37 protein-coding genes (1 of these 37 running past the window's edge) are annotated in these 44,992 nt (G+C 46.0%); 5 read left to right on the forward strand and 32 right to left on the reverse strand.

The features are described 5' to 3' along the window. On the reverse strand, positions 1-683 hold the 5' portion of the coding sequence (glmM, locus tag G5A70_RS09080) for a phosphoglucosamine mutase (RefSeq protein ID WP_173749330.1). 676 nt of this gene lie to the left of the window's left edge; only the first 683 of its 1,359 coding nucleotides appear in the window; it begins with the start codon at positions 681-683; its stop codon lies beyond the left edge, outside the window. 186 nt (positions 684-869) lie between these two features. On the opposite strand from glmM, the gene G5A70_RS09085 reads away from it, so the two are divergent. Continuing rightward, positions 870-2,051, forward strand: coding sequence for a MerR family transcriptional regulator (locus tag G5A70_RS09085; protein WP_173749331.1), 1,182 nt, complete (start codon positions 870-872; stop codon positions 2,049-2,051). On the opposite strand, the gene G5A70_RS09090 is transcribed toward G5A70_RS09085, so the two are convergent. Genes G5A70_RS09090 through malQ form a run of 4 tightly spaced genes read right to left on the reverse strand, consistent with a single transcriptional unit; the run spans position 1,976 to position 7,894 of the window. Continuing rightward, positions 1,976-3,004 carry an alpha/beta hydrolase gene (locus G5A70_RS09090; protein WP_173749332.1) on the reverse strand — a complete coding sequence of 343 codons (1,029 nt, stop codon included), beginning with the start codon at positions 3,002-3,004 and terminating at the stop codon, positions 1,976-1,978. The genes G5A70_RS09085 and G5A70_RS09090 overlap by 76 nt on opposite strands. A 31-nt stretch (positions 3,005-3,035) precedes the next feature. Then, positions 3,036-5,300: a glycogen/starch/alpha-glucan phosphorylase gene (locus G5A70_RS09095; protein WP_173749333.1), complete on the reverse strand. Its 2,265-nt coding sequence runs from the start codon at positions 5,298-5,300 to the stop codon at positions 3,036-3,038. Positions 5,301-5,319: 19 nt separating this feature from the next. Further along, positions 5,320-6,390, reverse strand: coding sequence for a LacI family DNA-binding transcriptional regulator (locus G5A70_RS09100; RefSeq protein ID WP_173749334.1), 1,071 nt, complete (start codon positions 6,388-6,390; stop codon positions 5,320-5,322). Positions 6,391-6,415: 25 nt separating this feature from the next. After that, positions 6,416-7,894, reverse strand: coding sequence for a 4-alpha-glucanotransferase (gene malQ / locus G5A70_RS09105; protein ID WP_173749335.1), 1,479 nt, complete (start codon positions 7,892-7,894; stop codon positions 6,416-6,418). A gap of 248 nt (positions 7,895-8,142) precedes the next feature. On the opposite strand from malQ, the gene G5A70_RS09110 reads away from it, so the two are divergent. Continuing rightward, positions 8,143-8,847 carry a zinc metallopeptidase gene (locus tag G5A70_RS09110; protein ID WP_173749336.1) on the forward strand — a complete coding sequence of 235 codons (705 nt, stop codon included), beginning with the start codon at positions 8,143-8,145 and terminating at the stop codon, positions 8,845-8,847. Positions 8,848-8,890: 43 nt separating this feature from the next. On the opposite strand, the gene G5A70_RS09115 is transcribed toward G5A70_RS09110, so the two are convergent. The 8 genes from G5A70_RS09115 to G5A70_RS09150 form a co-directional block, all read right to left on the reverse strand. Then, entirely contained in the window at positions 8,891-9,625 is a 735-nt protein-coding gene (locus G5A70_RS09115; protein ID WP_173749366.1) for a glycerophosphodiester phosphodiesterase, read from the reverse strand. A 22-nt stretch (positions 9,626-9,647) separates the two neighbouring features. After that, positions 9,648-11,054 (reverse strand): ABC transporter substrate-binding protein, encoded by a 1,407-nt coding sequence (locus G5A70_RS09120; RefSeq protein ID WP_173749337.1) that lies wholly within the window; start codon positions 11,052-11,054, stop codon positions 9,648-9,650. Between the two features lie 23 nt (positions 11,055-11,077). Continuing rightward, a complete protein-coding gene (locus G5A70_RS09125) occupies positions 11,078-11,917 on the reverse strand; it encodes an ABC transporter permease subunit (RefSeq protein WP_173749367.1) in 840 nt (279 codons plus the stop codon). Between the two features lie 83 nt (positions 11,918-12,000). After that, entirely contained in the window at positions 12,001-12,873 is an 873-nt protein-coding gene (locus tag G5A70_RS09130) for a carbohydrate ABC transporter permease (RefSeq protein ID WP_173749338.1), read from the reverse strand. Next, positions 12,870-13,985: an ABC transporter ATP-binding protein gene (locus G5A70_RS09135; RefSeq protein WP_180211130.1), complete on the reverse strand. Its 1,116-nt coding sequence runs from the start codon at positions 13,983-13,985 to the stop codon at positions 12,870-12,872. The genes G5A70_RS09130 and G5A70_RS09135 overlap by 4 nt, the downstream gene beginning before the upstream one ends. Positions 13,986-14,238: 253 nt before the next feature. Then, a complete protein-coding gene (locus G5A70_RS09140) occupies positions 14,239-15,633 on the reverse strand; it encodes an MATE family efflux transporter (RefSeq protein ID WP_226853594.1) in 1,395 nt (464 codons plus the stop codon). A gap of 164 nt (positions 15,634-15,797) precedes the next feature. Then, complete coding sequence (locus G5A70_RS09145) at positions 15,798-15,947, reverse strand: glutamyl-tRNA amidotransferase (RefSeq protein WP_173749340.1); 150 nt, start codon at positions 15,945-15,947, stop codon at positions 15,798-15,800. A 220-nt stretch (positions 15,948-16,167) separates the two neighbouring features. Beyond that, positions 16,168-16,695: a hypothetical protein gene (locus G5A70_RS09150; RefSeq protein ID WP_173749341.1), complete on the reverse strand. Its 528-nt coding sequence runs from the start codon at positions 16,693-16,695 to the stop codon at positions 16,168-16,170. A gap of 136 nt (positions 16,696-16,831) precedes the next feature. Between G5A70_RS09150 and G5A70_RS09155 the strand changes: the two genes are divergently transcribed. Beyond that, positions 16,832-18,355 (forward strand): PucR family transcriptional regulator, encoded by a 1,524-nt coding sequence (locus tag G5A70_RS09155; protein WP_173749342.1) that lies wholly within the window; start codon positions 16,832-16,834, stop codon positions 18,353-18,355. A 175-nt stretch (positions 18,356-18,530) separates the two neighbouring features. After that, positions 18,531-19,520: a uroporphyrinogen decarboxylase family protein gene (locus G5A70_RS09160; RefSeq protein WP_173749343.1), complete on the forward strand. Its 990-nt coding sequence runs from the start codon at positions 18,531-18,533 to the stop codon at positions 19,518-19,520. Between the two features lie 75 nt (positions 19,521-19,595). Here G5A70_RS09160 and G5A70_RS09165 read toward each other — a convergent pair whose 3' ends face one another. From G5A70_RS09165 to G5A70_RS09250, 18 genes are all read right to left on the reverse strand, one after another. Next, on the reverse strand, positions 19,596-21,545 hold the full coding sequence (locus tag G5A70_RS09165) for a TIM-barrel domain-containing protein (RefSeq protein ID WP_173749344.1): 1,950 nt from the start codon (positions 21,543-21,545) through the stop codon (positions 19,596-19,598). 201 nt (positions 21,546-21,746) lie between these two features. After that, the gene (gene ftsH / locus G5A70_RS09170; RefSeq protein ID WP_173749345.1) at positions 21,747-23,669 is read right to left on the reverse strand and encodes an ATP-dependent zinc metalloprotease FtsH; all 1,923 of its coding nucleotides are present in this window, start codon (positions 23,667-23,669) and stop codon (positions 21,747-21,749) included. Positions 23,670-23,804: 135 nt separating this feature from the next. Next, entirely contained in the window at positions 23,805-24,539 is a 735-nt protein-coding gene (locus G5A70_RS09175; RefSeq protein ID WP_173749346.1) for an RNA polymerase subunit sigma-70, read from the reverse strand. Between the two features lie 71 nt (positions 24,540-24,610). Then, positions 24,611-25,825, reverse strand: coding sequence for an LL-diaminopimelate aminotransferase (locus G5A70_RS09180; RefSeq protein ID WP_173749347.1), 1,215 nt, complete (start codon positions 25,823-25,825; stop codon positions 24,611-24,613). Positions 25,826-25,838: 13 nt separating this feature from the next. Further along, positions 25,839-26,390 (reverse strand): ANTAR domain-containing response regulator, encoded by a 552-nt coding sequence (locus G5A70_RS09185; RefSeq protein WP_173749348.1) that lies wholly within the window; start codon positions 26,388-26,390, stop codon positions 25,839-25,841. A 29-nt stretch (positions 26,391-26,419) separates the two neighbouring features. After that, positions 26,420-27,751 (reverse strand): type I glutamate--ammonia ligase, encoded by a 1,332-nt coding sequence (glnA, locus tag G5A70_RS09190; protein ID WP_173749349.1) that lies wholly within the window; start codon positions 27,749-27,751, stop codon positions 26,420-26,422. Positions 27,752-27,846: 95 nt separating this feature from the next. Continuing rightward, positions 27,847-28,638 (reverse strand): urease accessory protein UreD, encoded by a 792-nt coding sequence (locus G5A70_RS09195; RefSeq protein WP_173749350.1) that lies wholly within the window; start codon positions 28,636-28,638, stop codon positions 27,847-27,849. A 2-nt stretch (positions 28,639-28,640) separates the two neighbouring features. Then, on the reverse strand, positions 28,641-29,249 hold the full coding sequence (gene ureG, locus G5A70_RS09200) for an urease accessory protein UreG (RefSeq protein ID WP_173749351.1): 609 nt from the start codon (positions 29,247-29,249) through the stop codon (positions 28,641-28,643). A gap of 23 nt (positions 29,250-29,272) precedes the next feature. Beyond that, positions 29,273-29,965, reverse strand: a complete 693-nt coding sequence (locus tag G5A70_RS09205; RefSeq protein WP_173749352.1) for an urease accessory protein UreF — start codon at positions 29,963-29,965, stop codon at positions 29,273-29,275. A 21-nt stretch (positions 29,966-29,986) separates the two neighbouring features. Beyond that, positions 29,987-30,466 (reverse strand): urease accessory protein UreE, encoded by a 480-nt coding sequence (locus G5A70_RS09210; protein ID WP_173749353.1) that lies wholly within the window; start codon positions 30,464-30,466, stop codon positions 29,987-29,989. 12 nt (positions 30,467-30,478) lie between these two features. Continuing rightward, entirely contained in the window at positions 30,479-30,985 is a 507-nt protein-coding gene (locus G5A70_RS09215) for an AmiS/UreI family transporter (protein ID WP_173749354.1), read from the reverse strand. Positions 30,986-31,000: 15 nt separating this feature from the next. Further along, positions 31,001-32,722 (reverse strand): urease subunit alpha, encoded by a 1,722-nt coding sequence (gene ureC, locus G5A70_RS09220; RefSeq protein ID WP_173749355.1) that lies wholly within the window; start codon positions 32,720-32,722, stop codon positions 31,001-31,003. Positions 32,723-32,734: 12 nt separating this feature from the next. Continuing rightward, positions 32,735-33,097, reverse strand: a complete 363-nt coding sequence (ureB, locus tag G5A70_RS09225) for an urease subunit beta (protein WP_173749356.1) — start codon at positions 33,095-33,097, stop codon at positions 32,735-32,737. Between the two features lie 13 nt (positions 33,098-33,110). Beyond that, the gene (gene ureA / locus G5A70_RS09230; protein ID WP_173749357.1) at positions 33,111-33,413 is read right to left on the reverse strand and encodes an urease subunit gamma; all 303 of its coding nucleotides are present in this window, start codon (positions 33,411-33,413) and stop codon (positions 33,111-33,113) included. A 33-nt stretch (positions 33,414-33,446) separates the two neighbouring features. Further along, positions 33,447-34,928, reverse strand: a complete 1,482-nt coding sequence (locus G5A70_RS09235; protein ID WP_173749358.1) for a glutamate synthase subunit beta — start codon at positions 34,926-34,928, stop codon at positions 33,447-33,449. Positions 34,929-34,965: 37 nt separating this feature from the next. Beyond that, positions 34,966-39,498, reverse strand: coding sequence for a glutamate synthase large subunit (gene gltB, locus G5A70_RS09240; RefSeq protein WP_173749359.1), 4,533 nt, complete (start codon positions 39,496-39,498; stop codon positions 34,966-34,968). 1 nt (position 39,499) lies between these two features. Then, positions 39,500-41,113: a CTP synthase gene (locus G5A70_RS09245; RefSeq protein WP_173749360.1), complete on the reverse strand. Its 1,614-nt coding sequence runs from the start codon at positions 41,111-41,113 to the stop codon at positions 39,500-39,502. A gap of 185 nt (positions 41,114-41,298) precedes the next feature. Beyond that, complete coding sequence (locus G5A70_RS09250) at positions 41,299-41,529, reverse strand: HPr family phosphocarrier protein (RefSeq protein ID WP_173749361.1); 231 nt, start codon at positions 41,527-41,529, stop codon at positions 41,299-41,301. 266 nt (positions 41,530-41,795) lie between these two features. Between G5A70_RS09250 and G5A70_RS09255 the strand changes: the two genes are divergently transcribed. Then, positions 41,796-43,895 (forward strand): glutamine synthetase III, encoded by a 2,100-nt coding sequence (locus tag G5A70_RS09255; protein WP_173749362.1) that lies wholly within the window; start codon positions 41,796-41,798, stop codon positions 43,893-43,895. A gap of 7 nt (positions 43,896-43,902) precedes the next feature. Here the strand turns inward: G5A70_RS09255 and cysK are convergent, their stop codons facing one another. Continuing rightward, a complete protein-coding gene (cysK, locus tag G5A70_RS09260) occupies positions 43,903-44,838 on the reverse strand; it encodes a cysteine synthase A (protein WP_173749363.1) in 936 nt (311 codons plus the stop codon). Between the last annotated feature and the right edge of the window lie 154 nt (positions 44,839-44,992).

Genomic DNA, 44,992 nt, shown 5'->3' on the forward strand with positions numbered 1-44,992 from the left:
TGCAGTTCTTCTATATGAGTAGACCCGCAGTTTTCATTGATATTATTTCCGTCGGGATGATTATTTATCACATAAGTCTCAGCGCCCAAAGCATCGAATACCTGCTTAGCCAGCATCCAGGCACTTCCATTTGCACAATCCAGCCCTACTTTCTTTCCGCTGTAAGATTTCACAGCAAGGGAAATCAGATAATTCATATATTTGCTGCGTCCTTGGGAATAGTCCACAGTGCAGCCGATTTTTTCTTTATATGCAAAAGGAATCTCACCGGAAATACCATCCATATAAGCTTCCACTTTCAGAAGAGTTTCCTCGTCCATCTTCTCACCAGCCGCGTTAATCAGCTTGATACCATTGTCATAATACGGATTATGACTTGCAGAAATCATCACTCCACAGTCAAAATCTTCGGTTCTGACAACATAAGCCACAGAAGGAGTCGTTGTTACATGCAGCAAACACGCATCTGCCCCTGAAGCAGTAATTCCGGATGCCAATGCATATTCAAACATGTAGGAGGACAGTCTGGTATCTTTTCCTATCAATATCCTGCACTTTTCATCCGGCTGCTTTTTTCTGCCATAATACCAGCCCAGAAAGCGTCCAATCTGATATGCATGATTTACAGTTAAGTCCACATTCGCTTCTCCTCGGAAACCGTCTGTTCCAAAATATTTTGCCATAACAAACTCCTTTGTACAATCGTTCTTTTTTTTTACACTTTTCATTTAATTATACCAGATTTCCTTCTGTTTTTTAAGATTTTCTTTTTTATTTTCTTATTTTTTTCATACCGTACAAAAAAGTTTCCCTTTTCCCCTGTTTTTTATTATAATATTTACGATAAGTAAGAAATGGAGGAACTCTCAATGAAGCTTCCCGGCTACTATACCTCCGGTCAGTTTGCCAAAATGGCAAACATCTCTGTCCGGACTGTGCGTTTTTATGATAAACAGAATATATTGAAACCCTCTTATGTGTCTTCCTCTGGTTCCCGTTTTTATACTGACCGGGACTTCGCCCGCCTGCAGCAGATTTTACTGTTAAAATATCTGGGATTTTCTCTTGATGATATTAAAGAAATGACCATTAACGATACGGATTATCATTTTATGCTGAATTCTCTGAACCTGCAGCAAAAGCTGATTAAAGACCGTATAGAACAGCTTCAAATGGTGGAAAAAGCCATACAGGATACCACAGAAGAAATCCGCAGCAACCATGCTGTCAACTGGAGTCATATGCTGAATCTGATTCATCTTACTAATATGGAAAAAAGTATGAAAAGCCAGTATCAAAATTCCAGCAATATTTCTGCCAGAATTCATCTTCACAGTCTTTATTCCAAAAACAAACAGGGATGGTTTCCCTGGCTGTTTGAGCAGTGTGAAATCACTGAAAATATGAACATTCTGGAGATCGGGTGTGGAAGCGGTGCCCTGTGGAAAGAAAGTCTCGCCCGGATTCCCAATCCTGTTTCCATCACTCTTTCTGATATTTCCCGGGGAATGCTGCGCGATACTCAGAGAGAAATCGGCACAAAGGATTCCCGCTTTTCTTTCCGGGCTTTTGACTGCCATAAAATTCCCTATCCAGATGAGCAGTTCGACCTTGTAATTGCCAATCATGTACTATTTTACTGTGATATTCCCCAGGTCTGCAGAGAAGTGTCCAGAGTTTTAAAACCTCAGGGACGCTTTCTGTGCAGTGCCTACGGAATGAATCACATGGCAGAAATCAGCCAGCTTGTACAGGAGTTCGACAGCCGTATTATTCTGTCTGCAGAAAAACTCTATGAAAAATTCGGAAAAGAAAACGGCGCTGCCCTCCTGTCCCCTTATTTCCAGGAAATTCAATGGCGTTTATATGAAGACAGCCTCTTTGTGGATACACCGGAGCCTATTATTGAATATATTCTCTCCTGTCACGGAAACCAGAACCAATATCTGCTGGACCGCTATAAGGAATTCCGTTCTTATGTATCGAAAAAAACTTCTTCGGGATTTTTCATCACAAAAGAAGCCGGTGTATTTCTCTGCAGAAAAGCCTGAATGGTTCCATAATAGGTCTCCGGATCCTTATCCTGGGACTGGGCATGTCCTGCACCTTCCACAATCAAAAGTTCTTTGGTGCAGGCAGGCGCTTCATAAAGCTGCTTTGCCATACCAACGTCTATCATCTTATCCTCATCTCCGTGAATGAACAGAGTGGGAACATGACTTTTCTTCACTGCCTCAAGGGCAGACGCTTTCTTTAAATCATAACCTCCGCGAAGCTGAAGCATGAGATTTGCTGTGTCCAGCAGAGGAAAGGCAGGAAGATGAAACCACTCTTTCATCTTCTGGTGGAACATTTCATACGCATCCGTATAGGCGCAGTCGGAAATCACCGCCTTTACGTTATCCGGCAGGGACTTTTCTCCTGTAAGCATCAGAGCGGCGGCTGCTCCCATGGACTGCCCGTGAATGACAATTTCCGCTGATGGGTCTTTTTCCAGAATATACTGTATCCACATCAGATTATCTTTTCTGTCTGTCCATCCCATTCCGATAAAATCCCCTTCACTCTCCCCCTGACACCTCATGTCCGGCACCAGTACATGAAAATCATTTTGGTTGTACCAGGCTGCGAAAGGGTACATCTCCTCTTTCCAGCCTGTATACCCATGGAGAATCAATGCCCATTGATGACTGTCCGACGAAGCATAAATTTCCTGTGCAACCAGCTTATAACCATCTTCGGAAGTTTTCGTCACTTTCTCTCCTCTGGCACTTTCCGCCCATTTTTCAGTTTCTTCCCAGGCCTTCTCTTTTTGCTGCTCTATATCATCCGTCTGTACCAACGCTTCCATGCTGTCTTCTGTGATTCTGGAAAAAGCGTCCAGTTTCTCCATGGTCGATGGCACCAGAGCCGCACTTACCAGAAAATTAGCTGCTGCCAGATAAATGAGGAAAAGCAATACAACTGCTGCAATTCCTATGCACTTCCAGTGCTTCTTTTTCATCTTCTGTCACCTCTCATGCATTTTCTGCTGCTTATTTTAAATGCCAGATTTCTTCATTGTACTGTTTAATCGTCCTGTCTGAAGAGAAAAATCCCGCCTTTGCAATATTCATCAGCACCTTCTCATTCCATTCCTTCTGATTTTCGTAGTCTGCATATACCTGTTCTTTCGTCCGGATATATTCTCTGGTATCCAGAAGTGTCATAAACCAGTCTTTTCCAACCAGTTCTTTATGAAGACGAGTAAGACTCTTTTCATCTCCGATTTCCAACAGTTCATCGCCTGTAATAAAATCTACCAGTGTATGAATCATCTTATCCTGGCCGTAAATATCCTTTGCACAGTATCCCTCACTGGCATATAAGTCAATGACCTCCTGTGGTTTTTTACCAAAAATGTAAATATTTTCTTCTCCCACCAGGTCTCTGATTTCTACATTTGCACCATCTTCCGTTCCCAAAGTCAGCGCACCGTTCAGCATAAATTTCATATTTCCTGTACCGGAAGCTTCTTTTGACGCCAGGGAAATCTGTTCTGAAATATCAGCTGCTGGAATTACCTTTGCCGCTTTGGAAACATTATAATTTTCAATCATCAGCACACGGAAATACGGACGCACATCCGGATCCTTCTCAATGAGCTCCTGCAGACACAGAATCAAATGAATAATATCCTTTGCAATCACATAAGCTGGCGCTGCTTTTGCTCCGAAAATCATGGTAATCGGACGCTTCGGCTTATTCCCGGCTTTGATATCCAGATATTTGTAAATCGCATACAAGGCATTCATCTGCTGCCGTTTATATTCATGAAGACGTTTCACCTGCACATCGATAATGGAATTTTCATCTAACTCTATATCCTGTGTTTCCTTCATAAATTTCTTGAATTCCAGTTTTTTCTCCAGCTTAATTTCAGCCAGCTTCTGCAATACATTTTCATCCCCTTTGAAGGCCAAAAGCTTTTCCAGTTCAGCAGCATCTTTTTTGAACCCGCTCCCAATCAGAGTTTCCAAGTAAGCGCTAAGCTGTCTATTGCAGTGAAGAAGCCAGCGGCGGAAGGTAATACCATTCGTCTTATTGTTAAACTTTTCAGGATAAATATCGTAAAAATTCTTTAATTCGGATTCTTTCAGGATTTCTGTATGAAGGGCTGCCACACCATTGACAGAAAATCCATAGTGAATATCCATGTGTGCCATATGCACTCTTTCGTCTTTGTCTATGATATATACCGATTCGTCTTCATACCTGCTTCTTACTCTTTTGTCCAATTCCTGAATCACCGGTACCAGGTGCGGAACTACTTCCTCCAGATACTCCATAGGCCATTTTTCCAGCGCTTCTGCCAGAATTGTATGGTTGGTATACGCACAGGTTCTGCTTACCGTATCAATGGCCTCATCCATGGAAAATCCTCTCTCTTTAAGCAGACGAATCAATTCAGGAATCACCATAGACGGATGTGTGTCATTAATCTGAATCACTACATGTTCGTGAAGTTTATGCAAATCATATCCCTTCTGCTCGCATTCCCGCAAAATCAGCTGTGCGCCGCTGCTTACCATAAAGTACTGCTGATAAATACGCAGTTTACGGCCTGCATCATCCGAATCATCCGGGTACAGAAACAGGGTAAGATTTTTACGGATTTCCTCTTTGTCAAAATCAATACTGTCCTCAGAAACAATACTTTCATCCACAGATTTCACGTCAAACAGATGCAGTCTTCCACACCCGGATTCATATCCCGGAACAGCAATATCATACAATACAGATTCCACTTCAAAGTCTTTAAACTGCACTTGAAAGCTTTCCGGCTGCCGCATAAGCCAGCTTTCTTTTGTAATCCAGGGATTCTTCACCTCTTTCTGCTTATGATTCCGGAATTTCTGCCGAAACAGTCCGAAATGGTAATTCAGACCAATACCGTCCCCCGGCAGCCCCAGGGTAGCAATGGAATCCAGAAAACAGGCAGCCAGTCTTCCCAGTCCCCCGTTTCCAAGAGAGGGTTCCTGTTCCAGTTCTTCTATATCGCATAATTCATATCCATGTTTCTTCAATATCTGTTCCGCCTCTTCATATAGTCCAAGATTAATCAGATTATTTGATAAAAGCTTGCCAATCAGAAACTCTGCGGAAATATAATATAATTTCTTATTTCCTGTATTGGCAGGGAGTTTTTCTGCTGCTTCCCTGGTAAATATGAGCAGCGCCTCAAAGAGCTCCTCCTTAGTACAGTTATCTAAATTTTTTTGAAATTTTTCTTCAAGTAAGGCTTCTAATTTTTTTTCCACGTCTTTTCTCCTCGCTGTGTTATTTTTCACGTTTCATTGTTCCATTTGAACTCTGCTTTTCTTTGTCTGCAGGGGGAATGGTAGATTCTCTTTCTACCAGTTCTCCTTCAAAAATTAACTGTCTGGGCTTCTCTTTCCCATTTATCATATCAAAAAGCAAATCCGCCGTAGCCTTTGCTATTTGTTCCACCGGCTGGCGTATGGTGGTAATACTGGGTATATAAAATTCCCCGGTATCCATACCGTCAAATCCTGCCACAGAGCACTGCCCCGGAACCGAAATTCCTGCCTCTTTCAAAGCTCTGCAGGCTCCAATCGCCATCGTATCTGACGTCGCATACAAAGCCGTAAACTCTGTATCCATTAAAAGCTGCCTGGTCAGCTTATAGCCGGAACGGAAAGAATATCTGTCCTCCTCTGCGTCCATATAACTCACCAGCTTCTCAGAATACGGAATCCCATAATCTCTTAATGCCTTCTGATACCCCAAAAGACGCAGCTTTCCAATACTCTTATCCTCTTTTGGTGCAGTCAGAATGGCAATTTTTTTGTGTCCCAGATGGATCAGATATTCTGTCATCTTATAACTTTCTTTAAAGTCATCTACCGAAACAGCCGCATATTTTTTGTCTTCCATATCTGAGGTACGAATCGTACTCAGCACATAAGGCACCTCCAACTGCTCCATTTTCTCCTTTGGGTGGGAAAAGTTTCCTCCTAAAAAGACCAGTCCCCGCAGTTTTTTCTCTTTGGTAATGTGCAGGGCAATATCCAGTTCATCTTCCTGCTCCTCTACATGCTGCAGGATACAGCTGTAATTCATGTGCTGACATTCTCTCTCCAGCCCGCTGACCAAATCACTGAAAAAGGTATTTCCTATGCCCTTGACCAGCACAGCAATGGCTTTGGTATCGGTACGCTTCAGATTTCGTGCACTGTTATTGGGCACATAGTTCGATTGGGCAATGGTTTTTAAAATTTTTTCCTTTGTTTCCGGATTGATATCCGGATGATTGTTCATAGCACGGGATACTGTGCTGACACCAACCCCGCATTTCTTTGCTATGTCTTTTATCGTCATGTTTCCCATTACGGTATTTTCCTCCCATTTCCCCTTACGAGAGTCTTCCGTAAAGTTTTGTCATATCGTACATCTTTTCCAGAACCTCATCTGTAAGTTCTCCGGGCCGCAGTCGCCATTTCCAGTTTGTTCCCAGAGTGGAGGGTTTGTTGATTCTGGCCTCGCTGCCCAGACACAGATAATCCTGAATCGGAATCACCGCCAGATTCGCTACAGATGCCATTGCAAGCCGAATAAAATCCCATGGCAAATCTTTTTTCTCTTTATCTGCATAATTCATATATTTTTGTGCAAAGGCTCTGTCCTTGGGAGACATTTCATCCAGCCAGCCCAGCACCGTATTATTGTCATGTGTTCCTGTATATACGACGCAGTTTTTCTCATAGTTGTGCGGAAGATAATCGCTCTCCTCCCTGGAATCAAAGGCAAACTGCAGCACTTTCATGCCCGGATAACCCGTATCTCTTACCAGTTTTAACACACTCTCTGTCAGATAACCCAAATCCTCTGCAATAATATCTACTTGGCCCAGTTCCCTTTTTGCAGCCTCAAACAGTTTCATTCCCGGGCCCTGCTGCCATGTTCCATATTCTGCAGTCTTATCTCCATATGGAATCGCATAATATTCATCAAATCCTCTGAAATGGTCTACTCTCACCACATCGTAAAGTTTAAAACAATATTTCAATCTCTGAATCCACCAGACAAATCCTGTTTTTTCATGATAATCCCAGCGATACAGCGGGTTCCCCCAAAGCTGTCCCGTAGCCGCAAAAGCATCCGGCGGACAGCCTGCCACTGCGAGAGGTGTGCAGTCTTCATCAAACTGGAAAAGCTCCGGATTTGCCCATGCGTCCGCACTGTCAAAGGCAACATAAATGGGAATATCTCCAATAATCTTAATCCCCTGCTCATTTGCATAAGCTTTCAGCTTTGTCCACTGCTTCAGAAACTCATACTGCTGAAAACGGACAAACTGTATTTCTTCTGCCAGTTCTTCTTTCTTCTGTTCCAGCACATCAGGATTTCTTCCCTTTAAGTCAGATTCCCACTCACTCCAGCTCACCCCGTTCAAACTGTTTTTCACAGCCATATAGAGACTGTAATCTTCCAGCCAGAAAGCATTCTCTTTTACAAACTGCGCAAAATCTTCCCCCGGTTCAAATCTTCCAAAGGCTTTCCGTAAAATATCAAATCTTCCGTAATAAATTTTCTCATAATCCACATAAGAAGCATGACTCCCAAAATCACAGGCCTCACATTCCTCTTTGGTAAGCAGTCCTTCTTCTGCCAGCGTTTCCAGGTCAATATAATATGGATTGCCTGCATAAGTAGAAAAGGACTGGTACGGGGAATCTCCGTATCCTGTGGGACCCAGAGGCAGAATCTGCCAGTAATGCTGTCCTCCCCTTTTTAACTGATTGACAAACTCATAGGCTTCTTTTGAAAAACTGCCGATTCCATACTGTGACGGAAGTGCCGAAACAGGAAGTAATATTCCGCTTGCTCTCATCTCTCTTCTCCTTTTATCCCTTTCTCTGTGTTTCCGGTAACGATATCGGTAACGTTTCCGATAATCTGTATAAATACATTACCACACTTGCTTTTGAATTTCAATCTTGTAAAATCAAACAAAATTTGCGGTTTTGATTTGTCTAATTTTTTCTATAAGTTTTATAATTTTTTATATTCTTTTTCTTGCATATAATTTTTTTTGGCGTAGTATACTGATTATAGATTATCTTACGGGAGATGAAAGAAATGTTTATAGATTATTCTTATGTGGTTTATGTACTTCCTGCTGTTCTCTTTGCCATGTGGGCCAGTTCCCATGTCAACAGCACCTTCCGCCGCTACTCCACACAGTACTCCATGCGGAATATGACCGGCTATGATGCTGCCAGACGGGTTTTGGACGCCAATGGGCTCTACAGCGTAAGAATCGAGAGAGTAAGCGGTAGCCTCACCGACCACTATGACCCCAGAAATAACGTCATACGGCTTTCAGACAGTGTCTATCATCAGACTTCCACTGCTGCTATCGGTGTCGCTGCCCACGAAGCCGGACATGCCATTCAATATGCGCAGAACTATGCGCCTATCAGGCTGCGAAATGCTATTATTCCCGTTACAAACCTGGGTTCCAAGCTGGCTATGCCCCTGATTCTAATCGGACTGCTCTTTGCCGGTTCCGGTTCTTCTATGGGCACACTGGCTTATGTGGGTGTTGCCTGTTTCGGGCTTTCCACCCTCTTTCAGCTTTTTACGCTACCCACAGAATTTGATGCCAGCAGACGGGCTATCCGGGCCATTGAAACCTGCGGAATCCTCACATCCGATGAAATTTATGGCTCCAAAAAAGTGCTTACCGCAGCGGCTTTGACCTATGTGGCCGCTCTTGCGGTTTCACTCATGCAGCTATTCCGGCTGCTGACCATTGTAAACAGGCGAAACAATCATTCATAAAACAGCTGAAACCATGTCCTCACATGAGTTTCAGCTGTCTTATCTATTTTTGATTCACTTCATCTCTCACCCTCAGAGCCCTGTCCGGATAATTGGTAATCACAGCCTCTAAATCCTTTTCTATGAACTGCCTCATATCCGCCTCGTCATTTACCGTCCACACCCGGACTTTCAAGCCGCTTCTTCGATAGCTTTCCAGAAAATCCGCCATTTTCAGATGATACACTGCCGGGTGCAGTCCACATACCCCGGTATTTTTTGCATAGTTTTCCACATTTAACAATACATCGCTGTAGAGATAGGCCGTTTCTGCCTCCGCATCCAGTTCCAGTATTTTCTGTACACTGTAGTGATTAAAAGAAGAATAAATCACTCTATTTTCCATACCGGCTGCCTTTACCAATTCTACCGTCTTCTCTTCCAGCCCCGGATACCAGTAAATACCGGTTTTCAGTTCAATATTGACCTCCATGCCGCCGGGCTTTACCTGTTCCAAAACTTCTCTTAGCGTAGGAATCTGCACGCCCTCATACTCTTTTTTGTGGTTATGGAAAGAAAATCTCCGCAATTCTTCCAGTGTATAATCCCGGACTGCACCCTTTCCGGTACTGACCCGGTCAATGGTTTCGTCATGAATAACCACCACTTCGCCGTCTTTCGTCAGCTGCACATCCAGTTCAATTCCCTGAGCGCCCTGCTCCCCGGCCAGAGCAAAGGCTTCCAGCGTATTTTCCGGAGCATAGCCGCTGGCGCCTCTGTGTGCAAATACTTTTGTCATCTGGTCTTCACCCTGTTCTTTCTTACTCATTTACAAGATTATATTCCTCAATGGACTTGTTAATAGCATCTGCCATGTTTTTCACTGCACCGTCCACATCTTCGTTGCCATTTAGCAGATTTTCAATCTCAGATTCCACCGTTGCTCTTGCTTCCGGGAACACGCTGAGCAATGCGCCTGTGTATTCCGGGGAAGAATCATGCAGCTGGTCAATGGCTGTCTGGAACTGTGGATATTTTGCAACATTGTCTTTAAACACCTGCTCGTCCTGAGCCGCTGTTGTAACAGGGAAGTAACCGGTCTGTGCATTCCAGTATGCCTGAGATTCCGGGGAAATCAGGAATTTTACAAATTCCCAGGTCGCTCTTGTCTTTTTCGGGTCATCATTGTTCAGCGCCCAAAGAGAAGCGCCTCCGATGGATACACCGCCTTCATCGCTGGATTTGATTTTCGGGAAATAAGCGGTTCCCACTTCAAACTTGCCGTTTACATCCTGCAGAATCTGCTTTAAAGAAGCGGTAGATCCTAAAGTAATTGCGGACTTTCCTGCTGAGAAATCAGCCAGTCCTGCGTCTCCGCCTTTTCCTACATTTGGTGCAAATCCCTTATCATACAGAGATTTCCAAGCGGTCAGAATATTCTTTGCACCGCCGTTTTCATCAAAAGCTACCGCTGTAGCTGCTTTTTCTCTTCCGTTTCCATTATTGGCATACTCCAGCCCCTGTTTGCCCATAAACTGCTCAAAGAACCAGCCGTAAATACTCAGAGACATCACTTCCCCTGCACCGCCGTCGGACAACAGCTTATCTCCTACCGCCTCAATGGCTTCCAGGCTGTCCGGAATCTCTGTAATACCGGCTTTCTCGAACATATCCTTGTTGTAATACATAATCGGAGTAGAAGAGTTAAACGGCATAGAATACAACTCATCATCAATGGTGTAGTAAGCTGCCAGGTTTGGTTCAATCTGAGACAAATCATAATTGTCTGCATCTACCATATTCTGCATAGGAGTAATCCAGCCGGATTCGATCATAAATCTGGTTCCGATTTCATACACCTGCACTAAATCCGCTCCCATATTTCCAATCTGCGCACTTTTTAATTTGTTCAGAGAATCGTCATATTCTCCCTGATACTGCGCGTTTACTGTAATGCCATATTCATTTTCTTCGTTAAATTTCTCTACCAATGCGTCAATCGCCTGTCCGTTGACACCGCCCATAGAATGCCAGAAAGAAATTTCTGTTCCGCTTACATCTTTTGCGTCTGCCATGGAAAATTCCTCGTCTGTACTTTCTGTTTTCTGGCTGTCGCTGCCGTCCGTTGCCGCCGGTGTCTCTTCCAGGCTTTTTCCGCTTCCGCAGCCTGCCAGAGCGCTCATGGACATTACTCCGATTAAAAGTGCCGAAATCAATTTTTTCTTCATTTACGTTTCTCCTTTTTTGCTTTTTAGCCTTTGACTGCTCCAGAGAACATGCCTCTGATAAGCTGTTTCTGTCCTACGATAAAAATAGAAATGGACGGAATAATTACAATTACCACACCTGCAATCATCAGGGTAATGGACTGGGAATCAATGCTGTTCAGCATACTGATACCAATCTGTACTGTTCTCATCTGGTCTGAACCTGTTACCAAAAGCGGCCACATATACATATTCCATGCATTAATGAACGTGTAAACCGCCATAGCTCCGATTGCCGACTTGGTAAGCGGAATCAAAATCCGCACAATGAATCTCAGATTGCCGCAGCCGTCCAGCTTGGCAGATTCATACAGGGAAATCGGAAAGGTCATATAAAACTGACGGAACAGGAAAATTCCCATTGCTGATGTCAGATAAGGTACAATCAATACAGAATACGTGTCCAGCATCCCCAGATTTCCCACCGTCAGATAGTTGGAAATAATCGTTGCCTCTCCGGGAACCATCATGGTCGCCATAACAATCATAAAGAGTACGCCCTTTCCCTTAAAGTCCAGAAAGGAAAAGGCAAATGCGGCCAGAGAACAGGTCACAATCTGACCCAGGGTAATACACCCCGCCATGATAAAAGAGTTTAAAATAAAACGAAGCAAAGGTACATTGGTCATGGCGTCTTTAAAATTGCTGAAGGTTGGATTTTTGGGAACTAAATTCAAATCCATGGTAAACAGTTCGCCGGAGGGCATAAATGCAATGCTCACCGCATATAAAAGAGGCAGCAGCACCACAAAAGCCAAAACAAAATTGGCCGTCACCCGCAGTCCTGTGCGGGCTCTGCGCTTAGCCAAAGCCTTGCTGTTCATCTGACGCTTCAATTCCAGAAGCTGTTCTTTCGATATAGAATTTTTCTGTTCCGGATGTTCCAGAACCAGATTTTCGCTCTGTATCACGAGTATTTCACTCCTTTCTTTTCTATGCGGAACATCACCAGCGTAATCAGCATTACAATGAAAAACAGGATAACAGACTGAGCCGCCGCACTTCCAAATCTGTAGTTAAAGAAAGCGTCACGGTAAATGGAATACACAATGACATTCGTGCTCTCATTTGGTCCGCCTTCTGTCAAAATTTTAATCTGTCCAAAAGACTGGAACGCCTGAATAATATTTACTACCAGAGTGTAAAACATAATCGGGGAAAGTCCCGGCAGCGTCAGTGTAAAAAATTGCTGCACACCGCTGGCACCGTCTACAGAAGCTCTTTCGTAAATGGTTTCATCAATGTTTCCAAGCCCTGCGGAAAAATACAGGAAATTAATACCGCTGTTGAGCCATGCGGTGAGAATAGCCACACAGTAAAGGGCTGTTTTAGGGTCATTCAGCCAGTTAATATCAAGCCCCAGCAGCTTATTCACAATGCCCACAGAAGGATGAAGCATAATCTGGAAAATCATGGCTGCAGAGCTGGACGCAATGGCCATAGGCAATGCATACGCCGTACTGAAAAACCGAATTCCCGGAAATGCCTTGTTGCAGAGAACTGCCGCAATCAGCCCCAAAAGCATACTTCCCAGAACCACAATCACCACAAATATCAGTGTTACCTTTAAGCTGTTCCGAAAGGAAGCAGAACTGAGCAGTTCTGTATAATTGCCAAGACCCACAAACAGCTTTGCTTCTCCCATTTTGTTGGTTTTATAAAGACTCAGGTAAATGGTCTTAAAAAACGGATAAAACAGAAATACCGCAAAAACTGCCATACATGGAAGAAGATAGCCGTAAGGCGCAAGATTTATTTTCTTCTTTTTTCCCGTGTTCATGCCTGCACATCCTCCCTGTAAAATAAATTTTCTTCTGTTTCCATATCAAAAACATGGATTTTCTCTGTATCAAAGTAAAGAGTAATCTTTTCCCCTGTCTGGGTCTGATTTTCCGGGCTGAGCCTTACCGCATGGGTCCTTTCCTGGGACTCATAGTAAAGAATCACCTCTGCCCCCAGCATTTCCCTGGTTACCACCGTTTCCTCCAGGCCCTGGCAGTTCTGGGCAAATCCCTTCTCCACAGCCTCTTCATATTCGTAAATATCCTCCGGACGAATACCCAGAATCACTTTCTTTCCGTTTTCTTTCTGTCTTACCAGCTCTCCTCTTTCTCCGTCCAGATAAACCTTTTTGCCCAGTTCACTTCCTCCGGGGTACAGCACCGTTCTGCCGTCTTCCACAGACACCCAGGCCTCCAAAAAATTCATGGAAGGAGATCCGATAAAGCCTGCCACAAAAAGATTTGATGGAGAATTGTACACATTCTGAGGGGTATCTGCCTGCTGCACCACACCGTCCTTCATAACCACAATTCTGCTGCCCAGAGTCATGGCTTCCGTCTGATCGTGGGTTACATAGACTACTGTAGTTTCCAGTTCTTTGTGCAGCTTAGCCAGTTCAATACGCATCTGCGCCCTTAACTTGGCATCCAGATTAGACAGGGGTTCATCCATGAGAAAAGCTTTTGGTTTTCGGATAATGGCACTTCCGATTGCCACCCTCTGCTTCTGTCCCCCGGAGAGCGCCGCCGGCCTTCTGTCCAGCAAATGCTCGATTTCTAATGTTTTCGCCACCTTATGTACCTTTTCATCAATTTCCTTTTTCGGTATTTTCCTGATTTTCAAGGCATAAGCCAGATTTCCATAAACCGTCATATTGGGATACAGGGCATAATTCTGAAAAACCATGGAAAGCCCCCGCTCTCCGGGCTCATAATAATTGCACAGTTCCCCGTCTATCCATAACTCTCCGTCGCTGATTTCCTCCAGTCCCGCAATCATACGCAGCGTAGTGGATTTCCCACAACCCGAAGGACCTACGAAGATTACAAATTCTTTATCCTGTATTTCCAGGTTAAAATCTTTTACGGCATAATGTGCACCGTCATACATCTTGCAGACATTCTTTAATGCAATTCCCGACACCGATTTCTTCCTCCCTTAAAACTCCATTACAATTTCTCATATTTTACTTCTTTAACGCTAAGTCCGGGTTTTAGTTTAACGGGAATACGTCTTGGAAACTACCACAGTTTTCAAAAATCATGGTAAAATTTTTGTAAGACAGCGCAGTAAAATAAAAAAATCCCTGACAGCCGGACGTATTCTTTCTACGTCATACTGTCAGGGATTCCCTGTTTTTCTTTTATACTTCTACAATGTTCTGCAGCCAGACACCTTTTTTCACCAAAATAAATCCAATAAAGCACTTCACGATATCTGCAAGCTGTACAGCAATAAAAATATACACCACATACAAATTTGTAAAATGTCCCAGCAAATACGCAATAGGTACACTTACACAACATATAAACACGCTGTCAAAGAAAAAGGTAACTATCGTCTTCCCTCCGGAACGCAGGGTAAAATAAGCGGCATGCAAAAAGGCATTCTGCGGCATAAACACGGCTGTCACCATAATAAAATATTTCGCAAATTCCCTGGACTGGGCATTGGTATTGTAAAGCTGTGGAAACAGCGGTGCAATGGCCAGCATGACCAGCGCTATAAGAGTACAGCAGGCTACAGAAAAGGCTATCATCTTTCTGTCTGTGTCCTTTGCCTCTTCCATTTTGCCTGCCCCCAGAAGCTGTCCCACCACAATAGCCACAGAATCTCCCAGAGCAATAAATACCACATTAAACAAATTAGAAATCGTATTGGAAATGTTCATTCCGGCAACTACGTTCATGCCTCTGACAGAATAACACTGCAAAAGAATAGCCATGCCCGCCGCCCAAAGAGTCTCGTTCAGCAGCAGCGGCGTTCCCTTTATCAGAATCCTTTTCACCAGATATCCCGGTATCTTTGCAGTCTTATACAGACCTGAAATATAGGTATTGATTTCCCTGTGCCTGTGTGTCCAGCCCACTACAATAAAAGCCTCCACATAGCGGGACATCACGGTTGCAACTGCGGCTCCCGCCACACCCAGCTTTGGAAATCCGAATTTACCGTAAATCAGAAAATAATTAAATACCAGATTCACTATCACAGCCACAATACCTGCCTTCATAGGTGTAACAGTTCTTCCGCACTCTCTCAGTGTACTGGCATAAACCTGCACCAGCATAAACGGCGGCAGACCTATGAGCATAATTCTCAGATATTCTTTTCCATAGCGCAGTGCGGCAGCCACATCTCCTCCGTCCTGATTTCCGTTTAAATACATCTGAATGAGCGATTCCCCAAAAGTAAGAAACAGCAGAATCGTAATTCCCGTCAGAATTACTCCCATGTAAAGTTTAAACCGCATGGTATTTGCCACGCCTTCATCATCCTTCTGCCCGAAAAACTGTGCTGTAAAAATCCCCGCACCGGAAACCCCTCCGAAAATGCACAGATTATATACAAAAATCAACTGGTTGACAATGGCCACACCGGTCATCTGCTCTGTCCCGACCTGACCCACCATAATGTTGTCCAGAAGACTTACAAAATTCGTAATACCATTCTGAATCATAATCGGTACGGCTATGAGCAGCACCATCTTATAAAAACTTTTGTCTCCTATCAGCTTTTGTCTCCATGTACTTTTCATCACAATCCCCCTCTTTTGTCTGTTTCATGGTCGTAAGAGACATTATACCCCATGTCTCCGGCTGGATTCAAGACATTCCCACATTTCCACTGTTTTTAACCGCAAAAAAAGAAGAGACTGTGTTCTGCACACAAACCTCTTCTTTTTCGTCATTTTTACTCTTCCTATTTTGTAAAGTTAAAAATGCTGTGGTAATATTTATCTTCTTTGTCATTCAGTCCAAAAGGTGCAATCAAGGACTGTCTCATACAATAATCATGAAATTTCTGTTTAAAACTCTTCTTTCCCTCTGTTTTATTTTCTTTTGCTGCCATATAGCATTGCCTCTTTTCTTTTTCTTTGCATATTTAAAAGTTTCTCTTTACGATTCCTAATCATAGCACCTTTAAATCCCCAAAACAATACCCTTGGCAGCACTTCTCCCTTTTGACTTTTCGCACTTCAACGCGCTAATATAGTCAAAATTATTTTTGCATTTTCTCCGTTGTTTTTCGTTCACTTTTTATGCAAATTTCTCAACACTCCTCTTTTGTTTTATTTAGATAAAGAGCAGTTTGAATCTTGCAAAATTTCCGCTATGACCTCTTCCGGTTCTTCTAAATCCTCTGCGATTTCTGCCGTAGTTTTTCCTTTCTGTATCTTCTTCTGTATCAGTTTACAGAGCAACTCTCGCTTTCCTTCCTTCTTTCCTTCCTCCCAGGCTTCTTCCATCTCCTGCCTCATATGCTTTTCCTGGTCATACTCAAATATACTCATGCTCTTCGCCTCCACTCGATTCTTCTCCAGAAATTCTTTCAGTATCCCTTCCTTTATACACTCTTCTATGGCTCTCTCTACTGCCTCGGCCAGTTCCATTTCCTCCGCGTGTTTCCTCACTCTCGCCGTATATTCCGCGTATTCCCACAAGGTATGACTCATTTTCATCAGCTCTTTGTTGTGCCCGCTGTTTACATTCAGCATAACTGCTTTCAGCTCCAGACTGTATTCTTCTTTTATAGTATACAAATCAGACAGTCTTAAGATTTTCCTGTCCGGCTGTTCCTCCAGACCATTGTAAAACACTATAAAACGCGGCGGCGGCGCCGTGACAAAAGAATTTGCTGAACATATCGGCGCTGACGCTTACACAGAATCCGCTGTCGACGCGGCAGAACTGGCAAAAACCTTTATTGTCTGAGGAAAGGGGGAGAATTTTACTTTGCAGCTTACCTCTATTTTACTATATCAAAATTTGAAGGAACAATTTCACATTGCTGACTATCGGCTTTTATCCAAAAACCAACCCCTTGCCCGTCCCTTTTTCTTTGAGGCAGACAAGGGGTTTAAAAATAACCATATTTATCTCACAGACGCTATTTTAGACCTGGATGTTTTTTCATCCATACCAGAGGATGCCGTGCTGATTATCTGCCAGAAAGATGAGACCTCCCATCTCCCGGAGGGTCGTTTTTCCTGTCTGCTGCTGTCCTGCCATACTTCAGTTATTCATGTATTTAACTGTATCCAGTCTATTTTTGATTACTATGAAGAATGGGAAGGGCAATTGGTATCCATTTGTCATCAGAATGGTTCCTTGTCCGATTTACTGGAAATCTCCCAGCCCGTATTTAAAAATCCTCTGTGCATTATGAATATGGATTTTTCTCTGGTGGCCCACCGGGGACTTTCCCAGCTTCCCGAAGAACAGCAGATATTTGAAAATCATACGCTCCGTCTGGATTATATTCACGCATTGATTCAGGACGAAAATTTTCATCTGGAGGACGCTTCTCCAAAGCCTTTCCTCTTTCCGGCCTATCTTACCGGACACCGTTCTCTGAACATCCGCCTGTTTCTGGATGAAAAACCGGCATACCAGCTCTCCATTCTCGAAAACGGAACGCCTCTCACAGATGCAGACTGGTATCTGATTACCATTCTGGCTCATCACGCAGAGTACATTCTGCACCGTATGCAGTCAGAATCCTCTTCCCGCAGTACGACTCTGCAATCTATTTTTCAGAGCGTTTTATCGGACTGCACTGCCGATTACATGGGTATCAGCCATCTGCTCACCAATGTGGGCTGGCTGGCAGAGCATACCTATCTGTGCTCCGTCATTCAGACAGAAGGGCCGTCTTCCCTGAACGGGAATACCATATGCCAGTATATCAAAAATAAATTTCCCGCTTCCTGCAGTCTTGTTTTCAAGGAATATGTGGTAAGCTTCTATAACGAAACACTATTAAAAATGGAAGCGGAAGACATTTTCCGGGGACTTGTATATTTTATCCGGGACAGTATGTTAAAAGCCGGATACAGCCGTTCCATGTGCGGGCACATGAATCTGCGCAGGCAGTATCTGCAGGGTCTCACCGCCCTGACTCTGGGGCTGGAAATCCGTCCCCAGCTCTGGATTCATCATTTTAACCAGATTGCCCTGCCTTATATTCTCCGGCAGTCCGTAAAAACTTTTCCCGGCCATATGCTCTGTTACGAGAAATTACTGGATTTACAAAAATCCGACAAACTGCAGAATACGGAATACATGAAAACTCTGCGTGTCTATCTGGAACACAATCTGAATACTGTTCAAAGCGCCAAGGCTCTCTTTATCCACCGGAGTACCTTTCTGTACCGTCTGGAGCGAATTAAAAGTATTCTGGAAACGGATTTGGAAGACCCGGACGAACTGTTTTATCTGAATCTGTCCTTCCGCCTTCTGGATAATGAGGAAATGTAGGGTTTCCTACACAGTGTCGCAATACTAAAAGGATTTTACCTTATTTATACGGATTTACAGACTGCCGCCTTTCCTGTTATCATAAGGTCAGGCAAGAAGGAGCTGGTCCACCAACAGCCCTTTATGAGATTATACGGGTACAGTTCATGTACCCGGTCACAAGGAGGTATTGCGTATGCTCACAAAAAGGCAAAACTTATTAGAAACCGTCCGGGGCGGGAAACCGGACCGTTATGTAAATCAGTATGAAGCACTGGCTATGCTTATGAATAATCCTTATACGGTAAATAACCCGGCACCGGAATATGGGAAAGGTCCTATGAAAAATGCCTGGGGTGTAACCAATGTATGGCCGGAAGGTACGCCGGGCGGTTTCCCTATTCACGATGAGGAACACATCGTATGCAAGGATATTACAGACTGGAAAAATTATGTACACGCACCGCGGCTGGATTATTCTGATGCTGAATGGGAACCTTATATCAAAGCTGCAGAGGAAATTGACCGAAAAGAATATTTTGTTACTCAGTTCATAGCACCTGGTATTTTTGAGCAGTGTCATCATCTGCAGGAAATCCAGAACTGTCTGATGAATTTTTATGAGGAACCGGAAGCTACCCAGGAGCTCATTGACTACCTCACGGAATGGGAACTGCAGTATGCGGAAAAAATCTGCAGATACATAAAGCCAGACGCCATTTTTCATCATGATGACTGGGGCAGCCAGACTTCAACCTTTATTTCTCCTGCCATGTTTGAGGAATTTATTCTGCCTTCTTACAAAAAGATTTACGGCTATTATAAATCTCATGGAGTAGAACTGATTATCCACCACAGTGATTCTTACGCTGCAACACTGGTTCCATACATGATTGATATGGGGATTGATATCTGGCAGGGAACTATGAGTTCCAACAACATTCCGGAACTGATTGAAAAATACGGAGGTCAGATAACTTTTATGGGCGGTATTGACAGTGCCTCCATCGACAGACCCGACTGGACGCCGGAACTGGTAGATAAAGAAGTTCGCAGGGTCTGCCAGGAAAACGGTACAAAATACTTTATTCCATGTCTGACCCAGGGACTTGGTATCAGTACCTTCCCAGGTGTCTATGAAGCTACAAGTGAAGTGATTGAAAAAATAAGCAAAGAAATTTTCTAGGACAACGATTTTTATAAACATAGAAAAGGCCGCCGCTTTCCTACGACAGCCTTTTCTATGTTTTCACCTTTTTCTCTAAATCCGGCTCACTCCATCATCCTCATACAATTCATAGGACGCCCCTTCGTATCCCACATACTGAATACTGTCTTCCCGAATCCGGCTGACGCTTTCTGCCACATCAGCCACAGGAATGCATTTTCCTTTGCGGATAAACAGCGGTACTTCGTTCAGCGCCACTTCTACATAGTGATGTCCTTTTTCCAGTATCTCTTCATGGATGCTGCCGTCCGGCATGAATTTCACGAACATCATTTCTTCCGGCAGATAGACACAGCGTCCGTCTGCATTCTGCGTGTAAACAGGTGCAATCATGATTTCATTTCCCAGCATCAACTGGTCTTCCACAGTCCGCGCCCGTGTATCTTCCGGATACACAAAGGCCAGCGGCTTAAAGTACATATCATCCTGCAGCGCAGCTTTCATGTACTCACTGTACAGATATGGCACCAGACGATAGCGCACACCAATTACATGGCGGAAATCTTCTGCATTTCCAAAGCGGTAGCTTTCCTGCTCTCTGGTTCCCAGGGCAGAATGGTTTCGCATAAGAGGTGTAAATACTCCAAGGGCTGTCCAGCGCAGCACTAAATCCGCTGTGGCGTCTGCCCCAAATCCGCCTAAGTCCGCACCTGCATACAGGAAACCGCACATATTTAAGGAGGGCATCATTTTCAGATTCAGAAGCAGATGAGACCACCAGGATTTGTTGTCTCCTGTCCAGATACCGCCATAGCGGTGCATACCAATGTAAGAAGCTCTGGAAAACATGAGAATTCTCTTATCCGGCGCAATTTTCTCAAAGGCCTCTCCTGCTGCACGGGTCATGTTATAGCCAAAAAGATTGTGCACCTTATCATGACGGACTCTCTCTCCCTTTACCTTGTGATAAAAGCTGCGATAGTCCTCCGGGTCATTGCTCAAGTGCTGCAGTTTCTCGGTAATGCCGTAAGTGCCGCGGCTCTTGTCCTCTGCATAAGCGTCTACCATGTCCCGAAGTTCTTTTTCACCCTTTTCAGAGTAGAAAATTGCCGGCTCATTCATGTCATTCCAAAAGCCTTCGATTCCCTGAGAAGTCAGAATTTCATATTTACTGCCAAACCACTCTCTTGCCTCTGGATTCAGCACATCCGGAAAATGGGTCCAGCCCGGCCATACGGCTCCTACAAATTCTTTGCCGTCTTCCTGCTTACAGAAATACCCCTTGGCTTTTCCCTCTTCGTAGATATCATATCCATCCTCAATTTTTACCCCGGCATCAATAATGGGAATCAAATGGATGTCCTGGGCTTTCATTTCATCCACAAATGCCTTGAAGTCCGGGAAATTCTCTTTATTTACTGTAAAGTCTTTGAAGGATTCCATGTAGTCAATATCCATGTACAGCATATCCATAGGAATGTGATTTTCTCTGTATTGTCTCACCACTTCACGGAAATCCTCTGCTGTCTTATAGCCCCAGCGGCTCTGTCCGAAACCAAAAGCAAATTTCGGAGGAATATAGCTTCGTCCGATGATTTTACGGAACTGTTTCACAATATCGTAGGCAGAAGTTCCTTCTATGATATAAAGGTACAAATCCGCATCTTCACAGGTGATATCCAGACGGTTCTGCTGTGTATAGCCAATGTCAAAAGTCAAAGCAGACGGGTAATCCACAAACATACCAAAGGTTTCTTCCCCGGATACGATAATAAAATTGTGCGCGCCGTACAGAGACTTTTTGTCTTCTGTGTGCTCCGGGTCATCGGTACAGTTACTTATGTAAACAAAACCACGCTTATTGATGCCTCTGTTCGCCTCTCCCAGCCCATACACCATGTCCTTTTCCTGCATTTCGTAAGTAAACCGAAATCCTTTTTCCAGATTAATGTTTCCGTACTTCGGCATTCCTTCCGCACAGGGAATGTCCCGCACAACCGCCTCTGTTTCAAAAGGCTTTCCAAACTTGTATTTCTGAATCATTGTCCTTCTCCTTTACATAAACCATTGATGATAAGGTCATTTTAGCATTTTGCCTGGGATGGCTCAATAGGTGTTTTTTCTCATTTTAATGTAAAATTTCTTACTATTTTTAGCGGACACAAAACCTTTCGCCTATAGAAAAGGGACTACCACACGAATATTCGTACGATAGTCCCCGCTTTTCCTATAATAAATTTAGCTCTATTCTTCTTCCGCAGCCTCTTCAGAAACTTCACTGCTTTCTGTCTCTTCCGGTTCACTCATACCGATTCTCGGCTTCGTTTCCAGAATTCTCATGAATTCTTCTCCGGTAATGGTTTCGTGCTCATACAGGAATTTCGCCAGTTCATGGAGTTTCGCAATGTTATCTTCCAGTATCTTATAGGCCTTATCATGCTGTTTTTTAACCAGTTCCACAACTTTCTTGTCAATCAAAGTCTGTGTCTCAAAGGAGCAGGCCAGGGCACTGTCACCGCCCAGATACTGATTGGACATGCTCTCCATAGCCACCATATCAAATTCATCGCTCATACCGAAGCGGGTAATCATGCCTCTGGCAATCTTGGTTGCCTGCTCAATATCATTTGACGCACCTGTGGTTACGGAGTGGAAGATAAGCTCTTCTGCCGCCCTTCCGCCTGTAAAGGTTGCAATCTTATTCTCCAGTTCCTCTTTGGACATCAGGAAGTGCTCACCTTCATCCACCTGCATGGTGTAGCCGAGAGCGCCTGACGTTCTGGGAATAATGGTAATCTTGTGTACCGGGGCGGAATTGGTCTGCAAAGCGGCTACCAGCGCATGGCCCACTTCGTGATAGGAAACAATCAGCTTTTCCTTCTCAGACAGCACACGGCTCTTTTTCTGATAACCGGCAATTACCACTTCGATACTCTCTTCCATATCCGCCTGTGTGGCAAATTTTCTTCTGTCACGAACAGCCCGAAGCGCCGCTTCATTGACAATATTGGCCAGCTCTGCGCCGGAAGCGCCGGAAGCTGCCTTTGCAATTTCGTGGAAGTTTACATTATCGGAAATCTTAATTTTTCTTGCATGTACCTTCAGGATTTCTTCTCTTCCCTTTAAGTCCGGAAGTTCCACCGGAATTCTCCGGTCAAAACGGCCGGGACGAAGCAGGGCCGCATCCAGGGAATCCGGCCGGTTGGTCGCAGCCAGAATCACAACACCCTTAGATCCGTCGAATCCGTCCATCTCGGTCAGAAGCTGGTTCAGGGTCTGCTCTCTCTCGTCATTACCGCCCATGGCGCTGCCGTCACGCTTTTTACCAATGGTATCAATCTCGTCAATGAACACAATACAGGGGGCTTTTTCGTTGGCCTGCTTAAACAAATCTCTTACCTTGGCAGCGCCCATACCCACAAACATCTCCACAAATTCAGAACCGGAAATGGAGAAAAACGGCACATTGGCTTCTCCTGCAACGGCTTTTGCCAGAAGAGTTTTACCGGTTCCCGGAGGGCCTACAAGAAGTGCGCCCTTCGGCATAGAAGCGCCGATTTCTCTGTATTTTTCAGGGTTGTGAAGGTAATCCACGATTTCGGTCAGAAGTTCTTTCGCCTCATCCTCTCCCGCTACGTCTGAAAATTTAATTCCCGTAGAGGATTTCACATAAATCTTGGCATTGCTCTTTCCGAATGTCATAGCGCCCGGACCTCCGGCGCCTCCCATACCTTTCATCATCCGTTTCATAAACCAGCCGCCTACAAACCAGATAAATACAAAAGGAAGTACCCAGGAAATCAAAAAACTCACAAGAGGATTGGCTCTGTTCGGTATCTCAGAGGAGAACTTTACGCCCGCCTCCTGCAGACGTTCTACCTCCTGTCCGTCCGCAATACGTCCGGTCTTGCAAATCTGCTCTTTTCCGTTCTTGTCTTCACTCTCCAGGGAATAATAAATTGTATCGGATTCCAGATTTACTTCTTTGATTTTTCCATCATCCAAATCTTCCAGAAATTTATCATAGGATACCTGTTTAATACTTTTCTCCGCTATGGCCGGGGTAATAAATAAATTAATGACCATCAAAGCCACCAGAATAATCGCATACCAGAACAGCAGCGGTTTCTTCGGCGGCTGGGGTTTCTTTTTTTCTTCAACGTCCATTTCTATCTCCTCCGTTTCAGCACATGGCAGACACAAAAATCTGCTGTGCTATTCTTGTTATATCAACTATACGTCTTTCAAAGATAATATGCAATGAAGAAAACATGTTTATTCTATAAAAAAAGAATAAACCGCTTATTTATCGTCTCCGGTCAGCTTAATCACGGCTTCCATCTCCTCCGGATCCATGTCCAGAAAGGCCGCCAGTTCTTCCACACTGTATTTCACATTTTCGTCTTCTGTCAGTTCTTTCACCCTTGTTTCCAGATTCCGCACCTTTTCCACCAGAATATTGTCCTCTTTTTTCTGCTGTGTCTGGTCTTCAATAAAAAGGCGCATGGTACTTCTGGCCTCTTCCAGAAGCCACTTGGCAAGATTTTCCTGTTCTTCTGCGCTTTTGACAGCCATAAGAAGCCCCATGTTGCCCTCCTGCAGCAAGTCTCCGAAAAAGATTTCCCGACAGTTCAATTCCTTTGCCGCCTGAATCAAATCCTCCTGCAGACAGCGCAGCAGTTCTTCTGCTTCATAGTCTCCGCCTGCTTTCAGCGCCTTTAAAACAGCTTCTTTTTCCGCCTGACCTGGAAGTACAAAGCCCTCCAGGTACTCCTCCAGAAAGGCTTCTTCCTCCGGGGTAAGCGCCAGAATTTCCGCCGGAACATCTGCCTCTGCTTCTTTAGGACGGCTTTTGCTGTATCCCTCCACATAGATTCCCTGGACTTCGAGAAAATCATACACTTTCTGCAGTTTGTCCTTATCCATGCCCGGTTCGTCAAAAAACTGCTCTACCAACTCTGTGTGAACCTTTTTTCCATTCTGCATGGCTAAGGTCTGTATATCCTTTAATTTCTCCTGAAACTGATTAATATCCATAGCTGCCTCCTTATTGTTCTCTATACTATAAAGGTAGCTTAACACAAACCGTTCCGTCTGAAAAGCAGGGATTACATTTTCGTGATTCTGTCAATGGCTTCCAGCGTATTTTCATAGGTACCAAAGGCGCTGAGACGGAAATATCCCTCTCCATGGGCTCCGAATCCGCTTCCCGGTGTGCCTACCACATTTGCCGTCTTTAAAAGCTGGTCGAAAAAGTCCCATGAAGTGGTATTTCCCGGTGTTTTCAGCCATACATACGGGGCATTGACACCGCCGGATACGGTGTAACCCGCTTTTTTCAGGCCATTGTAAATGGCATGTGCATTCCGCATGTAATAAGCCACCTGCTCTTTCACCTGGGCTTTTCCTTCTTCTGTATACACGGCTGCCCCTGCTTTCTGTACAATATAAGGCGCGCCGTTATACTTCGTGCCATGGCGTCTTGCCCACAGAGCATTCAGAGAAATCTCCCCGGACTTCAATTCTTTCGGAACAACCGTGTATCCCAGACGCACCCCTGTAAATCCCGCATTCTTGGAAAAGCTGCGAAGCTCTATGGCACAGGTCTGCGCGCCTTCACATTCGTAAATGCTGTGAGGCACTTCTTCCTGGGTAATGTAAGCCTCATAAGCCGCGTCATAGATAATGAGAATTCCGTTTCTGTTGGCATAGTCCACCCATTCCTGCAGCTGTGCTTTTGTTACTGCAGCTCCTGTAGGATTGTTTGGAAAACAGAGATAAAGAACATCCGGCGTTTCCTTTGGAAATTCCGGCACAAAACCGTTTTGGGCTGTACAGGGCATGTAAATCATACCGTCAAAATTCTGCGTCTTGGGATTGTAGCCGCCTGTGCGCCCTGCCATCACGTTGGTGTCCACATACACCGGATACACAGGATCGCAGACAGCGATTTTGTTGTTCAAAGCAAGGATTTCCTGAATATTTCCGGAATCGCACTTGGCGCCGTCTGACACAAAGATTTCATCTGCGTCAATTCGGCATCCTCTGTCCTGAAAATCATTTTTGGCAATGGCTTCTCTTAAAAACCCATATCCCTTATCCGGGGCATAACCGTGAAAGGTCTCCCCGTGAGCCATTTCCTCCACCGCACTGTGCAGAGCCTGAATAATGACCGGCGCTAAAGGCTGCGTCACGTCTCCGATTCCCAGCCGGATAATCTCTTTTTCCGGATTTTCCTGCTGATATGCCGCAATTTTCTTCGCAATGTCGGAAAACAGATAGCTTCCCGGCAGTTTCAGGTAATTTTCATTTATCGTAAACATTTCACATTCTCCTTTAACATTCGTCATAAATCAGTGTCAATACCATCTGGGCCGTTTCCACCATATTTGTACCGCTGTCCATACTGCATTTCTGAATATAACGGAAAGCCTCCTCCTCGGAAAGATGATTTCGCTCCATCAAAAGCAGTTTGGCATTTTTAATATAATTCTCTTCCCTCTCTGACCGTTTCTTCGGCTTCTTCTTTGCTTTCTTGTATCTTTTCTCTGCCTGACCTGCCATCAGTTCCACTGTGTTGACCAGGTCGTAAATTTTCACAGGCGTGGTAATGGCCATAATACCGCTGCCTGCCGCACTTACCGTAGTGGCCGATCCTATCAGCAGCATTTCGAAATAATCCGGGATGCACTGTGCAAGCTGGGAATAATGCATATCCGGCAGTTTGTAGCTGCTGATAACCAGTCCCCTCTGATGTCTGTTTGCTTCAATCAAAGCTGCGGAAGCGGTATTGCAGGATACAATATTTTCAAATCCGTGGTCGGTGAGGATTCTGCGTATCCGCTTTGCATCTTCAATTTTTGGTAATGCCACAATGATGATGCTCATATACTGCTCCCTGCCTTTTCTCCTTCTGCTTATATCTGGTATAAATACTGCTCCAGCTCCCAATCGGAAACCTGTTTCATGTAGCTTTTCCACTCCTTTTTCTTCGCTTTCTTATAATGCTCAAAAAAGGCAGTTCCAAGTATTTCTTTCAGCCACACATCTTTTTCCAGTTCATATAAAGCGTCGCTTAAATTTTCCGGCAGGGAGTCAATTCCCTGACTGTTTTTCTCTTCCTCAGACATGCTGCGAATACTTTTTGTCAGTTCCTCCGGTATCTCCAGATTCCGCTCAATCCCATCAATCCCTGCGGCCAGGCAAAGGGCAAAGACCAGATATGGGTTTGCGGAAGGATCCGGGCTCCTCAGCTCGATTTCTTTCTCTCTCTGCCGTCTGGACGGCACCTTGATAAGGGCAGTTCTCTGTCCTGAAGACCAGGTAATCTCCGAAGGCGCCTCAAATCCCGGCACCAGACGTTTGTAAGAATTCACCAGCGGATTGAAAATTGCCGTCATGCCCTTGATGTGCTCCAGAATTCCCGCAATAAAAGCATAGGCTTCACGGCTGAGTCCCAGAATGTCGTTTTCGTCTTCAAAAATATTCTTCCCGTCCTTATACAAAACCATGTTGATGTGCATACCGGAACCATTGACCTCTTCTTTCGGCTTTGGCATAAAGGTAGCGTGAAGCCCGTGGCGCTTGGAAATGGTTCGCACCGCTACTTTAAAGGTCATCAGCTTGTCCGCGGTTTCCTGAACATCTGACATGGTAAAGTCAATTTCCTGCTGTCCGGGCGCAATCTCATGGTGGGAAGATTCCACATCATATCCCATTTCCTCCAGGGTAAGCACAATATCTCTTCTGGCATTTTCGCCCAGATCCACAGGACTCAAATCCATATAGCCCGCCTGCTCATGGGTGACTGTGGTGGGCATGCCGTTATCATCCGTGTGAAACAGGAAAAATTCACACTCGGGATTTACCATAAACGTATATCCCTTTTCCTTTGCTTTCCTTACGGTTTCCTGCAGAATATATCTGGGACTTTCTCTGTAAGGCGTGCCGTCCGCCTTATAAATATCGCAGATAAATCTTGCCACCTTCCCCTGCTGAGGACGCCAGGGCAGAATACAGAACGTATTCAAATCCGGATGTAAATACATGTCCTCCTCTTCGTTTCGATAAAAACCCTCCATGGAAGACGCGTCTATGACGCACTGGTTGTCCATGGCCTTTTCCAGCTTACTGAACGGAACCGCAATATTCTTCATGGTTCCGAACATATCGGTGAACTGGAGACGGATAAATTCCACATCCTCCTCTTCTGCCATCTGCAGAATATCTTCTCTGGTATACTTTTCCATAGTTTTTGCTCCTTTTACAAAAAGGGCGCACTTATTCAAATCTCTGAATAAGAACGCCCTTGTCCTTTATGGGTCGTATTATAGCAGTCCACATTTTAAATGTCAATGATTTTCCGTATCTGTGCAAACAAGTCTTCTATATGCTGTGCACCGTTTCCCAGAATCCGGACCGCCAAATCCATATCCGAAATCCGCGTCACACCGCCCTGAGTCTTTTCGTCCTCCTCCAGAAGTTCCCGGATTTTCTCCACTTTCTCTGACGTATTTTCCGTTCCGAACACCAAAAAACTGCCCATATGGGAAAAGCCTTCATACATGCCAAGTCCTGGCAGGTCCATGGTTTCAGGTTCAAAGAAACAGTTGTCCCTGTAAATCAGTTTCCCCTGTCGCCTTACATGAACCAGATTATGATAAAAACGGTATTCAAATTTTTCTCCTCTGGCAGCCCGCCCGCAGGACAGCACCTCCTGATACAGGAAAAGGGAACTTTCGTCTTCAAGCTCCGCCTCCAAAGTGCTGCGAAAGGCAGATTGTGCAAAGGGAATCACCGGCTGGGAACCGTAGTCCATGATACCGCCGTGCGCTACCCGAATACGGGCATTTCTCCTGGCGCTGCCCTGCTTCATCTTGTGGATTTTTTCATAAGCCTGGGCGGAAAACCGCAGTCTGCCGCCCTCCTTTACCTCTATGTCAAATTCCTGGGTATCCCCTTCCATAATGCCTGCTGAAGCGGACAAAAGCATGACATGCATAAAGTCTCCCGATTCGTAAAAGGGGCTCATAATCTTAAAGGGCGCGGTAAACGACACCTGTTCCAGTACGGTTTTCCCCTCTTTTTCCCCTGCCCTCAGGGTGCAAAGAGAAGTTCTTCCGAATTGATTTTCCATACTTAACATCCTTCCAGAAGTACGTTTTTCTGTATCCATTCCACAACCTTATCCGTGCCCTCTTCGCCCCGGATGTTGGTAAAGAGGAAGGGTCTGTCTTTCCGCATTTTTTTGGAATCCCGTTCCATAACTTCCAGACTGGCCCCTACATAGGGCGCTAAATCGGTCTTGTTAATCACAAGCAGGTCGGAACGAACAATGCCCGGACCGCCTTTTCTCGGAATCTTGTCCCCCTCTGCTACATCAATGACGAAAATAGTAGCGTCTACCAGTTCCGGACTGAAGGTAGCAGACAGGTTATCTCCGCCGCTTTCTATAAACAACAGCTCTATATCCGGAAAACGCTCCAGCATCTCATCTACTGCTTCCAGATTCATGGAAGCATCTTCCCGAATAGCCGTGTGGGGGCAGCCGCCGGTTTCCACACCGATAATGCGCTCTCTTGGAAGCACACTGTTTTTGCAGAGAAATTCCGCATCTTCTTTTGTATAAATATCATTGGTAATGACTCCAATACTGTACTGTCCTGCCATTTTTCTTGTCAGACATTCAATTAACGCCGTTTTGCCGGAACCCACCGGCCCGGCAACACCTATTTTCACATAAGACATGTTTTGTCCCCTTTCCTCTGTTATTATGACATATAAATTCTGGAATACAGCCCTTCATGCTGCATACACCGAATGTCAAATCCGGGAGCGCCTGCCCCCAGAAGTTCTGTTGGAAGTTCCTTCACCTGTTCCAAAAGGCGGCTCATTTCCTCTGTACAGGACACCAGAATCTGCTGTCCCGTGGTCTGGCTTAAAGGTATGCTTTTTACACAGTTGGTCACCATGGCAGACGTTTGGGCATAGAGAAAATGTTCCAGGCAGTCTTCCAGGGAAATGCCAATGCTGCTGCAGAAAATTCCGTAAGCTATGACATGATGTACGCTGCCGTTCTTTTTTTTCTCCAGATAGCGGAGAAAGACCGGTGTCTCATAGACAATTCCACAGTTTTTCAGTGTCTTTGCAAACCGGGAGCCCATCTTTTTGGACGCCTCCCGGATTTCTGACGGCACTTTTCCCGCCTCCAGCACTTCTTCCAGCTCCTGTAAGCCTTCCATATCCTGTGCCTGCCCCCGTTCCCAGGCCAGACGGCAGAAGAAAAGTTCATTGTACAGAAGATTCTGTGTCAGTTTGTTTCTGATATAGGATTCTGCCTCTGCTGCATTGGTGACAAGTTCTTTCTGAATATAAGTTTCCAGTCCATAGGAATGGGAATATCCCCCTATGGGAAACAGGGCGTCATTCACCTGCAGCAGCAGAAATTTACTCTTTTTATCCATACGCTCTCCCTTTTCCAGTTTTTAATGTGTATGGGAATTGATGGAGGCGGAGATTCTTTTGTCAAAATCCAGCGCCTGTTCTTTTACTTCTGCCTTTACGCCGTGGATTTTTTCCAGCATTTCCAATACCGGCTGTGTGTAGGGAGTGAGGAAAGTCTGTTCCTCCTCTCCCCACAGAAGTACGGCGTGACGGTTTCCGATTTCGTAGCAGACCTTGGCGGCCATTTTTTCATGGCCTTTGGTAAGCTTTACCTCAATGACTTTACAGGGCAGAATTTCCGCCGCCAGAAGTTCATCTCCCTCCTGCCAGAGAATATCTCCCGTGCGGATTCCTTTCGTCAGCACAGAATCGTCCAGACGGATACCCACTTCTTTTCCCGCTCTGCTGACCTTCTTGTGAATTCTTTTAAAGGCTTCATCCCATTCAAATTCCACATAATCTATCTTTTTTCCTGTTGTATCAATATCTTTTAGATTTCCCCAAATATTTTCACACAGCATGTTTTCTCTCTCCTACCACCAGTTTAATAACAGCATTACGCCCGGAATCCAGGCCGTTACCACGCCTTCAAACACCTGCAGGCAGGGCACAAATTTTCCCAGCTTCTTTCCCATAATATCCTCTACAAAAGCCGTTCCCCAGAGAATGGCCCACAGATACCAGATAGCTGCCCATCTCCAGTCCGGGGAAATATTCCATGCAGGAATTCCCAAAAAGCCTTCCATGGTTCCGAAAATCACAGCATTGACTGCCACGAAAGAAGAAAACCAGGCAAACGGACGGGTGTCCAGATGAAACAGATTGTTGGCAGCTACAAACAAGTAGGTAAAGCCAAAGAGAAGCCCGGTACCTGCCGCATAATAATTTCCCTGAGCCAGATTGACGAAGTTAATAAACAGGGAGAGACCGCCTGTGAAAATATTCATCACAGACGCTGCTTTCCCGTCTATGCGGCAAAGACCGCAGATACCGTTGTTAATTAGCACAATTCCTACAAAAAGCAGACAAACTCCTAACATATTCCCTCTCCTCTTCTAGAATAAACTGTAAAGCTGTGTCAGTGGAAGACTCTTAGCCGGTTTGGAAGTAATCGAAACGCCGTCTGCCTTTACCTCGTAGGTTTCCGGATCCACCGTGATTTCCGGTGTGGCGCCGTTGAATTTCATATCCTTTTTGCCGATATTTCTGCAGTTTTCTACTGGAAGCACCATTTTCTCCAGTCCGTATTTTTCCTTTACGCCGCCTTCTGCTGCCGCTTTGGATACAAAAGTAATGCTGGTTTTGTATTTTGCCTTTCCCTGGGCTCCGAACATCGGACGGTAGATAACAGGCTGTGTAGTCGGGATGGAAGCGTTGGCGTCACCCATTTTGGAAGCCACAATCATGCCGCCTTTTAAAATCATTTCCGGCTTCACACCAAAGAAAGCGGGATTCCACAGTACCAGGTCTGCAAATTTGCCCTCTTCCACAGAACCTACATAGTTGGAAATTCCGTGGGTAATAGCCGGATTAATGGTATATTTGGAAATATATCTCTTTACACGGAAGTTGTCGTTTCCATTGGCTTCGTCTTCCAAAAGGGCGCCTCTTTCGTCTTTCATCTTGCTGGCAGTCTGCCAGGTTCTGGTAATGACCTCACCGATACGTCCCATAGCCTGGGAGTCAGAGCTCATCATACTGAAAACGCCCATGTCGTGAAGTACGTCTTCTGCCGCAATGGTTTCCGGACGGATTCTGGAATCTGCAAAAGCCACGTCTTCGGGGATTTTCTTATCCAGGTGATGGCATACCATCAGCATGTCCAGGTGTTCGTCCAGAGTATTTACCGTAAACGGCATAGTGGGGTTTGTGGAGGAGGGCAGTACGTTTTCTGTGGCTGCCGCACGGATAATATCCGGCGCATGTCCGCCGCCTGCGCCCTCAGTGTGGTATGTATGGATGGTTCTTCCCGCAATGGCGTCTAAGGTATCTTCCACGCAGCCGCCTTCGTTTAAGGTGTCCGTGTGAATGGCAACCTGTACGTCATATTCGTCCGCCACATTTAAGCAGTGGTCAATCACAGCCGGAGTGGCACCCCAGTCTTCGTGAATTTTCAGTCCCATGGCGCCCGCTTTTACCTGTTCCTCCAGAGGACCTTCATCAGAGCAGTTTCCCTTGCCCAGAAAGCCCAGATTCATGGAATACTCCTCTGCGGCCTGAAGCATTTTTTCCATATTCCAGGGGCCTGGTGTACAGGTAGTTGCATTGGTTCCGTCTGCCGGACCTGTGCCGCCGCCAATCATGGTAGTAACACCGGAATACAGCGCACAATCAATCTGCTGCGGGCAGATGTAATGAATATGTGTGTCAATGCCGCCTGCAGTGACAATCAGACCTTCTCCTGCCAACGCTTCTGTGGATGCGCCTACAATCATCCCCGGAGTCACCCCGTCCATGACTGCAGGATTTCCTGCCTTGCCGATACCCTTGATTTTGCCGTCTTTAATTCCGATATCCGCCTTTACAATCCCTGTATAGTCTACAATCAGGGCATTGGTAATCACCAAATCCAAATCTCCGTCGCTGCTTTTTGTTTTTACAGACTGTCCCATGCCGTCACGAATGGTTTTGCCGCCGCCGAACTTGATTTCGTCACCGTAATGGGTATAATCTTTTTCCACTTCAATGACAAGACTGGTATCTGCAAGTCTTACTTTATCCCCTGTAGTCGGGCCGTACATTGCCGCATATTTTTCACCGGAAATTTTTGTGCTCATTTGTCTGCCTCCTTACTCTAAAAAACCTTTTCTCGCTGCTGTCTCAAGTGCTGCCTTCTTCGTATTTTCGGATACCTGGGCACAGGTCAAATCGTTAAAACCGAAGATGCGCTTTGTACCGCCCATTTCCGTAAGCTGCACTTCCTTTTCCTCTCCGGGCTCAAATCTTACCGAAGTACCGGAAGGAATGTCCAGATGGTATCCATATGCTTTTTCCCTGTCAAATTTCAGACATCTGTTGACTTCAAAGAAGTGAAAATGGGAGCCTATCTGCACCGGTCTGTCTCCTACATTGGACACAGAAAGCACAAGACTCTTTTTCCCTTCGTTTAAGGTAATTTCTCTGTCTAAAGCCATGATTTCTCCGATTTTCATCCTTATTTCCTCCTTATTGAATCGGGTCGTGTACCGTTACCAGCTTGGTACCGTCCGGAAAAGTTGCCTCTACCTGTACCTCATGTACCATGTCTGCCACACCATCCATAACGTCTTCTTTTGTCAAAAGTTCTCTTCCGAGACGCATAAGTTCCACCACGTCTTTTCCGTCTCTTGCCAGTTCCAGAAGTTCTGAACTAAGGAAAGCCACAGCCTCCACATAATTCAACTTCAGTCCTCTGTCTTTTCTCTCTTTTGCCAGCATACCTGCCATATGCAGCATTAATTTTTCCTGTTCCTTAGGATTGAGTCGCATGAATTTATCCTCCTTGTCTTGTTCTCTTGTGTCTTAAAAACTGCTGCCCATCAAAGACCTGTCCACAGCCTCTGCTGCCTTTCGCCCCTCTGCAATGGCCCATACCACCAGAGACTGGCCTCTGTGCATATCGCCTGCCACGAATACCCCCGGTACACTGGTTTCGTATTCCTCCGGCTTTGTCAGCACATTGGTTCTGGGATTTAAGTCTGTTCCAAAGGCATCTGTGACATATTTCTGACTGCCCAGAAAACCTGCGGCAATCAGTACCAGCTGTGCCGGACGCTCTTCTTCGGTTCCTTCTACGGGAACCATGTTCATCCGTCCGGTTTTTTCATCCTTTTCAGGCGCCAGCTTCACGATTTTCGCCTTCTTTACATTGCCCTTTTCATCTTTGATAAACTCTGTCACTGTGGTCTGATAAATGCGGGGGTCTTTTCCAAAGACGGCAATGGCTTCCTCCTGACCGTAATCTGTTTTCAGCACCCTGGGCCACTCCGGCCATGGATTTTGCAAAGTTCTTTCTTTTGGGGGTTCGGGCATCATTTCCAGCTGGGTTACAGATTTTGCCCCCAGACGAATAGCAGTTCCCACACAGTCATTTCCCGTGTCACCGCCACCGATAACCAGCACATCTTTTCCCTTTGGGGAAATATACTGCTTATCCTCAAAGTTGGAATCCAGAAGGCTTTTGGTCACAGAGGTAAGAAAATCTACGGCAAAGCAGATATTGCCTGCCTCTCTCCCCGGCACGGAAATATCTCTGGGATTGGACGCGCCGCAGGCCAGTACCACCCTGTCAAATTCCTTCCGGATTTGAGATGCCTTCCTGTCTTTTCCCACATCCACACCGGTCTGGAATACCACACCTTCCGCTTCCATCAACTTCACTCTTCTGTCAATGACAGATTTATCCAGCTTCATGTTGGGAATACCGTAGCGCAGAAGGCCGCCTATCCGGTCCCTCCGCTCAAATACCGTAACCTCATGTCCCCTGCGGTTTAATTCCTGGGCTACCGCCAGTCCGGAAGGCCCGCTGCCAATGACAGCCACCTTTTTCCCGGTGCGCACCGGAATCTTCTGAGGTGTCACCCAGCCCTCTTCCCAGGCCTTTTCTATAATTGCCCTTTCGTTTTCCTTGGTAGCCACCGGTTCTCCGTTTATATTACAGGTGCAGGCCGCCTCACACAAAGCCGGGCATACCCGGCTGGTAAATTCCGGAAAACTGTGTGTCTTAGCCAGACGGTCGTACGCCTGTTTCCATTTGCCCCGGTATACCAGGTCATTGGTCTCCGGCACCAGATTGTGCAGGGGACATCCCGATGCCATACCAGCAATCATCATGCCGGACTGGCAGAAGGGCACGCCGCACTCCATACAGCGGGCGCCCTGTTTCTGCTGCTCTTTCAGGGACAACGGTTTCTTAAATTCCTGAAAATCTCTGATTCTCTCCAGCGGCTCTTTGTGCACCGCTTCTTTTCTGTCAAATTCTAAAAATCCCGTGGGTTTTCCCATGTTCTGCCTCCGTTTAAAAAATCACATCTTCCTGTTTCTATTTCTGAAATACTTCCGTAAACGCTTCCATCTGCGCCTGTTCTGTAGACATTCCCTGCTCTTCCAGTTTCATGCTCAGGGCTGTCATCTTCTTGTAATCATATGGAATGATTTTCTTGAATTTAGGCAGGTATTCTGTGAAATGCTCCAGTACCTCCTGCGCTTTCTCCGACCCGGTCAGAGTCTGATGTTCTTTGAGCATGCTTTTTAATTCATGTACATCTATCTTGCTCTCCAGCTTTTCAATGGAAATCATCTGCTTATTCAGATTTTTGTACAGGGTGTTGTCCTCATCCAGCACATAAGCAATACCGCCGCTCATACCGGCCGCAAAGTTCTTGCCTGTGGAGCCCAGAATCACGACCCGGCCTCCAGTCATATATTCGCAGCCATGCTCTCCTACGCCTTCCACCACTGCGTAAGCGCCGGAATTTCGCACGGCAAAACGCTCGCCTGCCACACCGTTTATAAAGACTTTTCCACTTGTGGCGCCGTAAAGTGCAACGTTACCCACAATCATATTGTCTTTTGCACAGTAATGCCTGTTTTTCGGTGGATAAATCACCAGTTTGCCTCCGGAAAGACCTTTTCCGTAATAGTCGTTGGTATCTCCTTCCAGATTCAGGGTCAGTCCCTTTGGAATAAAGGCGCCGAAGCTCTGCCCGCCGGAACCTTTGCAGTTCACTGTCAGCGTGTCTTCCGGCAGTCCGTTTTTATGCTGTCTTGTGATTTCCGCACCGAAAATCGTTCCAAAGGTTCTGTCCGTGTTGCTCACTTCCACGGACACAGAGGCTTTCTCTCCCTTTTTCAGAGCCGTCCCCAGCTTTTTCAGCAGTACCTTTTCATCCAGAGTCTTCTCAAGCTGGAAGTCATAAGCCTTATCCGGCTGGAAAATCACCTGGTCTTTGTCCTCCAAATAAGGGTTTTCCAGAATCGCGCTTAAATCAACCTTAGCTGCCATGGGATTCTCCGCTTCTTCCTTCTTCTTTAAGAGGTCGCTTCTTCCCACCATTTCATCCAGGCTGCGGATACCCAGTTTTGCCATATATTCCCGCAGTTCCTCTGCAAGAAAACGCATAAAGTTTACCACATATTCCGGTTTTCCCTTAAACCTCTTACGAAGCTCCGGATTCTGGGTAGCCACACCCACCGGACAGGTATCCAGGTTGCAGACTCTCATCATGACACAACCCATGGTTACCAAAGGCGCTGTGGCAAATCCGAATTCTTCCGCGCCCAGAAGCGCCGCAATGGCTACGTCCCGTCCGCTCATCAACTTTCCGTCCGTCTCTATCATTACCCGGTTTCGCAGACCGTTTTTCTGCAATGTCTGGTGTGTTTCTGCCAGTCCCAGTTCCCAGGGAAGTCCTGCATTGTGAATGGAACTTTCCGGTGCTGCTCCCGTACCGCCGTCATAGCCGGAAATCAGAATCACCTGCGCACCCGCCTTGGCCACGCCTGCCGCCACGGTTCCCACGCCTGCCTCAGAAACCAGTTTTACGGAAATCCGGGCATATTTGTTGGCATTTTTCAAATCATAGATAAGCTGTGCCAAGTCTTCGATAGAATAAATATCGTGATGCGGCGGAGGAGAAATCAGGCTGACTCCCGGTGTGGAGTGTCTGGTTCTGGCCACCCACGGGTACACCTTTCTGGCTGGCAGGTGTCCGCCTTCTCCCGGCTTCGCGCCCTGAGCCATCTTAATCTGAATCTCCCGGGCGCTGACCAGATAGCGGCTGGTCACGCCGAAACGTCCGCTGGCCACCTGCTTAATGGCAGAACACCGGTCCCTGTCACTTCCTGCGGAATCCAGACGTTCCTCGCTTTCTCCGCCCTCACCGGTGTTGGATTTGCCGTGAAGCATATTCATAGCCAGGGCCAGGGTTTCGTGTGCTTCCTGCGAAATGGAGCCATAGGACATAGCCCCTGTTTTAAAGCGTTTCACAATGTCATCCACGCTTTCCACTTCCTCCAGAGGAAGGGGATGTTCTGCAAACCTAAAGTCCATAAGACTGCGGAGGTTTCCGCTTCGCTCTGCGTCTACCATCTTTGTATATTCTTTAAACATGCCGTAATCCCCCAGACGGGTGGCTTTCTGCAGCATGTGAATAGTAGCCGGATTGTAGCGGTGCTCTTCTCCGTCTTTGCGCATTTTGTGTCTGCCCATGCTGTCCAGAGTCAAATCTGTGCTTCTGCCCAACGGGTCAAAGGCCTGAGAATGAAGCATATCCACGTTCCGGGCTATGTCGTCCAGCGTAATGCCGCCTACACGGCTCACCGTACCGGCAAAATATTTGTCAATGACTTCCTTTGAGATACCGATAGCCTCAAAAATCTTAGAACCCTGATAGGACTGGATAGTAGAAATTCCCATTTTGGACGCAATTTTTACAATGCCGTGAATCACGGCGTAATTATAATCACTGACTGCTGCATAGTAATCTTTGTCCAGCAGTTTTTCATCTATCAGTTCCTGAATGGTATCCAGGGCCAGATACGGATTCACTGCACAGGCTCCGTATCCCAGAAGGGCTGCAAAGTGGTGCACTTCTCTTGGCTCTCCGGATTCCAGAATCAACGCCAGAGAGGTCTGCTTTTTCGTATCCACCAGATGCTGGTGTACTGCGGAAACCGCCAGAAGCGACGGAATGGGCACATGGTTTTCATCCACGCCCCTGTCGGAAAGAATCACAATGTTGGCGCCCTCTCTGTAAACCTTATCCACCTCTACAAACAGCCGCTCCATGGCCCTCGCAAGCTTGGTGGATTTATAGTAAGTGGTAGGAACCACTGCCACCTTAAAGCCTTCCTGCTTCATATTTTTGATTTTCAGCAAATCGGTGTTTGTGAGAATCGGGTTATTGATTTTCAGTACCTGACAGTTTTCCGGTACCTGCTCCAGCAGATTTCCGTCCTTGCCTACATACACGGTGGTACTGGTGACAATTTCCTCACGGATAGCGTCAATAGGCGGATTGGTGACCTGTGCAAAAAGCTGTTTAAAGTAATCGAACAAAGGCCGGTTCTTCTCAGAAAGCACAGCCAGCGGGGTATCCACACCCATGGCAGCAATGCCCTCTGCCCCGTTTAACGCCATACTGCAGATGGAATTGCGGTACTCCTCATATGTATAGCCAAAGGCTTTCTGCAGCTGTTTTCTCTGCTTTGGCGTATACTCTTCCACACGGATATTGGGAATCTTTAAATCCTTTAATTCCACCAGATTGCTGTCCAACCATTCTCCGTAAGGCTGCGCCTTGGCATAACGTTCCTTTACCTCGTTGTCAGACAGGATTCTGCCCTTCACCGTATCAATCAGAAGCATTTTTCCCGGATGCAGACGTTCTTTCTGCACAATGTCCTCTTCCGGAACCTTCAGCACACCTACTTCCGATGCCAGTATCACGTCGCCGTTTTTCATCACATAATACCGGGAAGGACGCAGACCGTTTCTGTCCAATACGGCTCCCATCACATCTCCGTCGGAAAATACAATAGAGGCCGGGCCGTCCCAGGGCTCCATCATCGTAGCATAATACTGGTAGAAGTCACGTTTTTCCTGTGACAGCGTTTTATTATTGGCCCAGGGCTCCGGAATGGTAATCATCACAGCCAGAGGCAGCTCCATACCGCTCATAACCAGAAATTCCAGGGTGTTGTCCAGCATGGCGGAGTCAGAACCTCTGCGGTCTACCACAGGGAGAACCTTGTGCAGCTGCCCTTTGAGATGAGCAGACGCCATATTTTCCTCTCTGGCCTGCATTTTGTCCGCGTTGCCCCGTATAGTATTGATTTCCCCGTTATGTACCATAAAGCGGTTGGGGTGTGCTCTCTCCCAGCTTGGATTGGTATTGGTGCTGAATCTGGAATGTACCATGGCAATGGCAGATTCATAATCTTTATCCTGCAAATCCGCAAAAAAAGTTCTAAGCTGCCCTACCAGAAACATACCCTTGTAGACAATGGTCCGGCTGGACATGGAAACCACATAAGTATTGTCATTGCTCTGCTCAAAAACTCTTCTGGCAATGTACAGCTTCCGGTCAAAATCAAGCCCTTTCTCCACACCTTCCGGCTTTTTGATAAAGGCCTGCACAATATGGGGCATACATTCTTTCGCTTTGTGTCCCAGTACCTGGGGATATACAGGGACTTCCCGGTATCCCAGCAGTTCCAGGCCTTCCTTTTCGGCAATGATTTCAAACATTTTCTTTGCCTGTCTGCGCTTTATCTCATCCTGTGGGAAAAACAGCTGTGCAATTCCGTATTCCCGTTCTCCCCCAATGGCAATGTTCAGCTTCTTACAGACCTTTGCAAAAAATTTATGGGAAATCTGCAGAAGGATTCCCACACCGTCTCCGGTCTTGCCCTCCGCGTCTTTCCCGGCGCGGTGTTCCAGATTTTCCACAATGCACAGCGCCCGTTCTACGGTCTGGTGGCTTTTGATACCTTTGCTGTTTACCACAGCGCCGATACCGCAGTTATCGTGTTCAAATGTGGGGCTGTATAAGCCCTGTTGATTTCGGCTCATATTAATTTCCTCCTTGCTTTCCATATTCGTCTGCTGCCTTTACAAATCCCCGAAACAGCGGGTGAGCACGGTTTGGTCTGGATTTCAGTTCCGGGTGCCCCTGCGTTCCCACAAAAAAGGGATGTGTTTCAATTTCTATCATTTCTACAATTCTTCCGTCAGGAGACAGGCCGGACAGCACCAGTCCTGCTTCCTCCAGACGGAGACGGTAATCGTTGTTGACCTCATAGCGGTGTCTGTGCCGCTCGGAAATCTCTTCTTTCCCGTAAAGCTGCCGCGCCTTTGTGCCCTCTTTCAGCACACAGGGGTAAGCTCCAAGCCGCAGGGTTCCTCCCAGATTTTCCACACCGTTTTGCTCCGGCATCAGATCTATCACCGGATACATGGTGTCCGGGTTCAGTTCCGCACTGTTGGCATCCCGATACCCCAGCACATCTCTGGCAAATTCCACGATAGCCATCTGCATGCCCAGACAGATACCAAGGAATGGAATTTTGTTCTCTCTGGCAAACTGCACGGCCTGAATTTTCCCTTCCGTACCTCTGGTGCCAAAACCTCCCGGTATGAGAATTCCATGTACTCCTGAAAGAAGCCCTTCACAGCCCTGCTTTTCAATATCCTCGGAATCCACCCAGCGCAGCTTCACGCTTACATGGCCGGCAATGCCGCCGTGCTTTAAAGCTTCTACCACACTTAAATACGCATCATGAAGCTGAATGTATTTTCCTACAATGGCAATCTCCGTTTCTGAGACCGGGTGCTTCAAAGCCTCCACCATGGCTTTCCATTCCTCCAAATCCGGTTTTTCACAGGGCAGCTTCAGACACTCACAAACGGCCTGGGCCAGATGTTCTTTCTCCATGGCCAAAGGCGCTTCATAGAGATATTCCACATCCAGATTCTGCAGTACATGATGGGAGGGTACGTTGCAGAACAGAGCAATCTTGTCCTTTAGTTCCTCAGACAGAGGGTATTCAGAACGGCACACCAGAATGTCCGGCTGCAGCCCCATACCCTGAAGCTCCTTTACGCTTGCCTGGGTAGGCTTGGTCTTCAGTTCCCCCGACGCTTTCAGATACGGAATCAGCGTCACATGAATGAGTACTGCATTTTCCTTTCCCACATCATGCTGAAACTGACGGATGGCTTCCAAAAACGGCTGGCTTTCTATATCCCCGGCCGTACCTCCTACCTCGATAATGGCGATACGGTTTTCTTCGGGCAGTTTCCCTCTGTAAAACCGGCTTTTAATCTCATTGGTAATATGAGGAATCACCTGAACGGTTCTTCCGCCGTAATCTCCGTGCCGTTCCTTCTGGAGAACGGACCAGTAAATCTTCCCTGTCGTTACATTGGAATTTTTATCCAGACTTTCATCAATAAACCGTTCGTAATGTCCCAGGTCCAAGTCCGTTTCCGTCCCGTCATCTGTCACAAACACTTCCCCGTGCTGTATGGGGTTCATGGTACCCGGGTCTATATTAATGTAAGGGTCAAATTTCTGCATAGTGACCTGATACCCTCTCGCTTTCAACAGTCTCCCCAGAGAGGCCGCTGTAATGCCTTTTCCAAGCCCTGAAACAACGCCTCCTGTTACAAATACATACTTTACCATGGTGTTTTCCTCCGTTCTCCTTTCTTATTTCTTTGCTGAAAAAATAAAAAAGCGTCAGAATCCCCGTATTAAAAGAAATTCTGACGCCTTTGTCATACTCATTTTTCACTTGCTGTCTACTATAAACGATTTTTCCCGATTTGTAAATCCCCGAATTTTAAAAAATATAACCAAATTTTGCCTCCTTATGCTTCCTGCGCAAATTTCCCTATGCTCTGTCGAAATTCCGGGTTCTCCCCGTGGCAGTTTACAGTCAGCAAATGTTCCAGTCCCAGGGCAAAAATTCCCATAATGGATTTTCCGTCCACCACAGCCCTTCCATAAGAAATATCCACGTCAAACTCACATTTTCTGGCAGCCCTTACAAATTCTCTCACTTCTTCAGCCGTCGTCAGGCGGATTTTTATTTCTTCCATAATCCAAATCTCCTTTTCCAGAGCCTTTTTGCAGACGTTCTGTTATTATTTTAACCTATGCAGAACCTGCCTTTTTGATGTATTTCCCACTCTCTTTTCAGTATGACCCTGCTGCCGTCATCTATACAGGCTCTTTCCATTTTTTTCAAAAAATGTATTGACAAGCCGATTTTTTTGAGTATACTACAGAACATAAAGCAAAGGCGCTTTGGATAACTTCCAAGGCGTCTTTTTCTGTTTTATGCAAAATGAAAGGAGACACCACTATGAAGAAAGATATTCCCTCTTTATACGGAAGCCTGGTATTTAATGACAAGGTTATGAGGAACAAACTTCCCAAGGATGTTTACAAGGCGCTGAGAAAAACCATTGAAAACGGAACCCATCTGGAGCTGGACGTGGCAAATGCCGTAGCGGTTGCCATGAAGGAATGGGCTGTGGAACAGGGCGCTACCCATTACACGCACTGGTTTCAACCCATGACCGGATTCACAGCCGAAAAACATGACAGCTTTATCACCCCTTCCGGAGACGGGGAAGTCATTATGGACTTTTCCGGCAAGGAACTGGTAAAAGGAGAACCGGATGCCTCCAGCTTTCCTTCCGGCGGACTTCGCGCCACCTTTGAGGCCAGAGGCTATACCGCATGGGACCCTACCTCTCCTGCATTTATTAAGGATGGAACTCTATACATCCCCACAGCTTTCTGTTCCTACGGCGGAGAAGCCCTGGATAAGAAAACACCTCTTCTGCGCTCTATGGAAGCACTCAGCCGGGAAGCGGTGAAGATTCTTCACACACTGGGAAACACCGATGTCACCAGTGTTTCCACCACCATCGGACCGGAACAGGAATACTTTCTGGTAGATAAGGATTTGTACCGCCAAAGACGTGATCTGCAGTTCTGCGGCAGAACCCTGATAGGCGCACCGGCTCCCCGGGGACAGGAACTGGAAGACCATTACTTCGGTTCCTTAAAGCCCAGAGTTGCCGCTTATATGCATGATTTAGACGAAGAACTGTGGAAGCTGGGCATTCCGGCCAAAACCAAGCACAACGAAGTTGCTCCGGCCCAGCACGAACTGGCGCCCATCTTCTCCACAGCCAACGTAGCTGTGGACTACAATCAGCTTACCATGGAAGTCATGAAAAATACAGCGGACAGACACAATATGGTATGTCTGCTCCACGAAAAGCCCTTTGAAGGCATTAACGGCAGCGGCAAGCACAACAACTGGTCCCTGACTACCAACCAGGGAGACAATCTTTTAGAGCCGGGCAAAACTCCTGCGCAGAACATCCAGTTCCTTGTGTTCCTCATGGCCGTAATCAAAGCCGTAGACGAGTATGCAGATATGATGCGTGTATCTGCCGCCAGCGCCGGAAACGACCACCGCCTGGGCGGCAACGAAGCGCCGCCTGCCATTGTATCCATCTTTCTTGGAGATGAACTGACCGCTGTCTTAAAATCCATTGAAGAAGATACTTATTTCGGTAAACAGCAGAGAGTGGCTCTGGAAACAGGCGCTCATGTACTGCCTCACTTTTTCAAGGATACCACAGACCGGAACCGTACCTCACCTTTTGCATTTACAGGCAACAAATTTGAGTTCCGCATGCTGGGTTCCTCTGCCTCTGTATCCACGCCGAATATTGTACTGAACACTGCTGTGGCAGAAGCCCTGGCTCAGTTTTATGAAGAATTAAAAGGCACGGCTCCGGAAGATATGGAGCATGCCGTACATGAACTGATTAAACGCGCCATCAAAAAGCACAAAAAAGTTATTTTCAACGGAAACGGCTATACCGAAGAATGGGTGGAAGAAGCGAAAAAACGGGGACTTTACAATCTGGTTTCCACACCGGACTGCCTCCCTGCCTTTATTGAAGAAAAAAATATCCGGCTCTTTACAGAACACAAAATCTTTACCCGGGAAGAAATTTTCTCCAGATATGAAATTCTGTTGGAAAACTATGTGAAAACAGTAGAAATCGAAGCGAAAACTTTAAAAGAAATGCTGACCAAAGATTTCCTGCCTGCCCTTTCCGACTATGCAGCCCAGGAGGCAGACAAGGCTATGGCTGTGAAAAACTTTATACCGGAAGCTTCCACTGCAGAAGCCGCCGCACTGGTTGGCAAACTGACTTCTGCTTATGAAAGCATTTCCTCCGGTGTGAAAGCTCTGGATAAGGAAATTCAGACTGTCTCCGGTTTTGCTTCCATGCAGAAGGCCGCGGACTACTGCCGCAGCACGCTCCTGGTGTCCATGGACAAACTCCGTCAGACCGCAGACGCCGTGGAAGCCAAAATCCCGGATGAAAACCTGCCTTATCCTACTTATGACGCACTTTTATTCTCTATCTAAATAAGATTTAAGATTCAAACAGCGGGGTGGAGTAATATCTGTCTCCGCTGTCCGGCAGAAGTGCCACAATGGTTTTTCCTTCATTTTCCGGACGCTTTGCCAGCTCAATAGCTGTGTGCAGAGCAGCTCCGGAGGAAATACCTACCAGAATTCCTTCCTTGTGTGCAAAGAATTTTGCTGCTGCAAAAGAATCTTCCGCAGTGGCGGTTATCACTTCATCGTAAATCTTTGTATTTAATACCTGAGGTACGAATCCCGCACCGATTCCCTGAATTTTGTGAGGACCTGGGGTTCCTTTGGAAAGCACCGGTGAATCAGACGGCTCTACAGCCACGATCTTCACTTCCGGTTTCTTTTCTTTCAGATATTCACCTACACCTGTTACGGTTCCGCCGGTTCCCACACCTGCTACGAAAATATCCACTTCTCCCTCTGTGTCATTCCAGATTTCCGGTCCTGTAGTGGCAATGTGCGCTGCCGGATTTGCCGGATTATCAAACTGCCCTGTGAGGAAGCTGCCCTGAATTTCCTGATTTAATTCCTTTGCTTTGGCAATAGCGCCTGTCATGCCTTTGGTTCCTTCTGTCAGTACAATCTCTGCTCCGTATGCTTTGAGAATATTTCTTCTCTCCACACTCATGGTTTCCGGCATGGTAAGAATCAGCTTATAGCCTTTGGATGCTGCAAGAGAGGCCAGACCAATCCCCGTGTTTCCGGAAGTCGGTTCAATAATGGTTGCCCCCGGCTTCAAAAGCCCTTTGGCTTCCGCATCTTCTATCATATTTTTTGCAATTCTGTCCTTTACGCTTCCTGCAGGATTCAGGTATTCCAGCTTCACCAGAACGGTTGCTTTTAATCCCTCTTCCTTTTCAATGTTGGTCACTTCCAGAAGCGGAGTTCCGCCGATTAATTCCTGTACACCTTTATAAATCTTCTTTGCCATAACTGATTCCTCCTTATATTGTGATTTCATGTTTTATATTCCTATTAACTTAGTAGGAATTATATGTTATTAAGTAAGATTTGTCAAGGGATTTTTTCAAAAAAAGCGATTCCGCAGGTTTTACACCAGCGGAACCGCTCTCCTTATGTCAAAT

Source organism: Blautia hansenii (assembly GCF_013304445.1).
Taxonomy (GTDB): domain Bacteria; phylum Bacillota; class Clostridia; order Lachnospirales; family Lachnospiraceae; genus Blautia.

Excerpts from the sequence above, each read along its gene's own strand:
- gltB (WP_173749359.1), bottom strand. The coding sequence starts at position 39,498 with ATGAGCCGAAATCAACAGGGCTTATACAGCCCCACATTTGAACACGAT.
- G5A70_RS09180 (WP_173749347.1), bottom strand. The coding sequence starts at position 25,825 with ATGTTTACGATAAATGAAAATTACCTGAAACTGCCGGGAAGCTATCTG.
- G5A70_RS09115 (WP_173749366.1), bottom strand. The coding sequence starts at position 9,625 with ATGACAAAAGTATTTGCACACAGAGGCGCCAGCGGCTATGCTCCGGAA.
- ureG (WP_173749351.1), bottom strand. The coding sequence starts at position 29,249 with ATGTCTTATGTGAAAATAGGTGTTGCCGGGCCGGTGGGTTCCGGCAAA.
- G5A70_RS09255 (WP_173749362.1), top strand. The coding sequence starts at position 41,796 with ATGAAGAAAGATATTCCCTCTTTATACGGAAGCCTGGTATTTAATGAC.
- G5A70_RS09185 (WP_173749348.1), bottom strand. The coding sequence starts at position 26,390 with ATGAGCATCATCATTGTGGCATTACCAAAAATTGAAGATGCAAAGCGG.
- glnA (WP_173749349.1), bottom strand. The coding sequence starts at position 27,751 with ATGGAAAAGTATACCAGAGAAGATATTCTGCAGATGGCAGAAGAGGAG.
- G5A70_RS09250 (WP_173749361.1), bottom strand. The coding sequence starts at position 41,529 with ATGGAAGAAATAAAAATCCGCCTGACGACGGCTGAAGAAGTGAGAGAA.
- G5A70_RS09100 (WP_173749334.1), bottom strand. The coding sequence starts at position 6,390 with ATGGGAAACATGACGATAAAAGACATAGCAAAGAAATGCGGGGTTGGT.
- cysK (WP_173749363.1), bottom strand. The coding sequence starts at position 44,838 with ATGGCAAAGAAGATTTATAAAGGTGTACAGGAATTAATCGGCGGAACT.
- G5A70_RS09090 (WP_173749332.1), bottom strand. The coding sequence starts at position 3,004 with ATGAAAAAGAAGCACTGGAAGTGCATAGGAATTGCAGCAGTTGTATTG.
- ureC (WP_173749355.1), bottom strand. The coding sequence starts at position 32,722 with ATGAGCACAAAAATTTCCGGTGAAAAATATGCGGCAATGTACGGCCCG.
- G5A70_RS09245 (WP_173749360.1), bottom strand. The coding sequence starts at position 41,113 with ATGGTAAAGTATGTATTTGTAACAGGAGGCGTTGTTTCAGGGCTTGGA.
- G5A70_RS09085 (WP_173749331.1), top strand. The coding sequence starts at position 870 with ATGAAGCTTCCCGGCTACTATACCTCCGGTCAGTTTGCCAAAATGGCA.
- ureA (WP_173749357.1), bottom strand. The coding sequence starts at position 33,413 with ATGCGACTCAATCCTAAGGAACAGGAAAAATTAATGCTGCATATGGCA.
- G5A70_RS09135 (WP_180211130.1), bottom strand. The coding sequence starts at position 13,985 with ATGTATGACGGTGCACATTATGCCGTAAAAGATTTTAACCTGGAAATA.
- ureB (WP_173749356.1), bottom strand. The coding sequence starts at position 33,097 with ATGAAAATCGGAGAAATCATGGCTTTAGACAGAGAAATTACCTTAAAC.
- G5A70_RS09140 (WP_226853594.1), bottom strand. The coding sequence starts at position 15,633 with ATGAAAAGTACATGGAGACAAAAGCTGATAGGAGACAAAAGTTTTTAT.
- G5A70_RS09165 (WP_173749344.1), bottom strand. The coding sequence starts at position 21,545 with ATGATTCAGAAATACAAGTTTGGAAAGCCTTTTGAAACAGAGGCGGTT.
- G5A70_RS09235 (WP_173749358.1), bottom strand. The coding sequence starts at position 34,928 with ATGGGAAAACCCACGGGATTTTTAGAATTTGACAGAAAAGAAGCGGTG.
- G5A70_RS09125 (WP_173749367.1), bottom strand. The coding sequence starts at position 11,917 with ATGAACAGCAAGGCTTTGGCTAAGCGCAGAGCCCGCACAGGACTGCGG.
- G5A70_RS09110 (WP_173749336.1), top strand. The coding sequence starts at position 8,143 with ATGTTTATAGATTATTCTTATGTGGTTTATGTACTTCCTGCTGTTCTC.
- G5A70_RS09160 (WP_173749343.1), top strand. The coding sequence starts at position 18,531 with ATGCTCACAAAAAGGCAAAACTTATTAGAAACCGTCCGGGGCGGGAAA.
- G5A70_RS09130 (WP_173749338.1), bottom strand. The coding sequence starts at position 12,873 with ATGAACACGGGAAAAAAGAAGAAAATAAATCTTGCGCCTTACGGCTAT.
- G5A70_RS09120 (WP_173749337.1), bottom strand. The coding sequence starts at position 11,054 with ATGAAGAAAAAATTGATTTCGGCACTTTTAATCGGAGTAATGTCCATG.
- ftsH (WP_173749345.1), bottom strand. The coding sequence starts at position 23,669 with ATGGACGTTGAAGAAAAAAAGAAACCCCAGCCGCCGAAGAAACCGCTG.
- G5A70_RS09205 (WP_173749352.1), bottom strand. The coding sequence starts at position 29,965 with ATGGATAAAAAGAGTAAATTTCTGCTGCTGCAGGTGAATGACGCCCTG.
- malQ (WP_173749335.1), bottom strand. The coding sequence starts at position 7,894 with ATGAGAGCAAGCGGAATATTACTTCCTGTTTCGGCACTTCCGTCACAG.
- G5A70_RS09145 (WP_173749340.1), bottom strand. The coding sequence starts at position 15,947 with ATGGCAGCAAAAGAAAATAAAACAGAGGGAAAGAAGAGTTTTAAACAG.
- G5A70_RS09175 (WP_173749346.1), bottom strand. The coding sequence starts at position 24,539 with ATGGATATTAATCAGTTTCAGGAGAAATTAAAGGATATACAGACCTTA.
- G5A70_RS09195 (WP_173749350.1), bottom strand. The coding sequence starts at position 28,638 with ATGGAAAATCAATTCGGAAGAACTTCTCTTTGCACCCTGAGGGCAGGG.
- G5A70_RS09210 (WP_173749353.1), bottom strand. The coding sequence starts at position 30,466 with ATGCTGTGTGAAAATATTTGGGGAAATCTAAAAGATATTGATACAACA.
- G5A70_RS09215 (WP_173749354.1), bottom strand. The coding sequence starts at position 30,985 with ATGTTAGGAGTTTGTCTGCTTTTTGTAGGAATTGTGCTAATTAACAAC.